The organism is bacterium (assembly GCA_008933615.1).
Classification (GTDB): Bacteria; CLD3; CLD3; order SB21; family SB21; genus SB21.
In genome coordinates, this window is the sequence record WBUR01000008.1 from 57,672 (window position 1) to 109,423 (window position 51,752).

General features: G+C 46.0%; 33 protein-coding genes and 1 pseudogene (1 of these 34 only partly in view). 23 read left to right on the top strand and 11 right to left on the bottom strand.

The window, feature by feature from the left end; genetic code table 11:
* The 18 genes from F9K33_04520 to F9K33_04605 form a co-directional block, all read left to right on the top strand.
* A protein-coding gene (locus tag F9K33_04520; protein ID KAB2880627.1) for a SpoIIE family protein phosphatase crosses the window boundary here: on the top strand, positions 1-1,078 show its 3' portion. 305 nt of this gene lie to the left of the window's left edge; only the last 1,078 of its 1,383 coding nucleotides appear in the window; its start codon lies off the left edge, out of view; the stop codon is at positions 1,076-1,078.
* Between the two features lie 284 nt (positions 1,079-1,362).
* Positions 1,363-1,566: a hypothetical protein gene (locus tag F9K33_04525; protein KAB2880628.1), complete on the top strand. Its 204-nt coding sequence runs from the start codon at positions 1,363-1,365 to the stop codon at positions 1,564-1,566.
* Positions 1,567-1,649: 83 nt separating this feature from the next.
* Positions 1,650-2,231, top strand: coding sequence for a transposase (locus tag F9K33_04530; protein KAB2880629.1), 582 nt, complete (start codon positions 1,650-1,652; stop codon positions 2,229-2,231).
* Positions 2,232-2,555: 324 nt separating this feature from the next.
* On the top strand, positions 2,556-5,222 hold the full coding sequence (locus tag F9K33_04535) for a protein kinase (GenBank protein KAB2880630.1): 2,667 nt from the start codon (positions 2,556-2,558) through the stop codon (positions 5,220-5,222).
* 47 nt (positions 5,223-5,269) lie between these two features.
* Positions 5,270-7,933 carry a protein kinase gene (locus tag F9K33_04540; protein KAB2880631.1) on the top strand — a complete coding sequence of 888 codons (2,664 nt, stop codon included), beginning with the start codon at positions 5,270-5,272 and terminating at the stop codon, positions 7,931-7,933.
* Positions 7,934-8,054: 121 nt separating this feature from the next.
* Positions 8,055-11,021, top strand: a complete 2,967-nt coding sequence (locus F9K33_04545; protein ID KAB2880632.1) for a protein kinase — start codon at positions 8,055-8,057, stop codon at positions 11,019-11,021.
* On the top strand, positions 11,018-13,696 hold the full coding sequence (locus F9K33_04550; protein KAB2880633.1) for a protein kinase: 2,679 nt from the start codon (positions 11,018-11,020) through the stop codon (positions 13,694-13,696). Before F9K33_04545 ends, F9K33_04550 begins: the two co-directional genes overlap by 4 nt.
* Positions 13,697-13,779: 83 nt before the next feature.
* Positions 13,780-14,898, top strand: a complete 1,119-nt coding sequence (locus F9K33_04555; GenBank protein KAB2880634.1) for a hypothetical protein — start codon at positions 13,780-13,782, stop codon at positions 14,896-14,898.
* A gap of 183 nt (positions 14,899-15,081) precedes the next feature.
* Positions 15,082-17,193 (top strand): protein kinase, encoded by a 2,112-nt coding sequence (locus tag F9K33_04560; protein ID KAB2880635.1) that lies wholly within the window; start codon positions 15,082-15,084, stop codon positions 17,191-17,193.
* A gap of 109 nt (positions 17,194-17,302) precedes the next feature.
* Positions 17,303-19,432 (top strand): protein kinase, encoded by a 2,130-nt coding sequence (locus tag F9K33_04565; protein ID KAB2880636.1) that lies wholly within the window; start codon positions 17,303-17,305, stop codon positions 19,430-19,432.
* Positions 19,433-19,436: 4 nt separating this feature from the next.
* The gene (locus F9K33_04570) at positions 19,437-22,025 is read left to right on the top strand and encodes a protein kinase (protein KAB2880637.1); all 2,589 of its coding nucleotides are present in this window, start codon (positions 19,437-19,439) and stop codon (positions 22,023-22,025) included.
* An 18-nt stretch (positions 22,026-22,043) separates the two neighbouring features.
* Positions 22,044-22,391, top strand: a complete 348-nt coding sequence (locus F9K33_04575; protein KAB2880638.1) for a hypothetical protein — start codon at positions 22,044-22,046, stop codon at positions 22,389-22,391.
* Positions 22,392-22,435: 44 nt separating this feature from the next.
* The gene (locus F9K33_04580; protein ID KAB2880639.1) at positions 22,436-25,084 is read left to right on the top strand and encodes a protein kinase; all 2,649 of its coding nucleotides are present in this window, start codon (positions 22,436-22,438) and stop codon (positions 25,082-25,084) included.
* 122 nt (positions 25,085-25,206) lie between these two features.
* The gene (locus tag F9K33_04585; protein ID KAB2880640.1) at positions 25,207-26,541 is read left to right on the top strand and encodes an aminopeptidase P family protein; all 1,335 of its coding nucleotides are present in this window, start codon (positions 25,207-25,209) and stop codon (positions 26,539-26,541) included.
* A 42-nt stretch (positions 26,542-26,583) separates the two neighbouring features.
* Entirely contained in the window at positions 26,584-29,232 is a 2,649-nt protein-coding gene (locus F9K33_04590) for a protein kinase (protein ID KAB2880641.1), read from the top strand.
* A 57-nt stretch (positions 29,233-29,289) separates the two neighbouring features.
* A complete protein-coding gene (locus tag F9K33_04595; GenBank protein KAB2880642.1) occupies positions 29,290-30,948 on the top strand; it encodes a DUF885 domain-containing protein in 1,659 nt (552 codons plus the stop codon).
* A gap of 171 nt (positions 30,949-31,119) precedes the next feature.
* Entirely contained in the window at positions 31,120-31,869 is a 750-nt protein-coding gene (locus F9K33_04600; protein ID KAB2880643.1) for an antibiotic biosynthesis monooxygenase, read from the top strand.
* Positions 31,870-31,916: 47 nt separating this feature from the next.
* Entirely contained in the window at positions 31,917-32,993 is a 1,077-nt protein-coding gene (locus F9K33_04605) for a WG repeat-containing protein (protein KAB2880644.1), read from the top strand.
* A gap of 15 nt (positions 32,994-33,008) precedes the next feature.
* Here the strand turns inward: F9K33_04605 and F9K33_04610 are convergent, their stop codons facing one another.
* Positions 33,009-34,610 carry a response regulator gene (locus F9K33_04610; GenBank protein KAB2880645.1) on the bottom strand — a complete coding sequence of 534 codons (1,602 nt, stop codon included), beginning with the start codon at positions 34,608-34,610 and terminating at the stop codon, positions 33,009-33,011.
* 133 nt (positions 34,611-34,743) lie between these two features.
* On the opposite strand from F9K33_04610, the gene F9K33_04615 reads away from it, so the two are divergent.
* The 3 genes from F9K33_04615 (at position 34,744) to F9K33_04625 (ending at position 36,651) form a co-directional block, all read left to right on the top strand.
* A complete protein-coding gene (locus tag F9K33_04615) occupies positions 34,744-35,139 on the top strand; it encodes a RidA family protein (protein ID KAB2880646.1) in 396 nt (131 codons plus the stop codon).
* Between the two features lie 44 nt (positions 35,140-35,183).
* Positions 35,184-36,194, top strand: a complete 1,011-nt coding sequence (locus F9K33_04620; protein KAB2880647.1) for a cytochrome c — start codon at positions 35,184-35,186, stop codon at positions 36,192-36,194.
* 247 nt (positions 36,195-36,441) lie between these two features.
* Positions 36,442-36,651 carry a hypothetical protein gene (locus F9K33_04625; GenBank protein KAB2880648.1) on the top strand — a complete coding sequence of 70 codons (210 nt, stop codon included), beginning with the start codon at positions 36,442-36,444 and terminating at the stop codon, positions 36,649-36,651.
* 291 nt (positions 36,652-36,942) lie between these two features.
* On the opposite strand, the gene F9K33_04630 is transcribed toward F9K33_04625, so the two are convergent.
* The 8 genes from F9K33_04630 to F9K33_04665 form a co-directional block, all read right to left on the bottom strand.
* Positions 36,943-38,139 (bottom strand): ABC transporter permease, encoded by a 1,197-nt coding sequence (locus tag F9K33_04630; GenBank protein KAB2880649.1) that lies wholly within the window; start codon positions 38,137-38,139, stop codon positions 36,943-36,945.
* Between the two features lie 12 nt (positions 38,140-38,151).
* Positions 38,152-39,315 (bottom strand): ABC transporter permease, encoded by a 1,164-nt coding sequence (locus F9K33_04635; GenBank protein ID KAB2880650.1) that lies wholly within the window; start codon positions 39,313-39,315, stop codon positions 38,152-38,154.
* A gap of 24 nt (positions 39,316-39,339) precedes the next feature.
* Positions 39,340-40,566: a hypothetical protein gene (locus F9K33_04640; GenBank protein KAB2880651.1), complete on the bottom strand. Its 1,227-nt coding sequence runs from the start codon at positions 40,564-40,566 to the stop codon at positions 39,340-39,342.
* A gap of 103 nt (positions 40,567-40,669) precedes the next feature.
* Positions 40,670-41,929: a hypothetical protein gene (locus tag F9K33_04645; protein ID KAB2880652.1), complete on the bottom strand. Its 1,260-nt coding sequence runs from the start codon at positions 41,927-41,929 to the stop codon at positions 40,670-40,672.
* Between the two features lie 87 nt (positions 41,930-42,016).
* Positions 42,017-42,688 (bottom strand): ABC transporter ATP-binding protein, encoded by a 672-nt coding sequence (locus F9K33_04650; GenBank protein ID KAB2880653.1) that lies wholly within the window; start codon positions 42,686-42,688, stop codon positions 42,017-42,019.
* Positions 42,689-42,772: 84 nt separating this feature from the next.
* Positions 42,773-43,138, bottom strand: coding sequence for a four helix bundle protein (locus F9K33_04655; protein KAB2880654.1), 366 nt, complete (start codon positions 43,136-43,138; stop codon positions 42,773-42,775).
* Between the two features lie 113 nt (positions 43,139-43,251).
* Positions 43,252-44,487, bottom strand: coding sequence for an efflux RND transporter periplasmic adaptor subunit (locus F9K33_04660; protein KAB2880655.1), 1,236 nt, complete (start codon positions 44,485-44,487; stop codon positions 43,252-43,254).
* A 129-nt stretch (positions 44,488-44,616) separates the two neighbouring features.
* Entirely contained in the window at positions 44,617-45,978 is a 1,362-nt protein-coding gene (locus F9K33_04665) for a glycine--tRNA ligase (GenBank protein ID KAB2880656.1), read from the bottom strand.
* Positions 45,979-46,153: 175 nt separating this feature from the next.
* Here F9K33_04665 and F9K33_04670 point away from each other — a divergent pair, with 175 nt between their 5' ends.
* Both F9K33_04670 and F9K33_04675 read left to right on the top strand, forming a co-directional pair.
* Positions 46,154-47,113: a methionyl-tRNA formyltransferase gene (locus F9K33_04670; GenBank protein KAB2880657.1), complete on the top strand. Its 960-nt coding sequence runs from the start codon at positions 46,154-46,156 to the stop codon at positions 47,111-47,113.
* A gap of 218 nt (positions 47,114-47,331) precedes the next feature.
* Positions 47,332-48,513: a PLP-dependent transferase gene (locus tag F9K33_04675; protein KAB2880658.1), complete on the top strand. Its 1,182-nt coding sequence runs from the start codon at positions 47,332-47,334 to the stop codon at positions 48,511-48,513.
* Positions 48,514-48,749: 236 nt separating this feature from the next.
* On the opposite strand, the gene F9K33_04680 is transcribed toward F9K33_04675, so the two are convergent.
* Positions 48,750-50,582, bottom strand: coding sequence for a phosphoenolpyruvate carboxykinase (GTP) (locus F9K33_04680; GenBank protein ID KAB2880659.1), 1,833 nt, complete (start codon positions 50,580-50,582; stop codon positions 48,750-48,752).
* Positions 50,583-51,087: 505 nt separating this feature from the next.
* Positions 51,088-51,454 (bottom strand): annotated as a pseudogene (locus F9K33_04685) (DUF559 domain-containing protein).
* Positions 51,455-51,752: the final 298 nt, after the last annotated feature.

Below are 51,752 nucleotides of genomic sequence, written 5' to 3' on the forward strand. Positions count from 1 at the left end.
ATCCATGAAGACATTGGTACGAAGCATGGTCAGTTCCAGCGATCACTCAAAATTCCACTTGACCGAAAGTATGCTCGGCTGGATGCATCTCAACAAGAAACCGCTGATGGTTAACGATCCTGCAACGGACGAACGGTTTAGAGGTATTACCTGGGACGCTTCGTTCCGCAATGCCCTAAGCGTTCCGATGACCGTCAAATCAACGCTGATAGGCGTTCTAACTGTGTATAACAAAAAAGAAGGAAAAGCCTTCACCGACGATGAACAGCGCTTGCTCGCTATTATTGCAACCCAATCGGCGCAGGTCGTCGAGAATGCGCGTCTATATGAAAAAGAAAAAGAACTGGTATATATCCAGGAGGAGTTGCGTCTCGCTGCGCAAATTCAATCCGAACTCCTGCCGACCACTTTTCCAAAGATCAAGGGATACCAACTTTCCGGAAAAAGCATCGCCGCGCAATCGGTTGGAGGCGACTACTTTGATTTTATTCAGATGAACGAAAACAAATTGGCGGTTTGTCTCGGCGACGTCTCAGGAAAAGGTTTGCCGGCGGCTATGCTCATGGCCAATCTGCAGGCGACACTGCGCGGACAAACGCTGCTCGCCAATTCCCCCAAGCAATGCATCGAGCGTTCCAACAAACTATTGCACCAAAGCACCGGCGATGAGAAATACGCAACGCTGTTTTACGGAATTCTGGATACGGCCACGCATCAGTTCAGCTACACCAATGCCGGCCACAATCCGCCGCTGATCATTTCCAAGGACGGCTCCATACGACTATTGCGCAAGGGCGGGATCGTAGTCGCCATGATGGAAACTTTTCCATATGATGAGGAAACGGTCAGCTTTCTCCCCGGCGACACGTTGATCATTTATTCGGATGGTATTTCGGAAGCGATGAATGATAAGGAAGAAGAGTTCGGCGAAGAAAGACTGGAAGCGCTTCTGAAGAAAACGCTGCATCGTCCTCCGGATGAAATGATCACTTCGGTTATCGAAGCAGTCAATGCGCATGCAGGAAACATGCCTCAGATGGACGACATGACGCTGGTCGTATTGAAGATGATGGAATAATTTTTTAAACCCGTGAGGTTTAGAAGATACCCATACTCATAACAGCGTAACTGCAAATACCACGTGTCTACCGGCGATGAACTAAACCTCACAGGTTTATATTTTCTTCGCTTGCCAATAAGCAATGCAATCCGTAATTTGCAATCCAGATAGCCGTGACTTCCAATAATTTCATTGTTCTAGCCATGTTCGATTCCTACCTCAAATTATTATTTGAAATTACCTAACGCGGGGATGCGCGCGAAGAATCGTATTATTCCGCGCTGGAAGACCTGATCCATTCATTGGCGAAGCATTTCGATAAAGCCAAAGTTCAAGTCGCTACGCTGCCGAAGAAAACCCTCATTATCACCGTTCTGGGAAAGACCATCGACATCCAATCCGAACTCGATCCGCTTTTTGACGCCGTAGAAAAAAATATTTTGCAGATCGAACAATCAGTATTGGTAGGCGCAAGCTTTAGCTTGCGAGACGCGCGCGCAGCCTAAAGGCTGCGGCTACCATTATTTTTTTGACGCGGCCTTATCCTGACAGACTTTTTATTCGTACGGAAATTTGGCAAATCTATGAAATGAACACGATCCGAAACAGAAAATCCATTCGATTACCTGGTTACGATTATTCAAAACCCGGCGCCTATTTCGTGACGGTATGCGTGAAAGAACATGCGCATTTATTCGGTTCCATCGAAAAAACCGTCATGCGGGAAAACGAATTTGGGGAAATCGTACGGGAATGTTGGAATGATTTGCCCCGTCATTACCCGTCGGTGAAATTGGACACATTCGTCATCATGCCGAATCATATTCATGGAATTATTATCATCGTGAATGATGATCACGGCGGTGGTGACGTAGGGGCAGGTTTCAAACCTGCCCCTACGAAAACCAAAACCAACACACCAAAACGTCACGGTTTGTCCGAAATCATCCGTGCGTTGAAAACGTTTTCCGCCCGCCGTATCAATGAAATGCGAAATTCGCCCGGTATTTCCGTTTGGCAACGTAATTTTTATGAACATATTATCCGGAACGAACATGCGTTAAATCAAATCCGCAAATATATCGAAGCCAATCCTGCGAATTGGCAATTGAACAATGGGAATTCCATTTCCGATGAACTCGCCCACGTCAAAACCTTGTCAACCGTTTAGATGTGATACATGCGAGCAGCGGCCCGGCGTTTGAATGTGATATTCTGAACTTTCCCACAAATAATCCCTTGCACAATTCCGCTAAATGCAGTATATATTCACATATCCAACAGAAAAACAGAGGTCTCCCGTCTATACTTAACCAGAGTTTACTCTTGTTTTAAAAACAACCTGTTTGAAAAGCAGAGTTACGAACTCAAGTAATTCCGACCTAATCAGGTTGATCGGCAAAGAAGTAGATATTCGATCAACTGCATAAGCATAAAATAACATATTATTTTAATTATTCATCTGCAGATCAACTTCTTAACCTAATAAGGAGATGTGTCTGCGTTTATCTACAGGATCGTGATTATGATAGGCCAGAATATTTTACATTACAAAATTCTCGATAAACTCGGCGAGGGTGGAATGGGCGTCGTGTATAAAGCACAGGATACCAAACTCGACCGGCTAGTTGCGTTGAAGTTTCTCCCCCGCTACGTCGCATCCAACGATACAGAACGCGCGCGTTTTCTTCAGGAAGCGAAAGCCGCGGCAACCCTGAATCATCCTAACATCTGCACCATTCATGATATTAGTGAAAATGCCGGAGAGCAATTTATTGTCATGGAATGTGTTGAGGGCGTGACCGTAAAACAGAAATTTTCAGATTCCGCTCTTAAGATCGGTGATGCAATAGGCTATGCAATTCAAATCGGCGAAGCCTTACAGGAAGCACACACAAAAGGTATTGTTCATCGTGATGTGAAATCCGAGAACATCATGGTCAATTCCAAAAATCAAATCAAAGTAATGGATTTCGGATTGGCCAAATTACGTGGCTCGGTCAAACTTACCAAATCCTCCAGTACTACCGGAACGCTTGCCTACATGGCGCCAGAACAGATCCAGGGAGGAGAAATCGACGCACGGGCGGATATTTTTTCGTTTGGTGTTGTCTTGTATGAAATGTTGACTGGGCATACGCCGTTCCGCGGGGAGCATGAAGCCGCGATGATGTATTCGATACTGAATGAAGAACCGCAACCGATACAAAAGTTCCGCGAAGATATTTCCTCTGAACTGCTTCACGTTCTGCATCGCGCACTTGAAAAAGATCCTGAAGAAAGATACCAGACGGTCAAGGATATGACCATCGATCTGCGGCGGCTGAGAAAGGAATCCACTCGCGTTGTTCGCCCATCCGGAAGCGTTCAAATTCGTGAACAATCCGAACCTTCGGTTCCGGAGACGAAGAGCGTACAGTCCATTAAGCCAAAACAAAACCGAATGGTTTTGATAGGCGGTATTGGTGTTGCGGCTGCAGTCACTATTGCGGTGGTATTCTCATTTTTTGGAAAACAAGAAAAAGTTCCGTTCCAGAAGTCGAAATTCACCAGGGTTACGTCCAGCGGCAAGGCAATGGAATCTGCGATTTCTCCTGACGGCCGATATATTTGTTACACAGAAAGAGATTCCGGAAAAGGATCTCTTTGGGTCCGGCAGATCGCAACGTCCAGCAATATTCAGATCGTTGCCCCGCAAACGAAAAACCCGTTCAATCTCACTTTTTCACCGGACGGCAATTTTATTTATTATACCCAATCCTCCGAACAGTCCGTAATACCCATTCTGTATCGAATTCCCGTTCTGGGCGGCACCCCCGTCAAGATCCTTGCAGATGTGCAGTCAAAAGTTTCCCTGTCCCCGGACGGAAAACAATTTACGTTTCATAGGGTCATCAGCAGTACCGGTGATTTTGCCGTGATGATTGCCAATACGGACGGATCCGCAGAAAAACTTCTTGCCGCCCATAGCGGCGTGTCGTGGTTCAATGGCAGCCCTTCGTGGTCCCCGGATGGAGCCACCATCGCGAGCGGATTGGGAACGTGGAAGGACGGCATGCATTCGGAATTACTTGTCGTGGACGTACTGACGGGAAAAGAAAAACGCATAACGGAAAAAACCTGGTCGTCCGTTGCCAGCGTGGAGTGGCTCTCGTCCGGAGCAGGTATGATCGTGCGCGGGGCGGAACGCGGTTCGGACCGGTCGCAGATCTACTACGTTTCGCATTCTTCCGGAGAAGTTTTCAGGATCACCAACGATGCAAACCAATACAACTCCTCCAGCGTGACGACCGACGGAAAGAGTCTATGTATCACGCAGAGTGAAATCGATTTTCAGCTTCATTATATTAGAAATGGAAATGCTTCTAATTCTTCTAAGATCAGCAGCCAAAAGGATGACGGATTAAGCGGCCTGACGATCGGAAAAAAGGGCGAAATATATTACGGTTCGTCCTATGGCGGGCAATACGATATCTGGACGGTGGATAGTTCCGGCAAGAAGCAGAGGCAAATAACCACCGATCCGGCCGTTGATATCGTTTCCTCCGTTACGCCCGATGGAAAATACATTTTGTTTTCTTCGTATGAAACGACGGACACGCCCAGTATATGGCGCATCGGTGTTGATGGCAGCGGCCGCAAGCAGCTGACATCAGGGAGCGAGGATTACTCTCCGATCATGGACCCGAGCGGTAAACACATTGTGATAGCATCCTGGATTCTGGGCCCGATGAGAATCATGACGATACCGGCCGACGGAGGAGAACGCGTTGACCTTTCGAAGATCGACGGTTTATCCCCCACTCTGTCTCCGGACGGATCTTTGGTGTATTTTCTACATCGTGCTAACGACAGTCCGACGGGCTCCGTTTACAGCGTTCCTGTTGAAGGAGGAAGCGCGAATAAAATATTCGATCTCCCACGGAACGCAGCCGATTTTGTCCGATGCAGGCCGGGCCGACAGGAGTTGAGCTACATCCTTGAAGATGGCGGCGTAGACAATATCTGGACATGCGCCTTAGACGGTTCTTCAGCAAAACCCTATACAAATTTTAAGGAAAATGTGATTGCTAATTTCGAATGGATGCCGGATGGTAATTCTCTGGTTGCCTCTCGCGGCAAGGTTTCAAGAGACGTGATATTGATCACAGAAGAAAAATAATTGATCCGATTTATTCATTGAATACGTGTTAAGGTTTCGGAGGACTGATGATAGGACAGACAATTTCTAATTATAAGATTCTCGACAAGCTCGGCGAAGGCGGTATGGGTATCGTGTATAAAGCGCACGATACCAAGCTTGACCGCGAGGTTGCATTGAAATTTCTCCCCCACTACGTTGCCTCCAGCGATACGGAGCGCGCGCGTTTCCTTCAGGAGGCCAAAGCCGCGGCTACGCTAAATCATCCGAATGTGTGCGTGATCTATGACATTCAGGAAGCCGATGATCAACAATTTATCGTGATGGAATATGTGGACGGCATGACGGTGAAACAAAAATTTTCCGAATCGCCATTGAAAATCAGCGATGCGATAAGTTATGCTGTTCAAATCGGCGAAGCTTTACAGGAAGCGCATGCAAAAGGCATCGTTCACCGCGACGTGAAATCCGAGAACATCATGATCAATTCTAAGAACCAGATCAAAGTGATGGATTTTGGGTTGGCCAAACTACGCGGCTCTGTGAAACTCACTAAATCATCAAGCACGACAGGAACTCTCGCTTACATGGCGCCGGAACAGATTCAGGGACAGGAGATCGACGCACGGGCGGATATTTTTTCGTTTGGAGTTGTGTTGTATGAAATGCTGACAGGCAATACGCCGTTCCGTGGTGAACATGAAGCCGCGATGATGTATTCCATTCTGAATGAAGAACCACAGCCGATACAGAAATTCCGTGAAGACATTTCCTCTGAACTGCTGCACGTTCTGCATCGCGCGCTTGAAAAAGATCCTGAAGAAAGATACCAGACCGTCAAGGATATGACGATCGATCTGCGACGAATGAAAAAGGAGTCGACGAGAGTGATGCGTACTCAGGACTTCGGTTCATCTGAAAAAAGCGGGTCAAAAATAAATTCAAAGCCGATGGAATCGGCATTACCGATGTGGTTTTCAAAAAAATATATTACCGGCGCCGGTATTCTTCTTCTTATCGCATTAACTTTCGTTTTCAGAGAGTATTTTTTTTCAGGTTCGACGGCCAAGAACGAAAAGAAGACCATGGTCGTGCTTCCGTTTGAAAACCTGGGGCCGAGTGACAAAGACTATTTCGTTGACGGCATGACCGATGAGATCACAAGTCGGTTATCCGGTGTGTCCGGGCTTGGGGTTATTGCCAGAACGAGCGCCATGCAATATAAAGGCACATCAAAAACGTTCAAACAGATCGGCGAAGAGTTGGGCGTCAATTTCATTTTGCAGGGAACGGTTCGCTGGGAGACGCTGAACGGCGAAACGCATGTTCGTGTAAACCCCACGGTCATTAAAGTTGAAGACGGGACGCAGGCTTGGTCGCAGTCAATGGAGTCGGTTCTCTCGAGCGCTTTCAAACTACAATCCGATATCGCCAGCAAGGTTGCGTCTGCCCTGAACGTTGCATTATTAAAATCCGAGAAACAGACACTCGAAACGGCCTTGACACATAATTCAGAAGCTTATGACTATTATCTTAAAGCCGTCCAGTATTCTGAACGAAGTAATTCCTTAAATGATATGGAAATCGGTATTCAGCTCTTGAACCGCGCCATTCAGCTTGATCCCTCCTTCGCAGCGGCCTATGCTAAACTTTCTTATGTACATTCAAACATTTACTGGTTCTATTACGACCGATCGGAAAGCCGCGTTGAGGAATCCAGGATAGCCGCAGAAAGAGCCATTCAGCTCGCCCCGCAACTTTCAGAAACCCGCGCAGCTATGGCATGGTATTATTACCACGGGAAACTCGACTATGAGAACGCGCTGGAACAGTTCTCACTTGCCTTGAAGTACCGCCCTAATAATCCGGATGTAGACTACGGTGTTGCGGCCGTTCTCCGCCGTCAGGGAAAAATGAAAGAGTCCGTTGAAGCCTTCAAACGATCTATCGCCGGCAACCCGCGCGTAGCGGAAATCGTTCGTCAGTTAGGTGAAACGTTGACGCTGACACGTGATTACGAGGAAGCGGATACCTATTACAGCAAGGCGATTCTGCTTTCTCCGGATAATATCGACGTCTATTATGAAAAAGCCAAGAGCCTGCTTTTGTGGAAATCTGATTTGGCCGGCGCGCGAAAGATCGTTGAAGACGGAAAACATTTGGGAAAAGTTGGAGGAGAAACGGATTATCTTAATTACCTGAAGTTTCTTATCGAATTATCGCAAGGCAACTTCAATGACGCAGAAGACGCGTTGAAACCGATGTCGTCATCCGGGGGTCTCAGCGATCAATTTCAGTTTTATCCGACATCCTTACTTCGCGCGCAGCTGGAAACTTTGCGCGGTAATAAACAAATCGCGGCGGTATGGTTTGACAGCGCCAGGATCTTCATTGAACAGCACCTGAAAACTAATCCGTACGATGAGCGCGGCTTTAGTTCGCTCGGTATAGCGCTTGCCGGATTGAGTCAAAAGGAAAACGCTATCCGTGCCGGCCTGCGAGGAGTTGAATTACTCCCGATAGAAAAGGAAGCCTGGCGAGGGGCTTTCCGCATTTACGATCTTGCCAAAATCTATGCGCTGACGGGTGAGCAGGATAAAGCCGTGAACGAACTTGAGCGACTACTGTCCATTCCGTCTGAAACATCCACAATTTGGCTAAAAGCAGACCCGGCCTTTGTCTCGCTTCGCGGGAATAAAAGGTTTCAGAAATTAGTTAGCGGGAAGTTGTAGAGATTTGAAGTTATGCTGAGTAAGTATTTTAAGTATCCATTATACGTATAGTCTGCAACCTCACCCTGTCTCCCTCTCCTTTGAAAGGAGAGGGACGGGGTGAGGTTAAGGAGCAAATGAGATGATCGGACAAACCATCTCACATTATAAGATCATAGAAAAACTCGGCGAAGGCGGGATGGGTATCGTGTATAAAGCGCATGACACACAACTGGATCGCTTTGTTGCGCTGAAATTTCTCCCGCATTATCTCAATTCCGATCCTGTTGAAAAAGAACGGTTCTATCACGAAGCCCGCGCTACCTCCGCCCTCAATCACCCGAACATTACGACGATTTACGAAATCGCGGAACATGACGGGCAATTGTACATTGCATTGGAATTCGTTGAGGGATCGACGCTGAAACAACTGGTCAAACATGAAATTCCATCAAACAAAACCATTCTGGACATTGCGATCCAAGCCTGCGACGGCATATCGACCGCCCATGAAAAAAGCATCGTACACCGCGATATCAAATCCGACAACATCATGGTCACGCCCAAAGGCCAGGTCAAAGTCATGGATTTCGGTTTAGCGAAAGTGAAGGGTGCGGTAAAATTAACCAATGCCGGATCCACGGTCGGCACGGCGGCGTATATGTCTCCTGAACAGGCGCTCGCCGTAGACGTGGACAACCGTTCCGATATTTTTTCTTTCGGCGTCGTACTGTATGAACTGCTCACGGCCCACCTACCCTTTCGTGGGGAGCATCAGGCCGCAATAACTTATTCACTGATTCATGAAGCACCTCAGCCTTTAGCGCGTTTTAATCAATCTGTTTCACCGGAGATGGAGCGTATCGTTTTGAAAGCGCTTGAAAAAGATAAGACAGAGCGTTACCAGCATATTGAAGACATGCAGGCCGATCTTCGTAAAGAAATGAAGAACATGGAATATGCACGAACAGGATACGTCAAAGCGGTTGCCGCCTTGCCGGTTGTGAATGCCGATAAGAATCGGAAAGTGCTGAAATATGCGATCCCCGCCGTCGTTGCGGTCATTATCATCGCGGCTTTTGTTTTTAATCCCTTCAGCGTGCAGATCAATACGCAGAAAACCCAGGCCTCAGAAAAGAACTCACTAGCTGTTATGTATTTCCAAAACATTGCGGACCCTGAAGACAAACATCATACCGGTGACATGCTGGCCGATCTTTTGATTACTTCTCTTTCTCAGACCAAAGACCTCGAGGTTGTCAGCCGGGAACGATTATACGATATTCAAAAAGAATTTAAGGCCGACTCAAGAATCATTGCACCGGACATGGCAACCAAAGTGGCGCAGCGCGCCGGCGTGACCACGATGCTTCTCGGATCCATTCTGCAGCACGAGCCCACTCTCGCTGTAACCGCGCGAATTATTGATGTTCAAAGCGGAAAGATCCTCAGTTCCGTTCGCGTGATCGGATATTCGTCGAAACAAATTTTTGCGCTGGTCGATACGCTCGCTTTACTCATAAGAAACGACCTCCGCATCGCCGATGCTTCGCCCGATGAAAAAAAATCGGTAACAACGGTTACTACAAATTCCATTGAGGCCTACCGGTCGTACATCGAGGGCGTTGATCTCAACGGGAAATTTCTTAATGAAGAAGCGTATGTTGCCTATAAAAAGGCGATAGAACTCGACACCAATTTTGCAATGGCGTATTATGCGCTGGCAACTGCCAGAGGAAATGTAAGCAGCATGGAACGCAGCGCGTCTTTGCAAAAAGCATACGCTCTCAGCGGCAGACTCCCGGAACGCGAACGTCTGATCATTCAGAACACCTATGTCAGTGATATTGAAAATAACCCTGCAAAAGCGGCTGTTTTGATGGAAGAATATATTCAGAAATTCCCGCATGAGAAAGGCGCCTATCTTGAACTTGGAGCATATTATGGACGCACCGGAGAATTGGAAAAAATGGGATTAACCTACCTTAAGGGAATTCAGGTCGACTCCCTCGATAAGAATTTGTGGAATATCCTTGGTTATCACCAGGCCGGCGTAAATAACAAAAGCAAAGCTTTGGCCGCGATGGAACGCTATATGAGATTGGCGCCAGCGGAGCCCAATCCCTATGACAGCAAAGGCGATATTTATTTTATTTTGGGAGAAACAGACTCGGCGCTGGTTTGGTGGAAAACAGCTCTAAAATTCCGCACGGATTTTATGAGTAGTTGGAAAATCGGCGCACAGTATCTCTTACGCGACGATTATGCCCATGCAGAAAAATATCTGCTTCAATATGCCTCGGCGCGAGGAGAAGATCACAAACTATATGTTGACGCCGTTCCACCGCAGATTGCCATGCGTCAGGGAAAAATGAATTTAGCTATTCGACAAATTCTCGAGTTGCTGCCCAGGCACGCTAAGCAAAACCCCCCCGATCTGATATTTTATGATTATGCAGACCTGATCTCCCTTTACGATGAAATAGGAGACTTTGACGCCGCAGAAAAGTATGCACGAATGAATGCATTGGAGTTACAGAAGGACCCGGCGTATCCTGTAGCCGGCGCAGATCTATTAGCGTACGTCTTTCACAGAAACGGCAAACAAAATTTGTCTGCAGAACTGATGCGCGGTCTTCGAAACAACTACGATAGGATGGCGCCTGAAGATAAGGCAAATGTCGATTATACGGACGGCGTACTTGCTTTTGAAAAAGGAGATTATGATGCGGCCCTGAAACATTTTCAAAATGCAACGGCACGCGCCTTTCCGAATCATGCCCCCCAATATCACATGGCTTTGAGTCTTTTAAAGTCCGGACAAACGGGGGATGCTATAAAGGAGTTTCATCTTCTTACATGGCGTTCCCAAATGGGTAACATGTTTTTTGACCTCGATTATCTTCCCTTTTGGAATTACGGGAGTGTTTTTTCCGTCAAAGCTCATTACTGGCTTGGTGTTGCTTATGAGCAACAAGGCGAAAAACAAAAAGCAATCTCAGAATACGAAAAATTTCTTCAGATATGGAAAGATGCCGATTTCAAATCGAAAGAACTGGAGGATGCAAAGATAAGGTTAGCAAAACTTAAAGGAGTTACGGCCCCATGATCGGTAAGACGATTCTTCAATACGAAATCCTCGAACAGCTTGGTGAAGGCGGCATGGGCGTCGTTTACAAAGCCAAAGACACCAAGCTTGATCGCCTGGTCGCGCTGAAATTCCTACCGGCCAACGTTTCCTCTACGGATGCCGACCGCCAGCGATTCATGCAGGAAGCCAAATCCGCCGCAACGCTGAGCCATCCGAATATTTGTACCGTCTACGATGTGCAGGAATTTGACGGACAACTTTTTATTGCGATGGAATATATCGAAGGAGAAACACTTCGCGACAGAAAAAATAATATCTCATTTAAACAATCTATTGATATCGGTATTCAGGTAGCAGAAGCTCTTGCCGCCGCGCATGAGAAAGGGATTATACACCGTGATATCAAACCCGAAAATGTAATGCTCCGCAAGGACGGCCGCGCGCAGATCATGGATTTCGGGCTGGCGAAACAGCAAGGCGCTTCGCGGCTGACGAAACAGGGCAGCACCGTCGGTACGATCGGCTACATGTCGCCGGAACAGGTGCAGGGATTTAATGTGGATCACCGCACGGATATTTTTTCCTTTGGCGTATTGTTGTATGAACTTGTGTCCGGACAGTCGCCCTTCAAAGGTATGCACGAGACCGCAATCATTTATGAGATCGTTAATGTGGACGCGGAACCCGTTTCCATTATCAAACCCGATCTACCGACCGACCTCGACGCGATACTGCTTGAGTGTCTCGCCAAAGATCCAGACGAACGTTACCAGTCTGCCAAAGAAATCGTCAAAGACCTGCGAAAGTTAAAAAGGGAATCCAGCAAACAAACCGCCAGCCGTGTTCTTGCCGTACGTCAAAGCCAGATTAATTCCGGCATCCGCCCGCAGACGGCCGTATTCGAAACCGTGCATGAGAAAAAGCCTTTTTCATTCAATATCTGGATGCTCGTTTCCGCGCTGTCCATTCTGTCGTTGTTGGTTCTGCTAACAACCTATTTTCTTTTTGTAAAAACGGAACCCGAATTAATGAGATTATCCTTTGAATCTCCTGCAGGTGAATTTTTTAATTCTTCCGTTGGAGGTCATATGGAAATTTCTCCTGACGGAAAAGCAATCGCTTTCGTAGCTTCCGATTCGCTGGGTAGAGATCATTTATGGGTTCGTCCGATATTCTCATCTATGCCGGTTCTCTTGCAAGGAACAGAAAATGCATATTATCCGTTCTGGTCATGGGATAGTAAAATGATCGCCTATTTTGCTGAAGGCAAACTCAAAAAAATTGACGCCGGAGGTGGCCCTTCCTTCACTATTTGTGAGGCTGGAAGCGGAAGGGGTGGCGCATGGAACCGAGACGGTATAATTGTATTTGCGCCCGTCAGCGGCGGACCACTGCACCAGGTTCCATCGGCCGGAGGAACGTCCAGGCAATTAACTTTTTTGGATTCTACAGAATTCGAGGTAAATCACCGCTGGCCCTGTTTTTTGCCCGACCAAGATCATTTTTTCTATTCTGTTCAAACCACCAAGGCTTCACTTGCTGAGGACGCGGAACATATTCGGATCGGCTCATTAAGTGACGCTCAAAACAAGATCATCATCCGCGCATCAAGCAACACAGCTTACAATCATGGTTGGGTTATGTACTACAAACAAAACTCACTGTTGGCTCAACGGTTCAGTGAGGGATCATTGGAATTGAAAGGAGAGCCGATACCGATTCTCGAAAACCTTTTGTACGCTCAGGTTCGAAGCAAAGCGGCGTTTTCGCTATCGCAAAATAATCGTCTGGTTTTTCTTGGAACTTCAAGTGCCGACAATGAAATGGTCGTATATGGCTATAACGGCGTCATCCAGCATATTATCAAATCTAAAGTTGCAGATATAACCGCAGCATTCTCCTATGATGGAAACTATATAGCTACCGATGCATCCGAAACCGGAGGTAAAAACTCGGACCTTTGGATTCATGATATCCAACGTAACAGCGACACACGGTTAACTTTTGACAAAGCGGATGAAATAGTGCCGCAGTGGACCCCCGACGGCAGCAAGATCTATTTTAGTTCAAACCGAACCGGCGTGTATTCTGTGTATGAAAAGAACAGCAACGGAACCGGAGATGAAAAATTAGTTTACGGGTCATCCGCCCCCGCCTACATTACGGATGTCTCCTCCGACGGAAAAAAATTAATGCTCTCGCTCAATACACAAGGCGCTCAAAAATGGGATCTCGGCTCGTATGACCTTGCTGAAAATAAATTCACGTCGCTGCTGACTTCTGAATTCAGTGAATGGCTTGGAAAATTCTCACCCGACGGAAAATGGTATGCCTATCAATCCAACGAAACGGGAAAATACGAAATATATATTCGGCCGACGGACGGATCGCCCAGCAAATGGCAAGTCTCCACCAATGGGGGCACAGGGCCGACCTGGTTGAGCAGCGGGAAAGAAATTATTTTCAGTCTCAATGATCAGCAAATTATTTCAGTTCCGGTCTCTGCCGCAGGTAATCAGATCGTCATCGGCCAGTCTAAATTGCTTCTGAAACTCGATACCGGGTTTCAGACGGGCGTGCTGAATATATCCAGAGACGGGAAAAAGATATTGGTTCGTCGCTCGTTAAATATCCAAGCCCTAAAAAGCGCCTCGCTTATTTTTAATTGGCAGAATTTAGTGGAGAAAAAATAGCAGAGTATTGAACACTAATCATTGATCAATGTTAGTATGCACCGATACCGGAAATATTAATAACTACCATAAAGGATAAAGCAATGGAACTCAATAGCAAAAAACTTGAACGAACGTCACGTATTGTTCACTATTCTATTTCAACAATACTTGCATTATTTCTCATCCTCCTCTCCAACCGAATTATTGCTGATTTGGATACTGCGGCAACGAGGCCGGAGATCGGACACTTTGAGGATCACACAAAACTGGCGGATCTTAATAATAAAATCAGTGAAATCAATATCGATATTGAAAATTTAAACGCTAAGAAAAGTACGATTGAGCATACCATAGCGGCCGCAAGAGAAAATTACACGAACGAAAAGCAGTCGTTCGATAATTGGGTCCAAACCAGAAAAACGTTGGGCTCTCCGGACAAAGACCAGGAAGTAGTAAAAAGAGCAAAAAAACTGGACGAATTTTATAAGGTCGAAGAAGATTGGCGTGCACAGCTTAATGTAAGACAGCTGGAAATTGACGCCAAATTAAAACAACAAGAGGAAATCCAGAACCTGATTTTTCAAGAAACTCAGGCGGCTGAAAAAGAATACTATAAGGAACTTAAAAAATACGACCTTAAAGTTTTTCTGATCAGGCTGCTTTTTGTTGGCCCTATTTTAGCTTTGGGCATTTTCTTTTTTGTCCGCTTTAGGCGGCATAAATATTCGCCGTTATTTTTTGGGTTTACTCTATTTTCCTTATATGCTTTTTTCTTCGGACTGGTTCCCTATTTGCCAAGTTATGGCGGTTACGTCCGCTATGCCGTTGGGGTCATACTGTCAATAGGCATCGGATACTACGCCATTAAAACTATTCGGCAATTTATTGAACAGAAACAGGCAGAGCTAAAGGTTTCGACTGAAGAAAGAGCGAAGAATGTGCAAACCGACATAGCTGAAAAGGCATTGGAAAATCATTTCTGCCCTTCCTGCGGCAAGGACTTTTTAATTAAAAAATGGGAATTCCCTTTTAAGAATGTTGACAACGACTCTTACAAACTTGTAACCGATTTTTGCAGACATTGCGGGCTTGTCCTATTTTCAAACTGCAGTGCGTGCGGAAATAAGAACTTTGCACATTTACCTTTTTGTTCCTCGTGCGGAGCAAAAACAACCGGAAGCAAATTAGCGGTAAGTGAAGCCCGGGGCAAAAAAAAGTAATCAGTAATACCTTGATTCAAAAAACAAATCGAGACCGGCGTTTGCGCTATCTATAAGAATAGACTTGTGCTCGACAACCGATTTCTCAATACAAAATTCTCAATAACTCCCGCTTGCAGCGGGACAGGACGGCGATGGCGGACCCGTTGACCGAAGCATCATAACACAAAGGACATGTAGCCCATGATTGGAAGCACTATCTCTCATTATAAAATTCTTGAAAAACTCGGTGAAGGCGGAATGGGCATCGTTTATAAAGCGCAGGATATGAAATTGGACCGCACGGTCGCATTGAAGTTCCTGTCGGACCACCTTAACGCGAATGAGGCCGAGCAGGCCAGATTTCTGCAGGAAGCTAAAGCGGCAGCAACGCTGAATCATCCGAATGTTTGCGTGATCTATGCCGTTGAAGATATAGAAAAAAAACGTTTCATCGCGATGGAATTTGTCGAAGGATCCGATCTCAAAGCCAAGATCAAATCCGGCCGTTTGAGCATCGAGCAGGGCTGCGAGTACGGCGTCGCTATTGCGGATGGCCTGCGCGCGGCCCATGAACGCGGGATCGTTCACAGGGATATCAAAGCGGATAATATCATGATCACGCCCAATGGACAAGTAAAGATCATGGATTTCGGGCTTGCTAAACTGAAAGGGAGCACGCTCACGAAAACAGGAACGACCGTCGGAACGATCGCGTACATGTCGCCGGAACAATTCCAGCGCGATGAAATCAACGCCCAGACCGATCTTTGGTCGCTCGGAGTCCTGCTGTACGAAATGTTCTCCGGGCAATTGCCGTTTCGCGGCGAACATGAGGCGGCCATCATGTATGAAGTTCTCAATGTAGATCCTCAGCCGGTGCAGCGGATCCGCGAAGATGTCCCGGAACATATTCAAGACTTACTCTCAGAGCTGCTGCAAAAAGACCGCAAGAACAGAGTCGCTTCGGCCAAAGAAGTTGCCGACCGTCTGAAAAAGACTCCCTCCGAAACAGCGGCTAACCATCTGGAAAAATCCGTCGCCGTGCTTTATTTTGAAAATATGAGTTCGGAAAAGGAGAGCGACTATTTCTGCGCCGGCATTACGGAAGACATTATTACCGACCTGTCAAAAATCAAACAGTTGAAGGTCATATCCCGAACGGATGTGCTTCCATTTCGAAATAAGGAAGTGAATACGCGCCAGGTCGGAGATGCGCTCGGGGTTAATTACGTTTTGGAAGGCAGCGTCCGCAAGGCCGGCAGCAAGATCCGGATCACGGCGCAGTTGATCAATGTCCGAAACGGCTTTCACGTTTGGGCCGACCGTTTTGACCGGCTCGTCGAAGATATTTTCGATCTGCAAAATGAAGTCTCCCAAAAAATCGCCGAAGCATTAAAAGTTTCATTTACGGATTCGGAAAAACAACCGCACGCGCTAAAACCTACCGAAGATCTGCGCGCGTACGATTTTTACATGCGCGGCAGGGAGTATTTGAATACCCGCGGTAAAAAAATGAATGAACAGGCTATCCAGATGTTCGAACACGCCCTGTCTCTCGATGCCAATTTTGCCTTGGCCTATGCGGCGTTGGCGGAGGCGTGCGCCAATATGTATCTGTGGTATGACGGCGATCCGCAATGGCTCGGAAAGACGATAACGATGAATCAAAAAGCGCTGAGCCTTCAACCTGATTTGCAGGAAGCGCAATTCGGAATAGCCATGGTGTATCTTTATCAGAAACGATTTACCGAAGCGAAAAAAACTCTCGAGCGCATCATTCAAAACAAACCCGATTCCTATGACGCCGTACGGTGGATGGGAATTATTTCCGATATCACCGGCCAGTATGAAGCGGCGGTACAATTTTATGAAGAAGCAGCTAAGATTAAGCCTTACAGCGAGGAACCCTGGATGCATCTGGATATGACTTTCCGGCGTATGGGAAATGAACAGGCGTCAAATGATGCGGCAAGAAAAATCATTGAGATCGGCGCACGAAAATTTCAGGTCAACCCGGATGACGTGTTGACATTAAGCCGCATGGCAATCCCGTACGCGCGTTTCGGGGATAAAGAAAAAGCGCTTGCGGCCATTCAACGCGTGATGGAGATCGCAACCAATGACGGACTGGCTCTTTATAATTGCGCGTGTACGTACACGGGACTGGACATGAAAACCGAAACGCTCAGCGCCTTGCGCAGATCTCTGCAGATCGGCGGAAACGTCGTCAGGGATTGGGTCAAGACAGATCCTTATTTCGATTCGCTGCGCGGCGATCCGGACTTTGAAACGTTATTAGCGGAATTTGCTTAACAAACACATGTGATGATCAACCAAACTCTTTCTCATTACAAATTCTCAAAAAACTCTGCGAAGGCGGACTCGTGCGCCGTAGCATCATAATACAAAGGGTATATAAGCCATGATTGGAAGCACTATCTCTCATTATCAAATCCTTGAAAAACTAGGCGAAGGCGGAATGGGTGTCGTCTATAAGGCGCAGGACACCAAACTGGATCGATTCGTGGCACTGAAGTTTTTGCCGCAGCGCCTGGCCGGTTCGGAACAGGACCGGGCGCGGTTCATACAGGAAGCTAAAGCGACAGCGGCTTTAAATCATCCGAACATCCTTTCCATCTATGAGATCGATGATCGGGATGAGAGCGCATTTATCGTACTTGAATATATTGACGGCCAAACTCTAAAGGATTACCTCGCTGCCTTGAACACGGGCTCCGGCGTTCCGATGAAGCAGGCGATAGAATGGATAAAAGAGATCGCCCAAGGACTGAAAATTGCACATGACAAAAGTATCATACATCGGGACATCAAATCAGAGAACATTATGCTGACCAAATCGGGCCAGTTGAAGATCATGGATTTTGGGCTGGCAAAATTCAGAAACCACGGCACCGTAACCAAAGACGGTTCATCACTGGGCACTCTGTCATACATGTCGCCGGAACAAGCACAGGGACTAAAAGCGGATAACCGCTCCGATCTGTGGTCCCTGGGCATTCTCTTTTTTGAGTTGCTTACGGGCGATCTTCCGTTCAAGTCCGAACATGAAGCGGGATTGATGTACCTCGTGGTCAACCAGGATCCGCCCATGCCGAGCCAACTCGACCGGCGCCTCCCTGCATCGATCGACGCGGTTATCATGAAAATGCTTGAGAAAGACAGGGAAAAACGTTTCCAAAGCGTCGATGATTTCCTCGAAGCATTATTCTCTCTCAGCGCCAGTTTAGAATCAAAACAAGATACATCAAAAAAAATGGCGATCGCAGTTCTCCCTTTCACAACGATCGGAGGAGATAAAGAAAATGAATATTTCGGCGACGGGCTGACGGATGAACTGATCGTCAGTCTCTCGCAGCTGAAAAATTTTGACGTGATTTCTCGGACCAATTCCATGCAGTACAAGAGCACAGCCAAGGATATTAAGACCATCGGAAGAGAACTTGGAATCCGGTATTTGCTGGAAGGGAGCGTGCGTAAATTCCAAGATAATTTACGGATCACCGTGCAGTTCATCGATGTTGAAAATGGACGACAGCTTTGGGCTGAATCGTTCAAAGGTAAAATGGAAGACGTGTTTGACATTCAGGAAAAAGTTTCGAAGCAGGTTGTAGATGCGCTGATGATCAAACTCTCCCCCAACGAAAAGGTCATCCTGACCAAACGGTCGACCGTCAATGCCGAAGCATTCGACTGTTATCTGCGCGCGCGCGAATTTCTGTACCGCAGAACAAAAAGCAGTTTGCAGTTTGCCATCCACCTGTTCCAGAAAGCCATTGAACTTGATACGCGGTATGCCGCCGCCTATGCGGGGCTTGGAGAATCGTACGCGACTCTTCACTATGATTATGATACAAAAGAGATATGGGTGGATAAAGCGATCGAATCGAGCTTGAAAGCGTTGATGTATGACTCTACCGTTGCCGAAGCGTATGCAGCGCTGGCCATGGCGTATTTCAGCAAGAAATCTATCCAGGAAGCTGAGACGGCGGCACGAAAGGCGATCGAACTCGGGCCGAACATCTTCACGGGTTATTGGGTCCTTGCCAGAATCTGTCATGTGATGAGCCGCGATACTGAGACCGTAGAACTTCTGAAAAAAACAATTGAACTCAATCCGGATTTTCATACGGCATACGGCGAGCTACGGATGGCCTATGAACGTCTCGGCGATAAAGAAAAAATGACCTCCATCATCAACACGATGTTGGAGTTGTTCCCGGTCTATCTTTCGAAACATCCTGATGACGCGCGATCCCATATTCATTACGCTACCCAACTTGCCGTGGTTGGGAGAACACGAGAGGCTCTGGAACAAACCGCGAAAGCCATCGAATTGAGTCCCGACGATCCTTTGATGTTCTATAATGCGGCATGTGCTTATTCACGATTAGGTCAAAAAGATGCTGCGGTGGATGCTTTGAAAAAATCGATCGTTGCAGGACTGGAAGACTATGAATGGATCAAAACCGACCCTGATTTTGATGCAATACGCGATGAGCCGGGTTATGTCGAGCTAATGAAAGGAAAATAGACGAATGATTGGACAAACAGTTTCTCATTATCAAATCCTCGAAAAACTCGGCGAGGGCGGGATGGGCGTCGTGTATAAAGCCCAGGATACCACACTGGACAGGATCGTTGCGCTAAAATTTCTCCCCCACTATCTCAATTCCAACGATGAGGAACGTGCGCGTTTTCTGCAGGAAGCCAAAGCCGCATCCGCTCTCAATCATCCGAATGTGTGCACGATCTATGGTATCGAAGAGCACGAAGGCCAGCAATTTATCGAAATGGAATACGTCAACGGCGTGACGATGAAACATAAATTCACCGAATCGCCTCTGAAAATCAGTGATACGATCACCTATGCGCTTCAAATCGGCGAAGCCTTACAGGAAGCTCATGCCAATGGTATCGTGCACCGCGATGTAAAATCCGAAAATATCATGGTCAATTCCAAGAACCAGATCAAAGTGATGGATTTTGGTTTGGCCAAACTTCGCGGCTCCATAAAATTAACAAAATCATCGAGTACGACCGGCACGCTCGCCTACATGGCACCGGAACAAATTCAAGGCCAGCAGGTGGATGCAAGGGCGGATATATTTTCATTTGGTGTTGTGCTCTATGAAATGCTCACCGGACATACACCGTTTCGAGGCGAACACGAAGCGGCAATGATCTATTCGATCGTGAATGAAGAGCCGCAGCCGATTCAGAAATTTCGTGAGGACATAACCAGCGAACTGATGCACGTTTTGAATCGAGCATTGGAAAAAGATCCGGAGGAGCGGTATCAGACGGTAAAAGACATGACGATCGATCTGCGTCGCTTGAAGAAAGAATCGACACGCGTTAGCCGCAGTGTGATCATGGAGACGCCCGGTGAATACAAAAATGCCTCCACTACATCAACTGAGTTTCTTCGGCCTAAGAAAAAATTATGGATAGGCATCAGCGCGACTCTTGTAGTAATGATCCTGCTTGTCAGCATTTGGTTTTTCAGAAAATCGACCGAATTGAACCCCGACATGACTTTTCGTGTTTTGCAAATTCCTTTCACTCAGATCAGCTACCCGGGCATATCCTCAGATGGTAAATGGATTGCATTTCCGGGCGCCGACGCCAACAGCCGATGGGATGTCTATTTCATGAATTCGTCCGGAGGAGAACCGAGGCGCATCACATCCGATTCCGCTTTGTTTACAAACCGCGCCGAAATTTCACCCGACGGAAGTCAGATTGTATACGACCGCGTCAATGACTTTACCCGGTTTTCACCAGAGATTTGCATTGTTCCTTCTCTCGGAGGAATCAGTACGGCCATTGTTAAAGATGGCTTTTCGCCCTTGTGGAGACCGGATGGAGAGCGTATCGGATATATAAGCGCAAGAAACTCAGAATTCTGGTCGGTGAAAATTGACGGAAGTGATAAGCGATGCGAATTCATCGACTCACTCTCACAAGTTCAGGGATCACTCACTCGTGTATCGTTCGCCTGGTCGCCGGATGGCAGATCCATTGCTTGGTTGACCAACTTCGCCGGATTCTATCAGGAAATATTTGTTTGGGACTTGACATCGCACCAATCACGACAACTCACTTTCGATAAAAACAATATCGACGAAGTTGCATGGACACAAAATGATCAAATCATTTTTTCTTCCAACAAGGGCGGCAATACTAACCTTTGGATCATTCCTTCGAAGGGCGGCCAGGCGGTACAATTGACCAAGGGAAGCGGGCCCGATCTCGGCGTGCGCACGTCGTGGGATAACAAGAAATTAATTTACATGCAGCAGCAGAATATTGGCCATCTTTGGATTGCGGGCCTGGACGGAAGCAGCGCACGGCAGCTAACTTACGGGGATCAATCTATTATCAATCCGGATGTCAGCCCCGATGGAAAACATATTATTTTCCAAATGTCAGAGTCCGATCCGCTCAAAGCGCTCGGGCAAAGTATTTATATGATCAACAGGGATGGGAGCGGCCAAAGACCGCTTACATCCGGTGAATTGACATCGCGGAATCCGGGATGGTCGCCGGACGGGAAATGGATCGCTTATCACGCGCGCAGACCGTCCGAGCCTCCTGATTCATCAAAAATCTTTTTGATCGATGCCAACAATCCCGGTACACCAAAATTTATCGGTCGTGGAGGCAGTGTTTACTGGATCAATGAGTCCTCTCTCATTGCATTTCATTCGTCCGGATCCTGGCTTACTTTTATTGATGGGTCGCCCCAGCAGAAATTTTTTGAAGATTCCACATCTTCTTTCCCGATGTCTGGAGGCCAATTAATATCATACATTGACAATCATGCAGGAAAAGAGGGGCTCTACATTGTCAAATCCGGTGAACCATCCACCAAAGCCAAAAAGATCTTAACAGGCAATTTTCAACTTCTTTCTATAGTCGGTAAAAGTGTGTACTACATTAACGCGTCAAATGAATTACAACGGATCAACGTCGTTACCGGCGCGAAAGAAAAAGTCAACGGTGCATTCCCGGGGCTGCTATTGGGCGCATCCGGACAAGTCAGATCGGATGAAAAGGAAATTGTATATGCCGATCAGCAGGTGCGGTCTAAACTGGTATTGGTCGATAACTTATTTAAATAAAATAATCCGGAGCGAGCGATGTCCCAGTACGGTGTAAGCTTGGAAACCATAACCAGCGCAGCCTCTCACTTAAAAGAAGTGAAGAAGGAGAATCTGGCTATCGGCGACTGGGTATTTGCAAAGACGGTCAATTCGATTTACAGGATCCACGTCCTCGGAAAGAATACGTATGAAATTACCGGCGGTTGGTTTGACGCTCGAGGACTTTCTCCGGCGATCATGAAGATTTATGGCTGTACCTGGGGTTCACGTGTGATCAAAACCAATATCGTAGCGGCGTGCGGGATGTCGATTGAGTTTGAAAAACGTATCATTACCAGCCCAATCGTGTCCGTGGTACATTTACCTTGCCGCAAGTTGAATTGACAGAGCAGAGTAACCTAAATTTTTTTGAAAAAGGATCTTGATCTATGATCAACCAAACTATTTCACACTACAAAATAATTGACAAAGTTGGTGAAGGCGGTATGGGCATCGTCTACAAAGCCCAAGACCTGAATCTCGATAGGTTCGTTGCCTTAAAGTTCCTGCCGGAACGATTATCCAACTCCGAACAGGACCGTGCCCGCTTTTTGCAGGAAGCCAAAGCCGCCTCCGCTTTGAATCACCCAAATATCTGCACGATCCACGGTATCGAAGAACACGATAAACAAATGTTCATCGTCATGGAACTGGTGGAAGGTCAAACCCTCAACGAAAAGAAAAGTTCTATCAGTTTCAAACAAGCGATTGACATCGGTATTCAATTAGCCGAAGGCCTTGCTGTCGCCCATGAGAAGGGTATTGTTCACCGGGACATCAAGCCGGACAATATCATGATTCGTAAGGATGGCATCGCGCAGATCATGGATTTCGGATTAGCCAAACTCAGAGGAGTATCGCGTTTAACCAAAGAAGGCAGTACGGTTGGAACCGCCGGCTACATGTCGCCGGAACAGGTGCAGGGACAAGATGCGGATCATCGTTCGGATATATTTTCACTGGGCGTGTTACTTTATGAATTATTCACAGGCCAACTTCCGTTCCGGGGTGTTCATGAAACAGCCTTGATGTATGAAATTGTCAACGTCGATCCTCCTCCGATGTCGGCAGTGAAACCGGACATAAGCCCTGAATTAGATGCAATCATATTGGAATGTATGGAGAAGGATCCGAACGAGCGTACGCAATCGGTAAAACAGATCGCCATTGACCTGAAGAGATTCAAACGGGAATCCTCCAGATCCAGAGTCAGTATGATCCGGCCTGCCATGACGCAATCCTCTGTCGGTGTGCGCGAAACACGACCAATACCCGGCTCAACGAAAAAAATGCTGCCGTGGATCGTATCACTTATTTTATTTTTGGCAACAATCACAGCGCTTTGGGCGCCTTGGCAGTCAAAGCGTGAAGAGCCCGTTGCGCGGTTCAAATTGACGCTTCCCAAAGACGACGGGCTTGACCTTATCATATATTCCGCTCTGGCCATAGCTCCGGATGGTTCCAGATTTGTGTACAGAGCTAATGGCAGGTTGTATTGGCGAACGTTGGATAATATTGACGCGATTGCTATTCCGGGTACGGAAGACGGCGGTAGTCCGTTTTTTTCTCCCGACGGCAGGTGGATTGGATTTTTTGGCGGCGCAAAATTGAAAAAAGTTTCGATCAGCGGAGGGGCCCCTATCGTTCTCGCCGATGCGCCGGACAATCGTGGCGGATCCTGGGGCACGGACGGCTCTATTGTTTTTACGCCGTATGTTAATTCAGGACTAATGCGAATTCCAGAAGCAGGAGGGCTTGTCGAGCCGATCACTGCCTTAGATAGTACAAAAAGAGAACGCACTCATCGCTGGCCTTACTTTCTTCCGGACGGAACCGGCGTTATTTTTACGGTTGGCGTAACGGAAAGCCCGGACTATTACGAAGAGGCAACCATTCAATACGTAAACCTAAAAACGGGCATGCGCAAACTGCTAATCAATGGCGCGAGCTCTGCACAATATGCTGAAACGGGCCACTTGATTTTTTCCCGATCAGGAGTCCTTTATGCGGAACCGTTTAACGCCGACCGTATTGAAGTAATTAATTCCCCTTCACCGGTCATCGATGATGTAAGCGGCGATCCGACCACGGGGGGAATGCATTTTTCAATTTCCAGAAATGGAACATTAGTATACGTTTCAGGAAATACCGAGGGAGCCGAACGTGCGCTCATCAAGATCGACCGTAACGGTAAGGAATCCACTTTCGATTTAGCTTCAGGACCCCTGATGGAGCCGCGCATGTCCCCGGACGGCCAGCGAATCGCTCTAGTTCTTGGCTCCGGAAAGGATTCGGATATCTGGATCTATGATGTTACTCGCAGAACCATGAGCCGGTTGACATTTGGCGGAACAAACCGGACACCAACGTGGTCGCCCGATGGAAAGCAAGTGGCCTATTTTTCAACATCGCGCGGCATATTCACAAAACCATTTGACGGCAGCGCTAATGAAAAGCCTACCGTATCCGGACTTGGCAGAACGTATATTAGTGCGTGGTCTAGGGACGGTTTGATGCTGATCCTGGACAAGGCAACACAGGGAAATCAATCCGATATTCATGTTTTGCCGTTGACCGAAACTCAAAAACCATTTGACTTCTTATCCTCTGAATTTGATGAATACATGGGTACACTTTCACCGGATCAAAAATGGTTAGCGTATGTCTCTAACGAATCGGGATCATATCAGGTTTATGTTCAATCCTTTCCGGAACGAAAAGGAAAATGGCAGATCTCGACGCAGGGCGGATTAGAACCGCGTTGGTCACCGGACGGTAAAACCTTATATTACCATCAAAACACACGTATGATGGCCGTTGCGATTTCTACTAATCCCGCATTTTCAGCGGGACAGCCGCAACTTCTCTTCGACGGTATGCCGTTTCTGCCGACAGACAGCGGGGTTACGTATGATGTGACGCCCGATGGCCAATATTTTATCAGCACGCGCGCAAATAAAAAAGATAACTTTCAACAGATCACCGTTGTGTTGAATTGGTTTACCGACTTGAAAAATAAAACTTCAACCATAAAATAGAATATTTAGAAAAAGTATTGAACTGTTCACAACAAGAATCCATAAATAATCTTATTCGAGTGTATCCGGCCCGAAGTGAACACGCGGCAGCACAACGAAAAACATTCACTAAAGGAGACATTATGAAAAGCTTCCTTCAAATAGTTCTTTTTGTTGCATTAATTCCGCCGATAAGTGCGCAGGACCTTTGGCAGTACTTCACGGCTGACGATTTTGCAAAACGCAGATCCGTTCTCATGGACAAGATCGGTGATGGAGTTGCAGTGTTCCTGGGCGCCGAACTTCCGGAAGCGTTTATCAAATTTCGTCAGGACAATACCTTCTACTACCTTACCGGCGTCGACGCACCGGACGCCATCCTGATCATCGACGGGTTGAAAAAGACAACCCATTTGGTGGTACCTTCGATCACGTCCGGCGATATTCGAAATGAAGCGAGGATTGTACCAGGCCTTGAAGCTGCAGCGAAGTATAAAGTGGATTGGGTTTCCTCCCGATCGAACTTCAGCTCAATATTAGAAAGTTACCTTTCGCCGAATCATACGGTATTCCTCTATCTCGGCACGGAGGAAACGGCGGAAATGAGCCCCGACCGAAGCGGGGCGACTCGCCTAAGAAGGCTCAACGATCCCTGGGACGGAAGAATTCCCAAGGAAACAAATTTTGCGAATCTAGTAAAGACTCGATTTCCCGGCGTCGCGATCAAGGATATCGCTCCGGTTTTACATGCGATGCGGTGGGTAAAGGATGAAAAAGAAATTGCCGTTATTCGTGAATGCGGCCGAATCGGCGCGCTAGGTTTTAATGAAGCCATGAAGATCACCCGGCCGGGTCTGTACGAATACCAGGTGGTTGCGGCGTGTGATTTTTACTATCAATACAGCGGACAACAAAATCCGGCATTCTTCGCCATTGCGGCTTCCGGTGAACAGGCTCTTGACTGGCACTATAACGCCAATAACCACGTTATGAAATCAGGGGACGTCATCCTGCTTGATTACGCACCGGACTACCATTATTATGTTACCGACATTACCAGAACATGGCCGGTAAATGGGAAGTTCACAGCTGACCAGAAAAAAATGTATTTGTGCATCGTGGAATACCGCGAGAAAGCAATCAAGGCTCTTAAACCCGGTGTGACATATGAAGATCTTCTTGCTATTGGAAAGGCAGTTTATGAGAAACATGGATACGGCAAACTGTGGCCGAATTACGCAGGACATTTTGTAGGAATGGCGGTGCACGATGTTGGTCAAAAGAACGGACAAGCCTTTGTACCCGGCGTAGTGTTCAACCTCGAGCCGATCATTGAAGACAAAATCAAGAAGGTTCATTTCCGCCTGGAAGACACGATCGTCATTACCAAAGACGGTGCGGAAGTTCTCACCGGGCTCACGCCAGTCGAACCCTCTGACATAGAGAAGGTGATTGCTGAAAAAGGAATTTTCGAATAATCGCAGAAAAAAATATGAACCGCATTTACTTGAGTTAGGCAAATGATCAACCAAACTATTTCACACTACAAAATAATTGACAAGGTTGGTGAAGGCGGTATGGGCATCGTCTACAAAGCCCAAGACCTGAATCTCGATAGGTTCGTTGCCTTAAAGTTCCTGCCGGAACGATTATCCAACTCCGAACAGGACCGTGCCCGCTTTTTGCAGGAAGCCAAAGCCGCCTCCGCTTTGAATCACCCAAATATCTGCACGATCCACGGTATCGAAGAACACGATAAACAAATGTTCATCGTCATGGAACTGGTGGAAGGTCAAACCCTCAACGAAAAGAAAAGTTCTATCAGTTTCAAACAAGCGATTGACATCGGTATTCAATTAGCCGAAGGCCTTGCTGTCGCCCATGAGAAGGGTATTGTTCACCGGGACATCAAGCCGGACAATATCATGATTCGTAAGGATGGCATCGCGCAGATCATGGATTTCGGATTAGCCAAACTCAGAGGAGTATCGCGTTTAACCAAAGAAGGCAGTACGGTTGGAACCGCCGGCTACATGTCGCCGGAACAGGTGCAGGGACAAGATGCGGATCATCGTTCGGATATATTTTCACTGGGCGTGTTACTTTATGAATTATTCACAGGCCAACTTCCGTTCCGGGGTGTTCATGAAACAGCCTTGATGTATGAAATTGTCAACGTCGATCCTCCTCCGATGTCGGCAGTGAAACCGGACATAAGCCCTGAATTAGATGCAATCATATTGGAATGTATGGAGAAGGATCCGAACGAACGTACGCAATCGGTAAAACAGATCGCCATTGACCTGAAGAGATTCAAACGGGAATCCTCCAGATCCAGAGTCAGTATGATCCGGCCGGCGGTGACATCCACCATTAAATCCCCAGAGCCAAACTCAGAAAACAGATCTGCAATGCGATATATTCCTTGGGCAGTTGCGGGAGTATTTCTAACCGTAATTCTTGGAATGCTCCTATTAAAACCTACTACGGAAAAAGGAATTCAAACGTCGATAAGTTCGACTATAATTATTCCTGACTCGATTCGCGCGCTATTTTTTGGCGGCGGATCACCGCCGCTTATTTCGCCGAATGGACAACACATCGCTTTTATTGACGCCTCCAATTCACAAATTCTTGTGTACTCTTTGGAAGATCGAAAAATTATTCGGCTGCCGAAAACTGAAGGATCCATTCATCCGTTTTGGTCACCCGATGGAAAGAATATTGGATTTTTCCAAAACCTGAAACTGAGGAAAACGGATCTCATCGGCGGTTCCCCCGTTACCATTTGTATTTCAGCCAACGCACGCGGCGGAAGTTGGAATACGAATAATGAAATCATATTTACGAATGACTACCAGGCCCCGATCTATTTGGTTTCTGCAAATGGAGGCGATCCTGTGCCTGTTACTACTCTCGACTCAGCTCGAAAGGAAGGATCCCACCGCTGGCCCTATTTTCTTCCTGATGGAAAGCACTTTCTTTTTTTGAGTCGAACGGTCAGTGAATCAGGAGAAGCCGAGGGCGATGCTATCTACGCCGGTTCGTTGGACGGAACTTTAAAAAAAATGATCATTCGCTCTTCTTCAAATGCGGTCTACGCCAACGGTCATATTCTATTTATTCGCGAGCAAACATTACTGGCTCAGCGGTTTGATTATGAAAAGTTAACTGTGAGCGGAGAGCCATTCGTTCTCGAAACCAATGTGATCAATGATATTTCATGGAACCTGGCAATGTATTCTGCCTCGGCTAACGGAATATTAGTTTCCCAAACCGGAAAACTGGTATCGGGTGCGCCAATCCTTGTCTTCAATAAAGAAGGAAAATTGTTACAGACCATGGGCACCAATGACGAACAAAGAGATCCCCGGTTTTCTCCAAACGGAAAAAAACTCGGCGTGTGGTTATACGATCTCAAATCACGTAAGAGTAATCTGTGGACCTACGATCTTCGCACCGGTGGCAAAACCAGATTAACGAACGGGAAAGATGGAGAATTTGGGCCTCAATGGTCGCCGGACGGATCCAGAGTAGTGTACTACATGTTCGGAAAAAAAGGAATATACGAAGTCTCGGTGGACAGGACATTCGAAGTAAATCTCTTTTTCAAGTCAGATGATTTTTTACAAACGTCCGATTGGTCAAGAGACGGCAAGTACATTTTGGTCAGAAAAATCAACGCCGGATTAAATAACTCTGATATAGCGTGGATTGATTCGGAGAAACGTGAGACATTACAACCTTTTCTGTCCTCACAATTTGATGAAGGAGAGGCGCGATTTTCGCCTGATGGAAAATGGGTTTCATACACGTCAAATGAAAGCGGCGATTACGAATTGTATATCACATCCTTTAACAGTAAAAACGGCCAATCCTGGAAACTGTCCGAGACCGGCGCATTCAGGCCTAGCTGGGGTTCCAACTCATCGGAATTGTTTTATATCTCCAATGACCGTTCCGTTGTTCAAGTTTCATGGTCCTATGCTAATGACGTTGTTTCAAATGTGTCAAGAAAGATATTGTTCACCGTTCCGCTAACTACGGTTGATTTTGATATCTCTCCGGATGGAAATAATCTTGCGTTCGTAAGAGCGTTTGAGGCCCAGCCGCTGCCTCCTATTTCTATGAGATTGTTTTGGTATCAGTTACAGAAGGAATCGAAATGATGCTGAGAGACTTTTGATGAAATCCAATTAGCAATTACATGTGAAAGGAAATGAATTATGCGATGTGACTCGAATATTCTATTTCTAATTATAGGCGTTTGCGTGTTCTCTTTACTGTTTACTGCAAATGCCGCATGGGCCGACGAGCGTGACCCTGCGACCGGAACATATAACGATCTTATCAATTTATTTATGGAATTGCGGGTACTGGAACAGCCCGTCACATCAAAAGGCGTTCCCGATTATTCGTCAGAAACAACGCCTAAAATTCGCCGGCGTTTAACCGAATACCAGACCCGTCTTGCGGCTATCGATACAAGCCGCTGGCTTCTTGAGCAGAAAATCGATTATGAATTAGTTCGCGCGGAAATGAACGGCCTGGATTTTAATTTAAGAATATTGCAGCCGTGGGCGCGCGATCCGGCTTACTATGCGTTGGTATGGAGCGAGCAAAGCGACACGCCTTCGCATGAAGGGCCTGTTTGTCATGCCGCGATAGAACTTTGGACGTATAACTTTCCTCTTTCACCGGACGATGAAAAAAAACTTGCCGCGCAATTAAAGATTATTCCGCCGTTTCTCGAACAGGCACGAACCAATCTGACCGGAAACGCGCGCGATCTTTGGATCGCCGGCATCAAAAGCATTCGCGATCAGATAGCTGATCTGGACGACCTGACAAAAAAAACAATAAAGGCCGGCAGAGAATTTCAGGATGCGTTGGGCAAAGCGAGATCGGCAACCTTGAGATTTGCGGAATGGCTGGAACAACAAGCCACACTAAAAACCGGCCCATCCGGAATCGGTAAAGATAATTACACGTGGTATCTTCGTCACGTTCTGCTTGTACCTCTTACATGGGATGAGGAGGTCGCTCTTCTAAGCCGTGAATTGGCGCGTGCATATTCTTCATTGCAGCTGGAGCGGCAGCATAACCGAAACTTACCACAGCTTAAGGCGATCTCGAGTCCGCAAGAGTTTAATCGCCATGCAGATCAATCAATTAGAAATTTAATGAAGTTCTTGAAAGAAAGAGAGATTCTGCCTGTAAAGGATTATATGGAACCGGCATTGCGAAAACATATCGGCTCATTTCAACCGGAAGAAAAACGAAATTTTTTTCATCTGATTATTCACTATGAACCGGCCGTGCTTTACACGCATGCAACCCATTGGTTCGATCTCGCGCGTATGGCTGAAGAACCCCATCCAAGCCTCATTCGCCGCGATCCCTTGCCATACAATATTTGGCTCAGCCGTTCGGAAGGATTGGCCACGGGCGTAGAGGAAATGTTCATGCACACGGGATTGTACGACGACAATCCGCGAGTACGTGAGTTGGTTTGGATCATGCTCGCGCAACGGTGTGCCCGTGGACTCGCCTCGCTTTACGCCCATGCCAACGAGATCACACTTGAGCAGGCCGGAGAGTATCAGATAACATGGACGGCGGCGGGTTGGACGGGTGATGTAGGGCTGGTTGCAGGCGAGCAACACCTGTATTTGCGTCAGCCGGGTTACGGTCCTGGTTATGTAACCGGTAAATATCTTTTAGAACGACTCGCGATGGATCGAGGAAGACAATTGGAAGATAATTTTCGCTTAAACAATTTTTTTGGCGAAATGTATGATGCAGGCATGATCCCGGTCTCATTAATTCGCTGGCAGCTGACCGGCATGGACGACGAAATCAAGAGTATGCATGAAACGAATTAGCCTTTGAATTTAATTAGGAAAGTTGATGGTCGACAAACTTTTTTCTATTTAAAAGCCCTTAATATACTTCTGGGCTAAAAAAAAACAGAAACACAACTATATAAAATAGTGTCCGATAAACTATTGATACCGCTCTGAATTTTTCTTAAATACTGGAAAGGAGTGCTGCTTATGTTTATGCGACTCGTCCAAGCAAAAGTCAAACCCGAGGCGGAAGCCGTCGTGAATGACGTGTACCGCGAGAAAGTCCACTCTGTTTTGCAAAGCACTCTCGGATGCATCTATGCGTCCCTGATTAAAAGTGAATCTCATCCGCACGAGTATATCTCAATGACGTTATGGGAGTCGAAAGAACATGTAGACGCCTACGTGGAAAGCGGCCTTTATAAACGCATACTGAAGGATCTTCAGCCGGTGCTGGCCGATTCTTCCGAGTGGAAAATACAATTATCAAAAGACCTCACCCTTGAATATACCGCTGTGACGGAAGAGCCTGTCGTCGAATCCTATACCATTTCAACGGCGTCATCGGAAAAGATTTCTGTTTCCGAGCAAACTCATCCTAAACACGTTCGCCTTCTTTCATTGAAGATTCGCCCGGATAAAGTTGACCGGTTCAAAGAAGTGTACAAAACCGAAATCATTCCCGCGCTGCTGAATGTACCCGGCTGCGGTTACGCTTTTCTTACGGAAAACCTAAAGGAAGTTAACGAATTCATTTCCATCACCATTTGGAATTCCGCCAAGGATGCTGAAAATTACGAAGCGGGCGGACTTTTCCAGCAGCTGCTCGCAAGAACAAAGCCCTTGTTCACCGAACTCTTCCAATGGAAAATGCAGTTAGGCCACGGCGATTCATCCGCCACCAGCGAAGATATTCGCGTTCAACATTACAATGTGGTGACCGGCAGTAGTTTTTGATTCATCGAGACTATAACAATGGTCTTTTCAAAACCCTGGAGTTATTTATGAAGAAATGTACAATGTCCATATGCCTGTTCTTTGTGTTTTTTTGTATTATGCCGCAGCCGGCTAAAACTCAGAGTCAACTTCATCTTATTAAACAAGATAATTTGTGGGGGTACATCGACGCATACGGAAAAACAGCGATAGTTGCTCAGTTTGATGACGCCCAATCCTTTTCAGAAGGTCTTGCGTTGGTTCGACTGTGTGACCGTTACGGATTTACGGACAGAACAGGACAATATCAGATCAATCCTCAATTTGAAGATGCCGCGTCATTCGAAGAAGATCTTGCCTGCGTCAAGATCAAAGGCAAATGGGGATTTATTGACAAGAATGGCCGTTTTGTCATTTCGGCGCAATTCGATCAGGCGGCTTCGTTTTCGGAAGGCCTCGCACGAGTCAAGATTGGCGGAAAATTTGGATATATTGACAAGTCCGGAAAATACATTGTCAATCCGCAATTCAACAGAGCAGATATCTATTCAGAAGGTATGGTCAGAGTTGAGATCAATGGTAAATCGGGATATTTTGATAAAAACGGCAAGCAAGCAATCAATGGGCAATTTGACAAGGCATCGGGATTTTCGGAAGGTCTGGCGTGCGCCAAAATTGAGGGGAAATGGGGTTATATTGATAAAACCGGCCGTTATGCGATCAATCCTCAATTTGAAGATGCATATCCTTTCCGAGACGGTTTAGCGCGAGTCAAGTCTGCCGGTAAGTGGGGATTTATTGATAAGAACGGATCGTTTGTTATCAAACCACAATTTCAATCTGCCGGAACTTTTTCGGACGGTTTGGCCTGCGTTGTGGGTAACGGAAAGAGAGGCTACATCAATAAAAAAGGAACATGGGTAATTAATCCGAAGTATGATGATGCCCATGACTTTTCCGATGGATTAGCACGTGTGAAAGTCTCCGGCAAATGGGGTTACATTGACAAGAACGGCAAAGCCGTTATTAGTTCTCAATTTGAGAAAACGTCTGATTTCTCAGGGCCTGTTGCGCGCGTTCGTTTAAATGGGCGGATGGCCTACGTGGACAAAAGCGGAAAAATTATTTGGACACAGGTTAAGTAATATCCGTGAATTCAATCAAAGCGTTTCAATATAATCATTGACCGCATGAATGATCTCATCATACGAGACGGGTTTAGGCAGAATTTTTTTTACGTTACTTTCTGCGGCTTTCTGATGATCCAACTGAGTCCCCCATCCTGTGATCATGACGACGTGCGTTTGCGGTGAACGCTGCCTGATCTCCTGCGAAAGTTCCCACCCCGACATTCCCGGCATGCCAAGGTCGGTAAAAATAATTTCATAATGTCTTTGCATTATCATACGAATTGCTTCCTGTCCCGAGGATGCCATTGATACATCATGGCCCTGAATCTCGAGCATTTCTGCGAGTGTGGACCGAACCGCTTCATCGTCGTCCACGACCAGGATCGCAAATTGACGCGTGGTATCCTGCGCGGATTTCACTATTGGATTTTCGGGCATCACCTGATGAACAAAAAGCGCAGCCATCAGTCTGATATAAAAAGTCGTACCTTCTTTTTCCTTACTTTTAAAAGTGATCTCGCCTTTATGCCGCTGTACGATACCATACGCCGTACTCATACCTAATCCGGTTCCGTGTTCCGATTTAGTTGTAAAAAAAGGATCGAATATTTTCGATTGAATATTTTCCGCAATGCCGCAACCCGTATCGCTTACCTCCGTGGTCACCCACTGTTCATCGTGGATATGCTCCAAATAGGTTTTTACCGTCACTTTACCGCCCGATACCATGGAATCAAAAGCATTAAACAGAACGTTTATGAGAACGTCTTTCAATTCAGACGCATTCCCGGTAACGTATGGAATGTCATCGCACATTTTTTCTACTTCGATAGATATCCCCATATTTTCCGCTTCGTCCTTCCAGCGCGTTTTCGTGATCTCGATCACCTCGTCGATAATTTCGTTCATCTGCACCGGCACAAACGTTTCATCTTTTCGAATGCGCGTATAATCCTGCATGCGCTTTATCGTCGACGATCCCTTTAAGGCTGATTTTTCAATGATGAGCAAATCGTCGACAATTTCCGAGCTTTTCATTTTTCGAATCAGCATTTGCGTTCGCCCTAATATGACTCCTAAAATATTATTGAAGTCATGGGCAACCCCCGTAGTGATCACTCCAAGAGAGCGAAGGCGTTCGGACTGAATGAGTTTTTCCTGCGTTTCTCTGAGTTCTTTTGTGCGCTCATCTACCATGTGTTCAAGGCTGTTTTGGTAGGCAAGAATCTTCTTTTGAAGTTTTGATTTTTCCAATGTGCGGCGAATGCGGATAAAAAATTCGTCGCGTTCTCTTTCTCCGCTCGCTTTGAAAATATAATCCTCCGCTCCGTCCTTAAGCGCTTCAATGGCGGATTCGCGGTCTCCAAATGCGGTCATGATGACCACAGGCATGGTCGGCCGCGCTGACTTTGAAAACTTAAGCATAGCTATTCCGTCCATGTCCGGCATGATCAGATCGCACAGCAGCAGGTCAAACTCGGAATTCTCAAGCATTCGTTTCGCATGCAGAGGCTCACTCGCGCTGAAAACGACATATCCTTCTTTTTCCAGCATTTTTCCCATGGCAAATAACTGTACTTTGCTGTCATCGACAACCAAAATCCGCTCATGTGGTTTTTCAATATTGGACATACTTACTTTTCAACTTTTGCGTTACGTTTAAACATACTAAATCTTTAATCTCAAATCAAAAAAAATTAATATTGTCTATAAGGCAAAACCTATTTATCTTTCACATATCAGGTTTGTTACATTTGACTGTATTATGAACTCCAAGCGAAGGAATATTTCGTCCGGCGTGCCATGGGAACCCGTTGTGGGTTATTCACGCGCGGTACGAATCGGAAGCAACATTTACGTTTCCGGAACAACGGCGACCAACGAAAAAGGAGATGTGGTTGGCGCCGGCGATCCGTATGCGCAAACCATTCAAACTTTAAAAAATATCGAATCGGCTTTGATAAAAGCCGGCGCATCTTTGCAGGATGTTGTTCGTACGCGAATGTACGTTCTGAATATCGACGACTGGGAAAAGATCGGAAAGGCGCACGGCGAATATTTCGCTGCGATTCGCCCGGCAACAAGCATGATCGAGGTCAGCAGGCTCATTCACCCGGATATGCTTGTTGAAATAGAAGCCGAAGCAATTGTTGCTGCTTAAAAGAGTCTTTTGAATTAATGGATTTAAATGTAAGGGCCGTTTCTATGAAAACATTTCTGAAAATCCTTGTCGGAATAGTTGGAATTGTAGTCCTACTCATAATCGGAGGACTTTCTTATCTGACCACCCAGTTCCCCAATGCCGGACCCATTGAAAATATCACGATCGAATCGACGCCGGAACGAGTTCAACGCGGCGAATATCTTTCGAATCACGTTGCAATGTGTGTCGATTGCCACTCGCATAGAAATTGGGAATATTATGCCGGCCCGTTGACACCCGAAACTTTTGGCATCGGAGGTGAACTGTTCTCTGAAGATATGGGTTTCCCCGGTAACATCTATTCCAAAAACATCACGCCGGCCAATACGGGAATCAAAGGATGGACTGACGCAGATATTTTTCATGCCATCACTACAGGCGTAACCAAATCCGGTAATGCGCTTTTCCCGTTGATGCCTTATCCTAATTTCAGCGTCTCTGATCGGGAAGATATTTATTCCATCATCGCTTATATTAAGACCTTAAAACCAATCGAAAATCAAGTTAAGGAAACAAAGCTCAATTTTCCTTTAAACCTCATTGTTCGTTCGATTCCTAAACCTGCCGAATTTACCACGCGTCCTGAAAAAACAGACACCGTCGCCTACGGAAAATACATGATTACTCTCGCCTCCTGCGGTGAGTGTCATACTCCGAAGGAAAAAGGCGATCCGATACCGGGCATGGATTTCGCCGGAGGATTCAAATTTGTTATGCCATGGGGAACTATCCGAACGGCCAATATCACCCCTGACATTGAAACGGGTATAGGTTCTTGGACGAAAGAACAATTTATCAAACGGTTCAAAACATTTGACAATGATGCTGCCAAGCAGGTCGTATTAAAGCCACCTTTTGACGAAGGACATTTTAATACGCTAATGCCGTGGACGCAATACGCCGGAATGACCGAAGAAGATCTTGGCGCAATTTACGCCTATTTAAGAACTGTCAAGCCCGTTAAGAATAAAGTTCAGAAATACTCTGCTGAAGGGGCTACCTACCAGAAGTAAGCTTAATTCTGCCCCGGATGGGTAACAAAACCAACGGGGCAGTATTTCTTTAGATTTGCCGGAAATTCTTGCATCTATGTGAATTTTCGATACACTATCCGTTTTTTACCCCTCTCAGCTGTTTACCTCCATTCAAACTCATCCATTAAATATAGATTTAACAATCATTTCATTTTAATCGTTACGTTCGTAAAGACTGGCATCTTTTCTGCTGAAACATATTAGCAGATAATACGAATGAGATTATATGAAACTAAGAAAACAAAACAAGATCATAGAAATTGCGATAACCGACTATAATGCAACTTCTTTCACGGTAAAATTAGAAATGTCACCGCAGGAAAAGGTAGATAAGACTAAATTGGATACATCGGATGTGCTGCTTATTCCAAACGAAGAAAAAAAAGAGTCACGAATCAAGAAGTCAGCTGTTAAATCCGGGAGTAACAAATTATGAGAAACAAACTTTACGGTCCCGAAGTGCCGGTTAACCCGGTCATGACGAAAGCAGAACCGGCTCCGGAAAAAAAACTTCCGAAACGTCCTATATCCGGTTACGGCCCGTCATTAGCTCTGAAAATTTTTCCTCCGCATAAGAAATAAAATCTTCTGTTTTTTCCTCATACTCCTCCACTTCTGCTTTGAAGAGATATGACTTCAAAGCAGAAGTCCTCTTTTTATGGAAAATAAAAAACCGGACTTTAAAGCCCGGTTTCAGAACCCAATCACTTATTTCCTGAAATGCTTTTTAGGCATTTCTGAGCGAATCAACAATATTTAATCGCGCTGCGCGTACGGATGGGAATAAACCACCCAGAAAACCCATGATCAGCGCAAACATCATTGCATTGATAACGATGTCTTGTGATATAGCAAATGAAAAAGTTAACTCTGAAAAAGAATTAAAATTCATCGTAGAAATGGTCAAAAACTGGAGCAGAGATGCGAGCGCGATCCCGACGATGCCGCCTGTTGCTGAAATGAACAGTGTCTCAAATAGAAAGCTCGCCAAAACGCTGCGACGGCGGAATCCAAGAGCCCGCAATGTGCCGATCTCCGTTGTGCGCGTGGCGACGGCAGTATACATCGTAATGACAGCCCCGATAATAGCGCCCATACTAAAAATGATCGTAATGGCTGTTCCTAATACCGCAATAAAAGTCGCGAGCGCTTCGGATTGTTCCTGATAAAATTTTATTTCTGTTTTTGGCTCAAACATATTGATCCGGCGATCGCTTTCAAATGCTTGCCCGAATTGTTCAATAGTTACTCCGTCCGCCATCTGAACCGTCATCGTGGAAGCAGAATTACCGCGATTAAAAGCGGCCTGGAGTTGAGTCGCATCGCCCCATATCTCCGACTCGAATGAACTTCCTTTTGCATCCATTACGCCGACGATCGTCCATTGATCATTTGCAAACTTGATTTTGTCGCCTAATTTCGCGCCGGCAAACCGCTTTGTAACAGCATGCCCAACTACAATTTCACGCGAACCGGTATTGAATAAACGTCCATCCACCATTTTGATATACGGTCGTAATTCGAACGCCGCCGGGTCAACGCCCCGCACGGTGATATTGCTCAGGCCGCCATCGACAATGTACAAATTAATAACCACGACTACTTCTGCAGACAGAATCTGCTTGCCGGATTCATTCTTAGCGATCTGAGGAAGGGTTTTGATGACATTGATGGCGTCGCCGTCGATGATGCTGGAAATTTCGCCTTGCGACGATTTTCTCGCAATCACCGCATTACGATCGGAACCGTTGCTCGACAAGGTTTTTTCGACGCCGTAGGACATCATCAGCACCGCAGTGTATACCCACACCACCAAAGCGATGCCGCCGATCGTTATAGCCGTGGTTAACCGTCGGCTGCGGAAACCGCTGGTTATGTACTTGAACGGAACCTGCGGTTTAAAAAAATGCAAGATTTTTTCCATAGACTCTCCTTATTAGCCTGCGTAACGTAATCCATCAACAATTTTAATTCGTACGGCCTGTACCACCGGAATTATACCTGCGATCACTCCAACCAGAATCGCAAATCCGAATTCCTGCATGATTGTTACGGGTTCCAGAATAAATACGGGGAAGAAATTTTTTGGTACCACAATCGCAAACGCTCCGACAAAAAGCAAGGTCAGGCCGTAACCCGCTGCGCCGCCGAGAATTGAAATAAATATAGATTCGCCCGACACGACTCCCAGAATATGTTTGCCGGTAAAGCCGAGCGTTTTCATGACGGCGTACTCGCGGCTTCTCTCGCGCGCCGACATGATCATCGTATTGGTCAGAACCATGAGAATCACTCCGATGATCATAAATGCCATAATGTTGATCCCTGTGATGATCGCGCTGTAGGCGCCGATAAATCCCTGATTAAACGCACGCTCGGTTTCTGTTTTCGTCTCCGCGCTCGAATTGGCAAATAACCCGTCGACGTATTCAGAAATAGCCGCAGCCTGGTTCGGATCACTAATCTTCGCCGCATACCAGCCTATGTATCCTGCCCGCGTGGGCATATCCTGCTTCATCCGCTCATCGAGATATTGCCAATGGAAAAACATTTGCGTCCCGTCGACCGCTTCGCTTCTCGGCTTGTAGATCGCACGAATCACAAAATCCCATTTCCCGGGATAAATATCGCCTTCGATGCTCATGGCGTCGCCAACCTTGAGATTATATTTTTTCGCAATATCCTCACCCAACACGCATGCATTACGCTCTTTTTGGAAGGCTTCTTTTTCTTCAGGCGTCACGATGAATTCCGGATACACGTCAAAGATCGTCTGCGGATCACAGGCCATTCGGGGAAAGAATTCCGATTTATCCTTGTACACACCCTGAAACCAATTGAAATACGTTACGTTCTCCACGCCTTGCGCCTTGGCAATTTTATCGCCGTAACTGTACGGAAGCGGAAAAATGAATGAAACCGCGTGGCGCGTGATGAGCCGGTCGGTGGCCGTAGCCTCTACGGCGGCATACCATGATGTGATCACCGTACGCAATAATCCGAAAGCTCCGACGGCAACTGCAATTCCGAGAATCGTCAGCGTCGTCCGGAATTTGTGCCGCAATGCGTTTTTTATAACTAGTTTTGGTAGCATAATCATTCCTTAATTTAATACCATATCTCTCTATAATCCAAATTGAGCCGCAATTTGTGATACAAAAATCTGCTTTAACGCATCAGCCGTACTCCTAAGATTGACAATCGAATTGAGCCGGTCGCTTCCCTGGCTTCCGATGATGGCAAATACAAATTCTTTGGTCTGTCCGGAGTTCAGAACAGCGGGGCCGACGCTGACCAGTACCCGCTTATCTAGCGCCATCGTATCAACGATCCCTGTATTCAAGACAGGATCTCCCGGAAAATCAAATGTCGGGCGATTGAGTGCAACATTCGGTCTAACGGCTCCGTTTCCATCGAGCCCTTTCATCAGATTGAATTGTTCATTGTCAGGCCTTGATTCGTCTACGCCCTTAAGATATTCGACCATCGCCGCCGGCGTAACGGTTAGACCGTCGTCCGAAGCATACATCGGCATCAAACCGACCGATATGTTCTGCGAAACAATGTCCGTTTTGTTGTAAACATAAATCATATTTCTGGATGTGTCCGACCCGACCAGATCATCGCTTGCATTAATAACATCGGCGTCACACCATAAGCCAACGTGCAGATCCGTATAATTGATATTACTCTTATTACTGATTCTCCAGCGGACCAATACAACATCTTCAAGAGTTGCGCCGGTGAATGAATACGTGCTTTGCTGAACTTCAAGGCCTAGGATCGGATTCACCTCGGTGGATTCGAATTCATCGGCGGCATGTCCGACCGAATCGGCATCATGGAATACAACCCAGCTATCTTCAGCGGATAAGACTTCAGGTTGGCCTCCTGTTTCAGGAGCGCCGGCCCAACTCGGCCAGTGATCCCAGCCAAAGCCGGTATGGCTCTGATCAACCATGTAGACGACATCCAGCATATTATCTGAATAAGTCAAATTCTGAATTGGTGCCGGGGATGAATTGTCAATTCTGCCTTGGGAGAATTCACTGGAAAAGCGAGCCATCGTTACTGAAGGAATTCCATTTTTTGTTGCACCAACAAATAAGCCGCTTGCAAAAATGGTACTGTAAGAATGAAATATTCCACCCGCATTATTCATATCATGGTCTAAGTCTGATTGATCGTAACCCAATATCCCATTCGTTGATACAGCCATTTTCCAATTATTCCCTTGTACAAAACAAGTTGAGGTATCGCAATCGCCTTTGAATAACCCGTTCGGGTCATCTTTTTCTTTGCAGCCTGTATTCATCAGGATACAAAAGCTTATTACTGGTAACCATTTCATATGATCCTCCTTACGTTTTTGGATTAACCTTTAAGTAATGAGTATGATGGCCTGAAAAAAAATTACAATCTTTTTTTAGCTTAAAATAATAATGCCGCGTCATTTATTTCATCTGAAAATACGGCAGCATCATTGGAAACGCATTTTTGAGCTGATCCGCTTTTTGCCGCATATTGACGATCGCATCAAGCCGGTCATTCCCCTCGCCGCCGATCACAGCAAACAAAATATCATATACTCCGCCTGTTTGCATGACGAATGGACCTACACTTGCCATGAGCCGTCCATTGCGGCCTTGATGACACAAGGGACCGATTCCTGAAACAGGATCGCCGGGATATATCAGTGTGCCACCGGGTACGCCAACGATGCTGTCAGGGTACTGTAAACCGGTACTCTTCGTTAACCCTTTCAGAAGATTGTACCTTTCATTGTCGTTGATCGGGTCCGTTCCATTTATATATGCATTTGACGCGCTTAATTTTGTATTTGAACCAGCACCTGTGAAATACAACAATTGATGCCCCACGGCATATTGCTGTCCCGTCGAATTGGTCTCTTCCGTCAGATTATACGTATACACCATATTTCGCAAAGTATCAGTACCTGGCACATTATTATATATTTCGGAGCCCAGTTCGTGATCAAGCCACCAACTCACATAGGCTCCGCTGTAGCTCACATTACTCTTATTTATGATCCGGTAACGAATAAAAACGATATCAGCCATATAACCATATCGGATCATAGATGTCATTCTTTGTAATTCAATACCAAACCCATTTCCCGTTTCTCCATCGGCATTAATGCTATCCGCTTTCAGATCATGACACACACTCCAGCTGTCCTGATTTCCAAGTAAAAGCGGCTGATCCGAAACAGAGTCCCAGAGCGCGCCTAGCGCGACCGGCCAAAAACGCCAGTCAATACTAGATGGGTCATCATCAATAATGTATATCCTTGCTGAATCAGGCGATGAATAGGTCAATTGCAAAAATGCGGCCGGCTCTTTGTTCGTTATTCTACCAGGAATAAATTCTGATTGGAATTCAATCTGTGAAACGCGGGGAAACCCGTCTTTCATGGCTCCGACATAAAGACCGCCAGCGTATAGACCAGTTGTGCCGGAGCCTTTGGGAAACTCGGCTCCTGCATTATTATAATCCCCATCATCATCTGTTTGATCATGACCCCATTTCCCGTTTGTGTGCAGAACCATCCTCCACCGGTTCTCGATCCAGCGCGGGCCTGCTTTCGGAAGAGAATCTGCCGGCGTCAGGTTTCCGTGATATTCAAATTGTCCTTCGATGCAACCCATAGTCAAAATTAATACTGCTGTAAAGAGAAAAGCCGTTGTTTTCATAGATCCTCCGAAACACTAATAAATAGGTTTGTCTTTCTATAAATAGTGTTTCGAGGTAAAAAAAAATTACATTGTTTCTAATCTTTTTTATTCCAGCGAACCTTTATCCAGATGCCGCTTCACATGCGCCTTTTCTGCGGCATGCGGATCGTGCGTGACCATGATGATCGTCTTATTCAATTCTTTGTTCAGCCGGTCCAATAACGTCATGATCTCGTCTGCGGAATGGCGGTCGAGATCGCCTGTGGGCTCGTCCGCAACGATGATCTTCGGGTCGGTCACAATCGCGCGCGCGATCGCCACACGCTGCTGCTGTCCGCCGGATAATTGATTCGGAGAATGAGACATACGGTCGGCCAGACCAACGATGTCCAGCACACGCTCGACGTGTTCTTTGCGTTTCTTCTTTGATAAATTTGTGAGATGAAGCGGCAGTTCCACGTTCTCAAATGCCGTTAATACCGGCATGAGATTATAAAATTGAAAAATGAAACCGACATTATCGGAGCGCCATTTTGCCAATCCGGTTTCACTCAGTTCATTTAGGTTCGTTCCGGCAACATTAACTATCCCATTCGACGGTCTATCGATACCCGCGATCAAATTCAGAAGCGTCGTTTTTCCTGAACCCGACGGGCCCATCAGTCCAAGAAACTCACCTTCGGGAACGGACAGATTTATGTTCTCCAATACCGGTATCTTCAGGCTGTCACGCTGATACGATTTACTTACATTTTTGATTTCAACTATGCCGGGCATGTTTAACTCCTCTATTTAGGGATTACAAATTCCAAAATTCAAATTTCAAGTCACAAATAAAACTCAAGGAACCAATTTTCAAACCTATTTTGATTTTTCCAGAATCGCTGAGAATATTTTTTTCAGTTCTATAGCCTCATTCAACAAAACCAAGGATGTTTCATTGAAGTCCGCAGTGTTAAGATCTTTGATGAGGCGAATCCAGAAAGCAGATTCTTTCGATTCTTTTCTGCAAATCTTTATTCTGAAAATAAAATCCTTTTTACTCACAGATTCGTTTGCCTCGATATAATTAGCGCCTACCGATCCAGAGGCTCGAATTAACTGAGAAACATGTTCTCTATTGGAGATTGTTTTTGGCAATTGTTTACAGAATAAAGCTGTGTTTTTTGCAAATTGAAAAGTACGCTCTTCCAAATCATATATCTTAGTTTTCCCTGTTTGAGTCATTTGAAATTATTTGGAATTTGTTTATTGTGATTTGGAATTTATTTTATCACCTGAGTAATGCTCTCTATTTGCGACTAACCTATCTTCAATTCAAAATTCAGAATTCATTATTTCTAATTTGCTTTAACCTTGTCTCCACTCTGAAGATCAGCCGCAGGCGAATTAACGATTTTGTCTCCGGACGATAATCCACTGACCACCTCTATGCGGTCTCCCATTTTTTCACCGAGCAGAATTGCCTTTTCGGTAAGGGCGTCGTTTTTGATAATAAAGACCACTTGGGTTCCGTTCCGTTCAGCTATCGCGCTGAGAGGTATCGTGAGTTTAGGTTTTGCATTCATCTGGCTGTCGCTTACCGCTTCACTCAAAAAAGTCACTTTCGCGCTCATTTCCGGCAGAACTTTATTGTCAATTTCCAAAAATTTTATTTTAGTCAAAATGGTCGCCTTTGCCCGGTCGGCCGTGGGAACGATCTTCCATACTTCGCCGCGATACCGTTTTTCCGGAAATGCATCCAGCGTGATCTCGCAGGGCTGTTGTATCTTAACGCGTTCGATGTTGGATTCTGACACGTCGGCTTCTAATTGCAGCGAGGCCATGTCTGCCATGGTTACGACGTTACCTCGGGAATTAGCACCCGCAGCAAAGGGCGCAACGATCTCACCGACGTCGGCATTCTTGGTCAAAACCGTTCCGTCAAATGGCGCTCGAATCACGGTGTTTTCAATTTGCACCTGTGCGGCATTTATCACCGCTTCAAACGATACCACATTTGCTTTCGCAGAGTTCACGCGGGCGACGGCTGATTTGTATTGGGCCTTCACGATCTCAAAATCCGAATCGGTGATCACCTTCGACTTCCAAAACGACTCGTTTCGTTCATATTCTTTTTGCGCTTGTTCAAAATCCGCTTCGGTCTGTTCTAATTGCGCTTTCGCCGCGACCCAGTTCGCATTAGCTTGAGCCAACTGTGCCTGCACATCGTTGTCTTCCAGACGAGCAATAATTTGGCCATGTTTCACTTTATCGCCTTCCTCGACTCTCAGATAAACCAGCCGCCCTGTTCCTTTTGATGCAACGGATGCTTTGCGCTGTGGAACAATGTATCCGCTTGCGGTCAGTACGCCGCTCGTCTGCCCGGGAAGCATGAGCGAAGCCGTCGTCACGTTCACCGTCTTTGCCGATTGGAACATCGGCGCCAAAAACCAAGCTCCGATCGCACACACGACTAAAACGCCAATGATGACAAACCATTTCGCTTTACGGTTTCCGGAAGGCTCTTCAGAATAATTCGTCTGCCGGTTAATTTTTAGCGATGTTAGATCAACTTTTTCGTTTTGTATGGTCATAGTAATTCTAATTGATTTTTTTGTTACGCTGTAAATTTACATTAAATACTTAAAACAGAAATTGTTTTTCGGTCAACGGTTGTTTTTTAACGGTGAATAGCACACCGGCGAGCCGAATCGCACATATCATTATAATATCAGTTTTTCATTCAAATAATTCAATACGCGATCAACCGTAATTCTCTCTTGCAGCATTGAATCACGTTCACGAACCGTGACAGTCTGGTTCTGCAATGTTTCGCTGTCGATCGTAATACAGAATGGCGTACCAATCTCATCCTGACGCCGGTAGCGTTTGCCAACCGTCGCGCTTTCATCATAAAATACTTTATAATGATTTTTCAGTTCATTATACAGTTTCATAGCGATCTCCGGCATACCGTCTTTTTTAACCAGAGGTAAAACAGCAGCTTTCACGGGCGCAAGCTTGGGATGAAATTTCATCACGGTTCGAACTTCCGTTTTCCCGTCGCCGGTCGGCGCTTCTTCTTCCTGATACGCGTTAACCAAAAACGCCATGAGGCCTCGTGATGCGCCCGCAGAAGTTTCTATGACATACGGAATAAATTTTTCTTTTGTTGAGTCGTCAAAATAGTCCAGATTTTTCCCGCTAAATTCCTGATGCCGACGTAAATCGTAATCAGTTCGATTATGAATTCCCTCAATTTCGCCCCATCCGAAGGGGAAAAGGAATTCTATATCAAATGCCGCTGAAGCATAATGTGCGAGTTTCTCATGTTCGTGGAAATTCAATTTATCCGCGCTCATACCCAAATTGATATACCAATTCTTTCGCTCTTCCTTCCAATAATTAAACCATTCCATATCCGAACCGGGTTTCACGAAAAACTGCATTTCCATTTGTTCGAATTCCCGCGTACGAAACAGAAAATTTTTTGTGTTGATCTCATTTCGAAAGGCCTTCCCGATCTGGGCAATACCGAATGGAACTTTCTGGCGCGAAGAATCTTTCACATTATGAAAATTTACATAAATACCTTGCGCTGTTTCCGGCCTGAGATACACGACGGAACCGGTTTCCTCTAAAGGTCCGATGTAGGATTTGAACATCAGATTAAACTGACGCGCTTCGGTAAATTTTCCTTCCGCCTGACACTTACCGGCTTTACGGCCGGCGTATGCTCTGTTTCCGCAAAGGGATTCCTCGATCTGATCGGCGCGGAAACGCGCTTTACATTCTTTGCAATCCACCATCGGATCGGTGAAATTCTCCACATGTCCGCTGGCTTCCCAAACGCGCGGATGCATGAGAATGGATGCATCAATGCCTTCGATATCATCGCGAAAGGTCATGGCCCGCCACCAGGATTGCTTGACATTATTGAGAAGTTCCACACCTAGCGGGCCGTAATCCCAGCATCCATTGAGACCTCCGTAAATTTCCGATGATTGAAATATAAACCCGCGCCGCTTGCACAGCGATACGATCTTATCCATTAACTCAGTGCCGTTCACTTTCTTGTCAGACATCTTCACTCCAAAAATTGCGTTTTACCAATATAAATGCTATCGACAAACTATTTTCAATTGTATAGATTATTTACTTGAAAATCAATTTCATTTTGGAAGTCAATTCAAAAAATTATAGATTAAACATGCCCGTCTAAATGCGGTTTGGTCACGAACAGATAATCAAGACGTAATTATGAAAAGCTTAAAAATCATTTTCATGGGAACGGCGGAGTTTGCCGTTCCATGCCTCAAAAAACTTTATGAAAGCCCTCATCAAATTGTGGCCGTTGTAACGGCGCCGGATCTTCCGCGCGGCCGCGGACAAAAAGTATCCTTCACGCCGGTCAAGGAATTTGCGATTGAACATAACATTGACGTGATACAACCGGGAGTGGAAAAGGGAAGTTTACGCGATCCGCATTTTATCGAACAACTGAAAACATACGACGCCGATCTTTTTTTGGTCGTTGCGTTCCGCATATTACCGCCGGAAGTTTTCGAATTACCTCCGCTCGGCAGCATCAATTTACACGGCTCGTTATTACCTAAATTCCGCGGCGCGGCGCCTATAAACTGGGCCGTTATTCGCGGTGAAAAAGAAACGGGCGTTACGACCTTTATTATTCAACAAAAAGTTGATACCGGAAATATGATCCTGCAAAAATCACTTTCCATCGGTGAAGACGAAACGGCCGGGGAAGTTCACGACCGCTTATCCGTTCTCGGCGCCGAGACTTTACTAGAAACGGTGGAACTTGTTGCAGCAGGAAACGCGCCGCGTCTGGTTCAGGACGAATCTCTGGTTTCTACCGCTCCGAAAATATTCAAAGAACAGTGCAGGGTCGATTGGAATTTATCCGCATTGGAGATCAAGAATTTTGTACGCGGATTGTCGCCGCATCCTTGCGCCTATTCCGTCATCCATGCCGAACATTTCAAGATATACAAGGTTACTATTGATAACGACAAAACCATTGAACATCAAGCCGCCGGCACTATTGCTGAAATTGACAAGAACGATGGGATTGCGGTTGCGTCCGGCGACAAGAAGCTTGTTTGGATCAAGGAGATTCAGCCTCCTTCAAAAAAGAAAATGAGCGTGCAGGAATTTTTGCGCGGACATGATGTAAGTTCGTGGATAAAGTTTGATTAATTTATCAACTATTCAGCCATTATGATGATTTCCGGTTCCTGAAGTATAAGCAGGAATCACAATGCGGGTCAAGATCAGGAAATACCGTTGTCATTCTGAAATCCTTTCTACTTCTGAAACCTCCTTCATTCACAAAAGATTCTTTCAGAATGACATGAACGGCTATTGAAACGGATGCTGAAGAAATACTTAATTTCTAAATAACACACAGAAATATCATGACACGAAAAAGCATTTCAACCAAGGTCGTTCATGCCGGTGAACGACTGGATCCTCAAACCAAATCGTTGACGACTCCTATTTACCAATCTTCCGTGTTCGGTTTCGAAACGGCCGACGACATGATCGCGGCATTTGAAGGAAAGCCGGACGCGTACATTTATTCGCGGATCGCCAATCCGACTATCGCGGCAGTTGAAAAGAAATTAGCCGAAATAGAAAACGGCGAAGATGCTATTTTGTTTGCAAGCGGATTGGCCGCATCGTATGCGATATTTGCTTCACTAATAAAATCCGGTGATCATATTATTTCCGCCGGCGATATTTACGGCGGCACGGCGACGCAGCTGAAAGAATTTATCCCGAACCTCGGTGTGGAAGTGTCCTTTGTTGACCTGATAAACGATCCTGAGGTCAATATTCAAAAAAATATTCGGCCAAATACCAAATTCGTATTTTTTGAAACACCGACCAATCCGACCATTAAGATTGTTGATATAGAAGCCGTTGTTCGTGCCGTCAAGAAGCGCCAACTTCTGACGGTGATGGATAACACGTTCGCGTCACCGGTTAATCAGCAGCCGCTCTCAATGGGAATTGACATCTCTTATCATAGCGCGACTAAATATTTAGGCGGACATGACGATCTGACGGCGGGCGTTGTAATCGGCAGAGCGGAGATGTTAAAACAAATACGGCGATATCGAACATACGTTGGCGCTTCGATTGATCCGCAAACGGCGTGGCTTCTCGGCCGCGGAATTAAAACGCTTGACGTTCGTATGGAGCGCCAGAATAAGAATGCTCTCGTATTGGCAAAACATCTGTCTACAAACCCAAAAGTCAAGCGCGTATTTTACCCCGGATTGGAATCATCCCCTTATCATGCTACGGCAAAAAAACAAATGAGCGGTTTCGGAGGGATGCTAGCTTTTGAAATTGAATCCGATAGAAACAAAATGAATCTGTTCATAAAAAACCTGGAAATGATAAAACTAATCCCATCCTTAGGCGGTGTTGAAACTACCATATTGATACCGGCTTATTCATCGCATTTTTTTATGACGCCGGAAGAACGAAAAGCGCTTGATATTTCGGTCGGATTGATCCGCGTTAATACCGGGATCGAGTATATTGAGGATATTATAGAGGATTTTGAGAGAGGGCTGCAGGGTATTTAGAAGCGAGTTAGAACAACAAAAAATATTAAACACCAAATGAATAACGACAAAGAGGTTTTCAGTTTTTTATTATGTGTTGCGCGTTATATGTTTATCATTTCTTCTTTAATCCGGTTTTTTTCAACCCCCTAGCCCCTTTTAAAAAGAGGGAATAATACCGGGAACCATAATATTGAATAAAAAAAGCGCCATACTTTGTGTATGACGCTTTTATATTACTTACTTTTGATTACCAATTACTCGTGGGCTAATTCCCATTTCTCCGGAGAGCGCCACAAACTCGAGAGTATCAATTCACGCATCCAGATAAACTCTTTTGGAAGTTTATCATAGAGCTTCGTGAAAAGTTCCTGGTGTCCGTGAATTTCTTCTTTCCATTTTTCCCGATCAACGGACATTACTTTATTGAAATCATCCGGACTATATTTCATCCCAGCCCAGTCAATATCCTCGTATCGCGGCATCCATCCGAGCGGGCTTTCGATTCCAAATGCTTTTCCCTGCACGCGTTCCACGACCCATTTTAATATTCGCATATTTTCTCCATAACCCGGCCACAGGAATTTTCCCTCTTCGTTCTTTCGAAACCAGTTAACGCCGAATATTCTCGGCGGGTTTGGAATATTTCGTCCGAAATTGAGCCAGTGCGTAAAATAATCTGCGGCATGATAGCCCATAAACGGAAGCATCGCGAATGGATCGCGGCGAACATTCCCGGTTGCTCCGGCGGCTGCGGCGGTTGTTTCCGAACCCATAGTCGCGGCAAGATATACGCCGAAGTTCCAATTAACCGCCTGGTAGACCAGCGGAACGGTCGTCGCTCTGCGGCCACCGAATATAAACGCCTTGATTGGAACGCCTTTCGGGTTTTCATAATCCGGATCAATACACGGACATTGAGAAGCCGGTGCAGTAAACCGCGCATTCGCATGGGCCGCGGGCTTGCCTGCGGCAGGATCAAAAGGCTTCCCGTGCCAGTCCGTCAATCCTTCGGGCGCTTTGTCAGTCAGACCTTCCCACCACACATCGCCGTCGGCCGTAAGCGCTACATTCGTAAAAATCGCATTCTTACCAAGAGATGCCATGGCGTTCGGATTAGTCTTCTCATTGGTTCCGGGGGCAACGCCGAAGAAACCGGCTTCAGGATTGATCGCGTAGAGTTGACCGTCAGGTCCTGGTTTAATCCATGCTATGTCGTCGCCAACGGTCGTAATCTTCCACCCTTCAAATTCCTTTGGGGGAATGAGCATGGCGAAATTCGTTTTGCCGCATGCGCTTGGGAAAGCGGCAGCAACGTATGTTTTCTCACCTTTTGGGGGCTGAACTCCCAGAATAAGCATATGTTCCGCCAGCCAACCCTGATCGCGCGCCATGACGGAAGCGATGCGCAATGCAAAACATTTTTTGCCGAGAAGGGCATTTCCGCCGTAACCGCTGCCGTACGACATGATGGATTGCTCTTCGGGAAAATGCACGATATATTTTTCTTTATTGCACGGCCATGTCACATCTTTCTGTCCGGCCGCGAGCGGCGCGCCAACGGAGTGCAGCGCTTTCACAAAATGGCCGTCACCTAAGACTTCAATCACTTTTTTACCCATGCGCGTCATGATGCGCATGTTAACCACTACATATGCAGAATCCGTAATTTCGAAACCGATATGCGCGATTTTCGATCCCAAAGGCCCCATGCTGAACGGAATAATGTACATCGTCCGCCCTTTCATACAGCCATCAAAAAATCCATGCAGCTTCTTTTTCATTTCATTCGGGTCCATCCAATTATTGGTCGGGCCGGCATCGTCTTTGCGTTTGCTGCAGATAAACGTACGATCTTCGACGCGCGCCACATCGCCGGGATCGGAAAAAGCAAGGTAACTGTTTGGCTTCTTCTTCTCATCTAATTTTCTGAACGTACCGCTTTTGACGAGTTCATCGCATAAACGATCGTATTCTTCCTGGCTGCCATCGCACCAGTACACCTTATCGGGTTTACAGAGTTCTGCGGTTTCCTGAACCCAATCCACTAATTTTTTGTTTTTTACATACGGCGGAACTTGCATAATCATTCTCCTTCATTCGGAATAGTAAGTATTTTTTTGAGAAGCAGATCTCAATATCGGTATTAATTAATGCCCTGAAATCGGACACTCCTTGCGGGCACTTGAATGGCTAAAATATAGCCTCTCTAAATTTAAAATGAAAGAAAAAAGGCGGTATACATACCGCCTTTTATTTTGTGAAAAACAGATCAAATGCGCCCTGAATGAAGAGGAAAAATGAACCCTTTATATTTGGGAAAAAATATAAAAAAGGCAACCACCGAAGTGATTGCCTTTAAAAAAAATATTCAGACAATATTATTTAACAACAGGAACCCATACTCCGCCTTCGAGTTTTGCGGTACCTGTGCTTGGAGCGTGACGACTGGCAATTCCAATAAAGCTGTCCGATCTCCCAGTCCTCGGTCATCAACGCGGCCGGCTTACCCTTTGCAACCTCAAAATGGTATGAGAATTTGTAAGGCAATTTCCTGACGTCTCCTTCCCATTTTCATGGGAAGGGATGAGGTTGTCAACCAGCAGAAACTAGGTTTCCGATCTCAGTTTTTATCATATCCAACGTTTTTTCGATATTCTCGTTAACTTCCTCATCACGAATACGCAAAAACGCGATCCCGTATGTTTCAATGATCTCCTGGCGTTCCCCGTCATATTTTCTTGCTTCTTCAGAATCGTCCGTCTACCACAATCGCCAACTTCAATTCCGGGCAATAAAAGTCAAGCACGAACGGGCCGACACTGAATTGTCTTCGAAACTTAAAGCCTTCAAGTCCGCGATCTCTCAGGTTTTGCCAAAGCAGTTTTTCCGCACGGGTCGAACGTTTTCGTAAAGTGCGGCGTTTTTCTTTTTGTGCGTTTTGATTGAATATTTTGCTCATAGGCTTTTGTCTCCAACCTCAACCCTATCCCTTCTCCTTGAAAAGGAGAAGGGAACGTACAAACTAAAATAGTACGTTCCCTCTCCTCAATGAGGAGAGGGACAGGGTGAGGTTCTCTCCTACCCCTCCACGACCTTGATCTCCTCCGCCTTCAGGCCGTACAACTCATACGCCGCTTCGTCGATCATGTGTGCTTTTGTCTCCAGCCTCAACCCTATCCCTTCTCCTTGAAAAGGAGAAGGGAACGTACAAACTAAAACAGTACGTTCCCTCTCCTCAATGAGGAGAGGGACAGGGT

Coding starts and splice junctions, on each gene's coding strand:
- F9K33_04530 (KAB2880629.1), top strand. CDS start 1,650: ATGAACACGATCCGAAACAGAAAATCCATTCGATTACCTGGTTACGAT.
- F9K33_04540 (KAB2880631.1), top strand. CDS start 5,270: ATGATAGGACAGACAATTTCTAATTATAAGATTCTCGACAAGCTCGGC.
- F9K33_04545 (KAB2880632.1), top strand. CDS start 8,055: ATGATCGGACAAACCATCTCACATTATAAGATCATAGAAAAACTCGGC.
- F9K33_04550 (KAB2880633.1), top strand. CDS start 11,018: ATGATCGGTAAGACGATTCTTCAATACGAAATCCTCGAACAGCTTGGT.
- F9K33_04555 (KAB2880634.1), top strand. CDS start 13,780: ATGGAACTCAATAGCAAAAAACTTGAACGAACGTCACGTATTGTTCAC.
- F9K33_04560 (KAB2880635.1), top strand. CDS start 15,082: ATGATTGGAAGCACTATCTCTCATTATAAAATTCTTGAAAAACTCGGT.
- F9K33_04565 (KAB2880636.1), top strand. CDS start 17,303: ATGATTGGAAGCACTATCTCTCATTATCAAATCCTTGAAAAACTAGGC.
- F9K33_04570 (KAB2880637.1), top strand. CDS start 19,437: ATGATTGGACAAACAGTTTCTCATTATCAAATCCTCGAAAAACTCGGC.
- F9K33_04575 (KAB2880638.1), top strand. CDS start 22,044: ATGTCCCAGTACGGTGTAAGCTTGGAAACCATAACCAGCGCAGCCTCT.
- F9K33_04580 (KAB2880639.1), top strand. CDS start 22,436: ATGATCAACCAAACTATTTCACACTACAAAATAATTGACAAAGTTGGT.
- F9K33_04585 (KAB2880640.1), top strand. CDS start 25,207: ATGAAAAGCTTCCTTCAAATAGTTCTTTTTGTTGCATTAATTCCGCCG.
- F9K33_04590 (KAB2880641.1), top strand. CDS start 26,584: ATGATCAACCAAACTATTTCACACTACAAAATAATTGACAAGGTTGGT.
- F9K33_04595 (KAB2880642.1), top strand. CDS start 29,290: ATGCGATGTGACTCGAATATTCTATTTCTAATTATAGGCGTTTGCGTG.
- F9K33_04600 (KAB2880643.1), top strand. CDS start 31,120: ATGTTTATGCGACTCGTCCAAGCAAAAGTCAAACCCGAGGCGGAAGCC.
- F9K33_04605 (KAB2880644.1), top strand. CDS start 31,917: ATGAAGAAATGTACAATGTCCATATGCCTGTTCTTTGTGTTTTTTTGT.
- F9K33_04610 (KAB2880645.1), bottom strand. CDS start 34,610: ATGTCCAATATTGAAAAACCACATGAGCGGATTTTGGTTGTCGATGAC.
- F9K33_04615 (KAB2880646.1), top strand. CDS start 34,744: ATGAACTCCAAGCGAAGGAATATTTCGTCCGGCGTGCCATGGGAACCC.
- F9K33_04620 (KAB2880647.1), top strand. CDS start 35,184: ATGAAAACATTTCTGAAAATCCTTGTCGGAATAGTTGGAATTGTAGTC.
- F9K33_04625 (KAB2880648.1), top strand. CDS start 36,442: ATGAAACTAAGAAAACAAAACAAGATCATAGAAATTGCGATAACCGAC.
- F9K33_04630 (KAB2880649.1), bottom strand. CDS start 38,139: ATGGAAAAAATCTTGCATTTTTTTAAACCGCAGGTTCCGTTCAAGTAC.
- F9K33_04635 (KAB2880650.1), bottom strand. CDS start 39,315: ATGATTATGCTACCAAAACTAGTTATAAAAAACGCATTGCGGCACAAA.
- F9K33_04640 (KAB2880651.1), bottom strand. CDS start 40,566: ATGAAATGGTTACCAGTAATAAGCTTTTGTATCCTGATGAATACAGGC.
- F9K33_04645 (KAB2880652.1), bottom strand. CDS start 41,929: ATGAAAACAACGGCTTTTCTCTTTACAGCAGTATTAATTTTGACTATG.
- F9K33_04650 (KAB2880653.1), bottom strand. CDS start 42,688: ATGCCCGGCATAGTTGAAATCAAAAATGTAAGTAAATCGTATCAGCGT.
- F9K33_04655 (KAB2880654.1), bottom strand. CDS start 43,138: ATGACTCAAACAGGGAAAACTAAGATATATGATTTGGAAGAGCGTACT.
- F9K33_04660 (KAB2880655.1), bottom strand. CDS start 44,487: ATGACCATACAAAACGAAAAAGTTGATCTAACATCGCTAAAAATTAAC.
- F9K33_04665 (KAB2880656.1), bottom strand. CDS start 45,978: ATGTCTGACAAGAAAGTGAACGGCACTGAGTTAATGGATAAGATCGTA.
- F9K33_04670 (KAB2880657.1), top strand. CDS start 46,154: ATGAAAAGCTTAAAAATCATTTTCATGGGAACGGCGGAGTTTGCCGTT.
- F9K33_04675 (KAB2880658.1), top strand. CDS start 47,332: ATGACACGAAAAAGCATTTCAACCAAGGTCGTTCATGCCGGTGAACGA.
- F9K33_04680 (KAB2880659.1), bottom strand. CDS start 50,582: ATGATTATGCAAGTTCCGCCGTATGTAAAAAACAAAAAATTAGTGGAT.